52 protein-coding genes, 1 tRNA gene and 3 pseudogenes (2 of these 56 only partly in view) are annotated in these 54,416 nt (G+C 70.8%); 33 read left to right on the top strand and 23 right to left on the bottom strand.

Translation table 11 applies throughout. The annotated features are described in order from the left end of the window. On the top strand, positions 1–518 hold the 3' portion of the coding sequence (locus AB0M62_RS09075; RefSeq protein ID WP_366073456.1) for a TetR/AcrR family transcriptional regulator. The gene continues 214 nt to the left of window position 1, outside the view; 518 of the gene's 732 nt are visible here — the last part of the coding sequence; its start codon lies beyond the left edge, outside the window; it ends in the stop codon at positions 516–518. A gap of 10 nt (positions 519–528) precedes the next feature. Here AB0M62_RS09075 and AB0M62_RS09070 read toward each other — a convergent pair whose 3' ends face one another. The 3 genes from AB0M62_RS09070 to hmgA form a co-directional block, all read right to left on the bottom strand. Beyond that, the gene (locus AB0M62_RS09070; protein WP_366073455.1) at positions 529–1,716 is read right to left on the bottom strand and encodes a type ISP restriction/modification enzyme; all 1,188 of its coding nucleotides are present in this window, start codon (positions 1,714–1,716) and stop codon (positions 529–531) included. A gap of 148 nt (positions 1,717–1,864) precedes the next feature. Further along, on the bottom strand, positions 1,865–2,614 hold the full coding sequence (locus tag AB0M62_RS09065) for a GntR family transcriptional regulator (RefSeq protein ID WP_366073454.1): 750 nt from the start codon (positions 2,612–2,614) through the stop codon (positions 1,865–1,867). Between the two features lie 55 nt (positions 2,615–2,669). Beyond that, on the bottom strand, positions 2,670–3,995 hold the full coding sequence (gene hmgA / locus AB0M62_RS09060) for a homogentisate 1,2-dioxygenase (RefSeq protein WP_366073453.1): 1,326 nt from the start codon (positions 3,993–3,995) through the stop codon (positions 2,670–2,672). A gap of 141 nt (positions 3,996–4,136) precedes the next feature. Between hmgA and AB0M62_RS09055 the strand changes: the two genes are divergently transcribed. From AB0M62_RS09055 to AB0M62_RS09025, 7 genes and pseudogenes are all read left to right on the top strand, one after another. Beyond that, the gene (locus AB0M62_RS09055; protein ID WP_366073549.1) at positions 4,137–4,751 is read left to right on the top strand and encodes a TetR/AcrR family transcriptional regulator; all 615 of its coding nucleotides are present in this window, start codon (positions 4,137–4,139) and stop codon (positions 4,749–4,751) included. 175 nt (positions 4,752–4,926) lie between these two features. After that, entirely contained in the window at positions 4,927–7,272 is a 2,346-nt protein-coding gene (locus AB0M62_RS09050) for a molybdopterin oxidoreductase family protein (RefSeq protein ID WP_366073452.1), read from the top strand. A gap of 143 nt (positions 7,273–7,415) precedes the next feature. Continuing rightward, on the top strand, positions 7,416–8,843 hold the full coding sequence (locus AB0M62_RS09045; protein ID WP_366073451.1) for a citrate:proton symporter: 1,428 nt from the start codon (positions 7,416–7,418) through the stop codon (positions 8,841–8,843). Then, positions 8,843–10,100 (top strand): annotated as a pseudogene (locus AB0M62_RS09040) (MFS transporter). Before AB0M62_RS09045 ends, AB0M62_RS09040 begins: the two are co-directional and overlap by 1 nt. Before the next feature lie 33 nt (positions 10,101–10,133). Then, positions 10,134–11,546 carry an aldehyde dehydrogenase family protein gene (locus AB0M62_RS09035; protein WP_366073450.1) on the top strand — a complete coding sequence of 471 codons (1,413 nt, stop codon included), beginning with the start codon at positions 10,134–10,136 and terminating at the stop codon, positions 11,544–11,546. 15 nt (positions 11,547–11,561) lie between these two features. Next, positions 11,562–12,647 carry a Zn-dependent alcohol dehydrogenase gene (locus AB0M62_RS09030; RefSeq protein WP_366073449.1) on the top strand — a complete coding sequence of 362 codons (1,086 nt, stop codon included), beginning with the start codon at positions 11,562–11,564 and terminating at the stop codon, positions 12,645–12,647. Positions 12,648–12,917: 270 nt separating this feature from the next. Next, the gene (locus AB0M62_RS09025) at positions 12,918–14,315 is read left to right on the top strand and encodes an MFS transporter (protein ID WP_366073448.1); all 1,398 of its coding nucleotides are present in this window, start codon (positions 12,918–12,920) and stop codon (positions 14,313–14,315) included. On the opposite strand, the gene AB0M62_RS09020 is transcribed toward AB0M62_RS09025, so the two are convergent. Together AB0M62_RS09020 and AB0M62_RS09015 are read right to left on the bottom strand one after the other, a co-directional pair. Further along, on the bottom strand, positions 14,282–14,851 hold the full coding sequence (locus tag AB0M62_RS09020; protein WP_366073446.1) for an isocitrate lyase/phosphoenolpyruvate mutase family protein: 570 nt from the start codon (positions 14,849–14,851) through the stop codon (positions 14,282–14,284). The genes AB0M62_RS09025 and AB0M62_RS09020 overlap by 34 nt on opposite strands. Next, a complete protein-coding gene (locus tag AB0M62_RS09015) occupies positions 14,848–15,486 on the bottom strand; it encodes a TetR/AcrR family transcriptional regulator C-terminal domain-containing protein (protein WP_366073445.1) in 639 nt (212 codons plus the stop codon). Before AB0M62_RS09015 ends, AB0M62_RS09020 begins: the two co-directional genes overlap by 4 nt. Before the next feature lie 54 nt (positions 15,487–15,540). Here AB0M62_RS09015 and AB0M62_RS09010 point away from each other — a divergent pair, with 54 nt between their 5' ends. From AB0M62_RS09010 to AB0M62_RS09000, 3 genes are all read left to right on the top strand, one after another. Next, positions 15,541–16,692: an acyl-CoA dehydrogenase family protein gene (locus AB0M62_RS09010; protein WP_366073444.1), complete on the top strand. Its 1,152-nt coding sequence runs from the start codon at positions 15,541–15,543 to the stop codon at positions 16,690–16,692. 97 nt (positions 16,693–16,789) lie between these two features. Then, entirely contained in the window at positions 16,790–17,080 is a 291-nt protein-coding gene (locus tag AB0M62_RS09005) for a YiaA/YiaB family inner membrane protein (RefSeq protein ID WP_366073443.1), read from the top strand. 57 nt (positions 17,081–17,137) lie between these two features. Then, positions 17,138–17,782 carry a TetR/AcrR family transcriptional regulator gene (locus AB0M62_RS09000; RefSeq protein ID WP_366073442.1) on the top strand — a complete coding sequence of 215 codons (645 nt, stop codon included), beginning with the start codon at positions 17,138–17,140 and terminating at the stop codon, positions 17,780–17,782. Between the two features lie 22 nt (positions 17,783–17,804). Here AB0M62_RS09000 and AB0M62_RS08995 read toward each other — a convergent pair whose 3' ends face one another. Next, positions 17,805–18,266, bottom strand: coding sequence for a MaoC family dehydratase (locus AB0M62_RS08995; protein ID WP_366073441.1), 462 nt, complete (start codon positions 18,264–18,266; stop codon positions 17,805–17,807). 111 nt (positions 18,267–18,377) lie between these two features. Between AB0M62_RS08995 and soxR the strand changes: the two genes are divergently transcribed. Beyond that, positions 18,378–18,863, top strand: a complete 486-nt coding sequence (soxR, locus tag AB0M62_RS08990; RefSeq protein ID WP_366073440.1) for a redox-sensitive transcriptional activator SoxR — start codon at positions 18,378–18,380, stop codon at positions 18,861–18,863. Here the strand turns inward: soxR and AB0M62_RS08985 are convergent. From AB0M62_RS08985 to AB0M62_RS08975, 3 genes and pseudogenes are all read right to left on the bottom strand, one after another. Further along, positions 18,864–19,304, bottom strand: a pseudogene (locus AB0M62_RS08985) (RNA ligase family protein); the annotation flags it as partial. Positions 19,305–19,358: 54 nt separating this feature from the next. Next, the gene (locus AB0M62_RS08980) at positions 19,359–19,973 is read right to left on the bottom strand and encodes a hypothetical protein (protein WP_366073439.1); all 615 of its coding nucleotides are present in this window, start codon (positions 19,971–19,973) and stop codon (positions 19,359–19,361) included. Positions 19,974–20,286: 313 nt separating this feature from the next. Then, complete coding sequence (locus tag AB0M62_RS08975; RefSeq protein ID WP_366073438.1) at positions 20,287–21,537, bottom strand: DUF1343 domain-containing protein; 1,251 nt, start codon at positions 21,535–21,537, stop codon at positions 20,287–20,289. Between the two features lie 164 nt (positions 21,538–21,701). On the opposite strand from AB0M62_RS08975, the gene AB0M62_RS08970 reads away from it, so the two are divergent. From AB0M62_RS08970 to AB0M62_RS08960, 3 genes are read left to right on the top strand one after another with little or no spacing between them, the layout of a single operon-like run. Continuing rightward, positions 21,702–22,460 carry an SDR family oxidoreductase gene (locus AB0M62_RS08970; RefSeq protein WP_366073437.1) on the top strand — a complete coding sequence of 253 codons (759 nt, stop codon included), beginning with the start codon at positions 21,702–21,704 and terminating at the stop codon, positions 22,458–22,460. After that, complete coding sequence (locus AB0M62_RS08965; protein ID WP_366073436.1) at positions 22,457–24,112, top strand: AMP-binding protein; 1,656 nt, start codon at positions 22,457–22,459, stop codon at positions 24,110–24,112. The genes AB0M62_RS08970 and AB0M62_RS08965 overlap by 4 nt, the downstream gene beginning before the upstream one ends. A 34-nt stretch (positions 24,113–24,146) precedes the next feature. Beyond that, positions 24,147–24,740, top strand: coding sequence for a TetR/AcrR family transcriptional regulator (locus AB0M62_RS08960; RefSeq protein ID WP_366073435.1), 594 nt, complete (start codon positions 24,147–24,149; stop codon positions 24,738–24,740). 9 nt (positions 24,741–24,749) lie between these two features. Here AB0M62_RS08960 and AB0M62_RS08955 read toward each other — a convergent pair whose 3' ends face one another. Together AB0M62_RS08955 and AB0M62_RS08950 are read right to left on the bottom strand one after the other, a co-directional pair. Further along, entirely contained in the window at positions 24,750–25,964 is a 1,215-nt protein-coding gene (locus AB0M62_RS08955; protein ID WP_366073434.1) for an acyl-CoA dehydrogenase family protein, read from the bottom strand. Between the two features lie 9 nt (positions 25,965–25,973). Then, positions 25,974–26,996, bottom strand: coding sequence for a phosphotransferase family protein (locus AB0M62_RS08950; RefSeq protein ID WP_366073433.1), 1,023 nt, complete (start codon positions 26,994–26,996; stop codon positions 25,974–25,976). 147 nt (positions 26,997–27,143) lie between these two features. Between AB0M62_RS08950 and AB0M62_RS08945 the strand changes: the two genes are divergently transcribed. Further along, on the top strand, positions 27,144–28,436 hold the full coding sequence (locus AB0M62_RS08945) for an enolase C-terminal domain-like protein (RefSeq protein WP_366073432.1): 1,293 nt from the start codon (positions 27,144–27,146) through the stop codon (positions 28,434–28,436). Positions 28,437–28,479: 43 nt separating this feature from the next. Here AB0M62_RS08945 and AB0M62_RS08940 read toward each other — a convergent pair. The 5 genes and pseudogenes from AB0M62_RS08940 to AB0M62_RS08920 all read right to left on the bottom strand — a co-directional run. Then, positions 28,480–28,725: pseudogene (locus AB0M62_RS08940) on the bottom strand (MBL fold metallo-hydrolase); the annotation flags it as partial. Positions 28,726–28,749: 24 nt separating this feature from the next. Beyond that, positions 28,750–29,046: a hypothetical protein gene (locus AB0M62_RS08935; RefSeq protein WP_366073431.1), complete on the bottom strand. Its 297-nt coding sequence runs from the start codon at positions 29,044–29,046 to the stop codon at positions 28,750–28,752. A 119-nt stretch (positions 29,047–29,165) separates the two neighbouring features. Beyond that, a complete protein-coding gene (locus tag AB0M62_RS08930; protein ID WP_366073430.1) occupies positions 29,166–29,477 on the bottom strand; it encodes a DUF202 domain-containing protein in 312 nt (103 codons plus the stop codon). Beyond that, positions 29,474–29,869: a DUF202 domain-containing protein gene (locus tag AB0M62_RS08925; RefSeq protein WP_366073429.1), complete on the bottom strand. Its 396-nt coding sequence runs from the start codon at positions 29,867–29,869 to the stop codon at positions 29,474–29,476. Before AB0M62_RS08925 ends, AB0M62_RS08930 begins: the two co-directional genes overlap by 4 nt. A 20-nt stretch (positions 29,870–29,889) precedes the next feature. After that, positions 29,890–30,399, bottom strand: a complete 510-nt coding sequence (locus AB0M62_RS08920; protein ID WP_366073428.1) for an NUDIX domain-containing protein — start codon at positions 30,397–30,399, stop codon at positions 29,890–29,892. 152 nt (positions 30,400–30,551) lie between these two features. On the opposite strand from AB0M62_RS08920, the gene AB0M62_RS08915 reads away from it, so the two are divergent. From AB0M62_RS08915 to AB0M62_RS08895, 5 genes are all read left to right on the top strand, one after another. Beyond that, entirely contained in the window at positions 30,552–32,210 is a 1,659-nt protein-coding gene (locus AB0M62_RS08915; protein WP_366073427.1) for an FAD-binding dehydrogenase, read from the top strand. A gap of 239 nt (positions 32,211–32,449) precedes the next feature. Next, positions 32,450–33,400: a hypothetical protein gene (locus tag AB0M62_RS08910; RefSeq protein ID WP_366073426.1), complete on the top strand. Its 951-nt coding sequence runs from the start codon at positions 32,450–32,452 to the stop codon at positions 33,398–33,400. Positions 33,401–33,429: 29 nt separating this feature from the next. Further along, complete coding sequence (locus tag AB0M62_RS08905) at positions 33,430–34,989, top strand: APC family permease (RefSeq protein WP_366073425.1); 1,560 nt, start codon at positions 33,430–33,432, stop codon at positions 34,987–34,989. 177 nt (positions 34,990–35,166) lie between these two features. Further along, entirely contained in the window at positions 35,167–35,832 is a 666-nt protein-coding gene (locus AB0M62_RS08900) for a molybdopterin-dependent oxidoreductase (RefSeq protein ID WP_366073548.1), read from the top strand. Further along, positions 35,783–36,430, top strand: coding sequence for a cytochrome b/b6 domain-containing protein (locus AB0M62_RS08895; protein WP_366073547.1), 648 nt, complete (start codon positions 35,783–35,785; stop codon positions 36,428–36,430). The genes AB0M62_RS08900 and AB0M62_RS08895 overlap by 50 nt, the downstream gene beginning before the upstream one ends. 29 nt (positions 36,431–36,459) lie before the next feature. Here the strand turns inward: AB0M62_RS08895 and AB0M62_RS08890 are convergent, their stop codons facing one another. Together AB0M62_RS08890 and AB0M62_RS08885 are read right to left on the bottom strand one after the other, a co-directional pair. Beyond that, a complete protein-coding gene (locus AB0M62_RS08890) occupies positions 36,460–37,857 on the bottom strand; it encodes a gluconate:H+ symporter (protein ID WP_366073424.1) in 1,398 nt (465 codons plus the stop codon). A gap of 10 nt (positions 37,858–37,867) precedes the next feature. After that, positions 37,868–38,377, bottom strand: coding sequence for a gluconokinase (locus AB0M62_RS08885; RefSeq protein WP_366073423.1), 510 nt, complete (start codon positions 38,375–38,377; stop codon positions 37,868–37,870). A 139-nt stretch (positions 38,378–38,516) separates the two neighbouring features. On the opposite strand from AB0M62_RS08885, the gene AB0M62_RS08880 reads away from it, so the two are divergent. The 4 genes from AB0M62_RS08880 to AB0M62_RS08865 are packed head-to-tail and all read left to right on the top strand — an operon-like array spanning position 38,517 to position 42,490. Continuing rightward, positions 38,517–39,224: a FadR/GntR family transcriptional regulator gene (locus tag AB0M62_RS08880; protein WP_366073422.1), complete on the top strand. Its 708-nt coding sequence runs from the start codon at positions 38,517–38,519 to the stop codon at positions 39,222–39,224. A gap of 59 nt (positions 39,225–39,283) precedes the next feature. Continuing rightward, positions 39,284–40,021: a FadR/GntR family transcriptional regulator gene (locus AB0M62_RS08875; RefSeq protein WP_366073421.1), complete on the top strand. Its 738-nt coding sequence runs from the start codon at positions 39,284–39,286 to the stop codon at positions 40,019–40,021. After that, on the top strand, positions 40,014–41,501 hold the full coding sequence (locus AB0M62_RS08870) for an amino acid permease (RefSeq protein WP_366073420.1): 1,488 nt from the start codon (positions 40,014–40,016) through the stop codon (positions 41,499–41,501). The genes AB0M62_RS08875 and AB0M62_RS08870 overlap by 8 nt, the downstream gene beginning before the upstream one ends. After that, the gene (locus AB0M62_RS08865; protein ID WP_366073419.1) at positions 41,498–42,490 is read left to right on the top strand and encodes an asparaginase; all 993 of its coding nucleotides are present in this window, start codon (positions 41,498–41,500) and stop codon (positions 42,488–42,490) included. The genes AB0M62_RS08870 and AB0M62_RS08865 overlap by 4 nt, the downstream gene beginning before the upstream one ends. Positions 42,491–42,642: 152 nt before the next feature. Here the strand turns inward: AB0M62_RS08865 and AB0M62_RS08860 are convergent. Beyond that, positions 42,643–42,730, bottom strand: a tRNA-Leu gene (locus AB0M62_RS08860). 183 nt (positions 42,731–42,913) lie between these two features. Here AB0M62_RS08860 and AB0M62_RS08855 point away from each other — a divergent pair. The 3 genes from AB0M62_RS08855 to AB0M62_RS08845 all read left to right on the top strand — a co-directional run bounded on the left by AB0M62_RS08855 (position 42,914) and on the right by AB0M62_RS08845 (position 45,521). Continuing rightward, complete coding sequence (locus AB0M62_RS08855) at positions 42,914–44,239, top strand: M20/M25/M40 family metallo-hydrolase (protein ID WP_366073418.1); 1,326 nt, start codon at positions 42,914–42,916, stop codon at positions 44,237–44,239. A gap of 157 nt (positions 44,240–44,396) precedes the next feature. Continuing rightward, positions 44,397–44,630, top strand: a complete 234-nt coding sequence (chpH, locus tag AB0M62_RS08850) for a chaplin ChpH (RefSeq protein WP_366073417.1) — start codon at positions 44,397–44,399, stop codon at positions 44,628–44,630. 135 nt (positions 44,631–44,765) lie between these two features. Beyond that, positions 44,766–45,521, top strand: coding sequence for a chaplin family protein (locus AB0M62_RS08845; RefSeq protein WP_366073416.1), 756 nt, complete (start codon positions 44,766–44,768; stop codon positions 45,519–45,521). Positions 45,522–45,625: 104 nt separating this feature from the next. Here the strand turns inward: AB0M62_RS08845 and AB0M62_RS08840 are convergent, their stop codons facing one another. After that, on the bottom strand, positions 45,626–45,814 hold the full coding sequence (locus AB0M62_RS08840) for a DUF5703 family protein (protein WP_005319466.1): 189 nt from the start codon (positions 45,812–45,814) through the stop codon (positions 45,626–45,628). Positions 45,815–45,861: 47 nt separating this feature from the next. On the opposite strand from AB0M62_RS08840, the gene AB0M62_RS08835 reads away from it, so the two are divergent. Continuing rightward, the gene (locus AB0M62_RS08835; protein WP_366073415.1) at positions 45,862–46,515 is read left to right on the top strand and encodes a hypothetical protein; all 654 of its coding nucleotides are present in this window, start codon (positions 45,862–45,864) and stop codon (positions 46,513–46,515) included. 70 nt (positions 46,516–46,585) lie between these two features. Here AB0M62_RS08835 and AB0M62_RS08830 read toward each other — a convergent pair whose 3' ends face one another. Together AB0M62_RS08830 and AB0M62_RS08825 are read right to left on the bottom strand one after the other, a co-directional pair. Beyond that, entirely contained in the window at positions 46,586–49,003 is a 2,418-nt protein-coding gene (locus AB0M62_RS08830; protein ID WP_366073414.1) for a helix-hairpin-helix domain-containing protein, read from the bottom strand. Then, positions 49,000–49,983, bottom strand: a complete 984-nt coding sequence (locus AB0M62_RS08825; RefSeq protein WP_366073413.1) for an aldo/keto reductase — start codon at positions 49,981–49,983, stop codon at positions 49,000–49,002. Before AB0M62_RS08825 ends, AB0M62_RS08830 begins: the two co-directional genes overlap by 4 nt. Positions 49,984–50,111: 128 nt before the next feature. Here AB0M62_RS08825 and AB0M62_RS08820 point away from each other — a divergent pair, with 128 nt between their 5' ends. Next, complete coding sequence (locus AB0M62_RS08820; RefSeq protein ID WP_366073412.1) at positions 50,112–51,167, top strand: LLM class F420-dependent oxidoreductase; 1,056 nt, start codon at positions 50,112–50,114, stop codon at positions 51,165–51,167. Between the two features lie 227 nt (positions 51,168–51,394). Next, positions 51,395–52,183, top strand: coding sequence for a ferritin-like domain-containing protein (locus AB0M62_RS08815; protein ID WP_366073411.1), 789 nt, complete (start codon positions 51,395–51,397; stop codon positions 52,181–52,183). An 18-nt stretch (positions 52,184–52,201) separates the two neighbouring features. Here AB0M62_RS08815 and corA read toward each other — a convergent pair whose 3' ends face one another. Further along, complete coding sequence (gene corA, locus AB0M62_RS08810) at positions 52,202–53,185, bottom strand: magnesium/cobalt transporter CorA (RefSeq protein WP_366073410.1); 984 nt, start codon at positions 53,183–53,185, stop codon at positions 52,202–52,204. Between the two features lie 68 nt (positions 53,186–53,253). Here corA and AB0M62_RS08805 point away from each other — a divergent pair, with 68 nt between their 5' ends. Together AB0M62_RS08805 and AB0M62_RS08800 are read left to right on the top strand one after the other, a co-directional pair. Next, positions 53,254–53,946, top strand: coding sequence for a histidine phosphatase family protein (locus AB0M62_RS08805; RefSeq protein WP_366073409.1), 693 nt, complete (start codon positions 53,254–53,256; stop codon positions 53,944–53,946). A 106-nt stretch (positions 53,947–54,052) separates the two neighbouring features. Next, positions 54,053–54,416 carry the 5' portion of a DUF3090 domain-containing protein gene (locus tag AB0M62_RS08800; protein WP_366073408.1) on the top strand. It continues 227 nt past the right edge of the window, so 364 of the gene's 591 nt are visible here — the first part of the coding sequence; the start codon lies at positions 54,053–54,055; its stop codon lies beyond the right edge, outside the window.

The raw sequence follows: 54,416 nt of genomic DNA, 5'->3' as shown, positions 1-54,416 counted from the left end.
AGGAAGACCTGTACGAGCTGATGTTCGACGCCGCCAGCGGCGAGTACGAGCTGCCCGAGGAGCCGTCCGGCGACTGGCGGGCGGACATGCTCGCGCTCACGCGGCAGACCCGCGCGCTCATGCACCGGCACCCGTGGATGCCCCGCCTGATGTCCCCGGTGTACGGCTTCAGCCCCAACGCGCTGCGCTACCTCGAGTACTGCCTCGCCTGCCTGGACGGCCTCGACGTCACCTTCGGGACGAAGATGGAACTCGTCGCGATGCTCAACGGCATGGTGACGACCTTCGTGAGCAACGAACTGGCCACCGCCGAACGCGGCCGGTCGCTGCCCTGGACGGAGCAACAGGACCAGGCGGTGCGCGGCGCGTACCTGATGCGCGAGGTCAGGACCGGCAAATACCCGCGCATGGCCGCCGCGTTCGCCGAGGACTCCGGGCCGATCGACCTGGACGCGGTCTTCGAGCGGGCGCTCGGACGACTGCTCGACTGCTTCAAGCGCGAAGGCGCGGGCCCCTGACTCCGCATCCTCACAGGAGCACGAACTGGCCTTCCGGGCCTTCCTCGTGGTGGTCGAGTACGGACGCGGGGCGCCGCGCGCCGGCCGGCACCGGCAGCACGCCCGCGCGCAGCAGCTCGGTCCGGGTGATCTGCGGGCAGTCCGCCAATTCCTCCTGCTGCGGCCTCAGTTCGTACAGCAGTCCCAGTACGGTGATCAGCTCGAGCAGCTCGGACGTCCACTCCTGGGGCCAGGACGCGGGACGAACCGCATCCAGGGTGCCCGGCTCGCCGAGGACTGTGCGGCGCTCGAACCACGCCCCGAGGACCCGCACCCCGGACACGTGGAAGTCCCAGGCCCCCGCCGGAACGGGTGAGACCCGTCCCTCGCCCAGCTGAAGCACCTCTTCCTCGCGGTCGTACAGCAGCTCCGCCGGATGCGCCGGGATTGCCGCCCGTACGTACGGCCGCCGGCCGCCCGGCATCCGCGGCCGCTCGCCGCCGTGTGCACCACGCAGTTGCAACGTCAGCATCCGCCGGCCCAAACCGACACCACGCGACCAGAGTTCGCCGTCCTCGGGCAGCGGTACGGCGCAGCCCTCCGGGGTGCTCCGAGCCGCGGCCAGAACCCAGGCCAGCACGTCCTGCGGGGTGACCTCCTGCCCGTACCGGCCGCTCAGAAACGGGAGCAGGCCCGGCGCGAGATTCGGTTCCAGGCCGCCGGGGCGGCGGTGGAGCGGCCGGATGCGCGACGGGCGCCCGGCGGGTGCACGGCCGGCACCGGCCTTCGTGCCGGAGGCGCTCCCGCCCACCGGCAGCAGCGCCGTGGCCAGCAGCGCGGGTCCACCGGCCTCGGGCACGCAGCCCTGCTCGACGGCGAAGAGCTGCCGGTCGTCCGCGACGCGCCACAGCTCCGGGCGGGCGGCGTCGATCAGGCGGTGGTCGGGAAGCAGCCACTGCTCGTCGAAGGGGGCGTACAGCACCCGGACCGGAGCCGGGCAGCGGCCACTCTCGCGGGCGAACCGGCCGGTGGAGGTGGGCTGCCCGGGCAGGGCGGCGACGGAACTCTGCTGGGTACGTGCCCGGCTGGGACCGAAGAGCCGTTCGCGGGCGGCCCCGTCGGTGCCGACGAGCCGGTCCCAACGGGCCCGCAGGGAAGGGGCGTGCGGAGCCATCGGCCAGGACCGGCCCAGGCGCATCGGAGCCACGGACCAAGGCATCAGTTCCTCGAGCAGTGGGGCGTTACCGGCTGCCCGGCCCGCTCTGCCTGTTCCGCGCCGTGCCGTCACCGTGCCACCCTCCCCGTGGTGCCGCGCGCCGGGCCCTTCCTCCCGGCGCCCGCATCGTATCCATGCCGCGGACCGGGCGTCAGTGCGCGTCCATGGTGACCGTGAAGGAGAACCGGTCTCCCCGGTAGCGGATCCGGGCGACGTCGACGACCCTTCCCCCCTCGTCGTAGGTCACGCCGGTGTAGTGCAGGATCGGGCTCAGCAGAGGTACCTGGAGCAGTTCCGCCGTGGGCGGGTCGGCGAGCCGTGCCTCGACGGTGTCGGTGATCCGGCTGATCCGTACGCCGACCGCGTCCCGCAGCACCTTCGTCATCGGCCAGCGCTCCAGGTCGGCGAGGTCGATGGCGGCGGCGAGATCGGGACGGACCGCGTTCTCGGCCCAGTTGGTGGGCTCGCCGCCGTCACCGTCGCGGCGCAGCCGCTTGTACGTGACCACCTCGGCCAGCCCCGGGAAGTGCTCGGCGAGTTCGACCGGTACCGGAACGAGGCCGTGGCTCAGCACGGTCGTGTGCTCGCCCGACTGCTGGGCCACGATGGCGTCCACCGAGCCCAGCAGCCGTACCGGGGCGCCCCGCTGGGCCCCCGGCTCGATGAAGGTGCCGCGCCGCCGGTGCCGGCTGATCAGGCCCTCCTGCTCCAGCTCCTTGAGGGCCTGGCGCATGGTGAGCACGCTGACGCCGTAGTGCTCGGCGAGCTGCTCCTCGGTGGGCAGGCGCAGCGAGGCGTCCGGTGTGCGGCCCAGTATCGAGGCGCGCAGCGACTGCGAGACCTGGTACCAGAGGGGAAGCTTCCGGTTCAGGACCAGCGAGTCCGGGGCAAAGGCGGTCACGGCGTCTTCTCCGTACGTACTTGCGTACCTGCGTACGTCTTGCCTGCTTATGTTCTTACGATCGGAAGTGGCGCTGGAGACCCTGCCACACGTCGTCGTACCCTCGCTGGAGATGAGGGGCGGTCGCGGCCTGCCCGGTCGCGGTCACCGGCCAGCGAGTCTCGAACATGAAGGCCAGGCCGTCGTCGATCTTCTGTGGCACGAGTTCGGCGGCGCTCGCCCGGTCGAAGGTCTCCCGGTCCGGTCCGTGGGCCGACATCATGTTGTGCAGCGAGCCGCCGCCCGGCAGGAAGCCTTCCGCCTTCGCGTCGTACGCGCCCTCGATCAGGCCCATGTACTCGCTCATCACATTGCGGTGGAAGTACGGCGGCCGGAAGGTGTCCTCGCCGACCAGCCAGCGGGGCGCGAAGACGACGAAGTCGACGCTCGCGAGCCCGGGGGTGTCGGACGGAGACGTCAGGACCGTGAAGATCGACGGGTCGGGGTGGTCGTAGCTGATGGTGCCCAGCACATTGAAGCGGCGCAGGTCGTAGACGTACGGCACATGGTTGCCGTGCCAGGCGACGACATCGAGGGGTGAGTGGCCGTAGGTCGCGGTCCAGAGGTTTCCGCAGAACTTGTTGACCACCTCCACCGGTCCTTCCGTCTCCTCGTACGCCGCGACGGGCGCGAGGAAGTCCCTTGGGTGGGCGAGCCCGTTGGCGCCGATCGGTCCCAGGTCGGGGAGGGTGAAGGGCTGCCCGTAGTTCTCGCAGACATAGCCGCGGGCGGTGTCGTCGAGGAGCTCGACGCGGAAGCGGACGCCGCGCGGGATCAGGGCCACATGGCCGGGCTCGGCGCGCAGCAGCCCGAACTCGGTGCGCAGCAGCAGCCCGCCGCGCTCGGGGACGATCAGCAGCTCACCGTCGGAGTCGCTGAACACCCGGTCCGTCATGGAGGTGTTGGCGCAGTAGAGATGGATGGCCATACCCGTGCGCTGGGTCGCGTCGCCGTTGCCGCCGAGTGTCCAGAGGCCGGCCAGGAAGTCGGTGCCGGGCGCGGGCTCGGGCACGGGATTCCAGCGCAGGCGGTTGGGGTCCGGAACGGTCTCGGTGAAGGGTGCGGTGCGCAGGGTGCCGTTGTCCGTCCGTACGAAGGCGGGATGCGCCGCCGATGGCCGGATGCGGTAGAGCCATGAGCGGCGGTTCTGCGCGCGGGGCTCGGTGAAGGCCGAGCCGCTCAACTGCTCGGCGTACAGGCCGAGCGGGGCGCGCTGGGGCGAATTCCGGCCGTGCGGCAAAGCGCCGGGTACGGCTTCCGAGCTGTGCTCATTGCCGAAACCGGAGGAGTACGCCAGGCCCTCCGCCGTTTTCCTCGCCTGCTCGGTGCCACCAGTGCCCATTGCGTGCTCCTGCCGCTCTGAAGGAATCCTATGCATGACCGTAGGATTCCTGGTCTGCCACGTCAACGGGGGCGTGCCGCTGTGACGATTCCGGTGCGTCAGGGGTTCCAAAAGGTGAACAATGCTCTACTCTCGCGCATGATGCATTCCGTGCCCCACGCGAAGTCACTCCGCCGAACGCCCGTCCAGCAGCGCAGCGCCGAGCGCCTGACCCGCATCCTCGACGCCTGCGCCGAACTGCTCGACGAGACGGGGTACGAGGACCTGAGCACCCGCGCGGTCGCCCTCCGCGCCGGAGTGCCCATTGGTTCGGTCTACCGCTTCTTCGGCAACAAGCGCGCGATGGCCGACGCCCTCGCCCACCGCAACCTGGACAGTTACGCCCAGCGCGTCGGCGCGCGTCTGGCGGCCGTACCGAGGACCGACTGGCGCGGCGCCATCGATGCCGTACTCGACGAGTACATCGCCATGAAGCGCACCGTCCCGGGCTTCGCGCTCGTGGACTTCGGCGTGCCCGCCCCGGCGGGAAGTGATGCCGATGCCAACCACCTCGTCGCCGGCCGGCTGACCGACCTGATCGCCGCGCATCTGGACCGCACCCCCGACGGACGGCTGCGCCGCACCGTTCTTGTCGCGGTCGAGGCCACCGACGCGCTGCTGCAGCTCGCCTTCCGCGCCGGGCCGTCGGGGGATCCCGAGCTCATTGCGGAGACCCGCGAGCTACTTCACGCGTACCTCGCCCGCACGCTCGGCTGACCCCCCGCCGCCGCCCACGAAGGAAGCCCCGCCCGGCCCCGCAGTCTTCCCCGCAGCCGGTTCCCCCGTCCGGCACCGCAGCTGTCAACGCAACACCCTCCCCAGCGTGCCTACCGGTCGGTATGCTCGGGGGTGCTCGCGCGCCACCGTCGCCGCCGCCCCGGGAGGGCCCCCGATGTCTCACCACGACGCAGCCCGCACCGCCCTGCGCATCTGCCCGCTTTGCGAAGCGACCTGCGGACTCACGCTCACCATCGAGGGTTCGCGGGTCACCGGCGCCCGCGGGGACCGCGACGACGTCTTCAGCCAGGGGTTCATCTGCCCCAAGGGCGCCTCCTTCGGCGAGCTGGACGGGGACCCCGACCGGCTGCGCACGCCACTGGTGCGCAAGGACGGCAGGCTTCAGGAGGCGAGCTGGGACGAGGCCTTCGACGCAGTCGCCGCCGGATTGCGGCCGCTGATCGAGCAGTACGGGCCGAACGCCGTCGGCGTCGTCCTCGGCAACCCCAACGTCCACACGATGGCCGGCGCGCTCTACCCGCCCGTACTCCTGACCACGCTGCGCACCCGTAACCTCTTCACCGCCAGCACCCTCGACCAGATGCCGAAGCATGTCTCCAGCGGGCTGCTCTTCGGCAGCGCCGTCGCCATCCCGGTGCCCGATCTGGACCGCACCGACCATCTCCTCCTCCTCGGTGCCAATCCCCTGGAATCCAACGGCAGTCTGTGCACCGCGGCCGACTTCCCGGGCAAACTCAAGGCCCTGCGCCGCCGTGGCGGCAAGCTGGTCGTGGTCGATCCGCGCCGCACCCGTACGGCCAAGCTCGCCGACCAGCACCTTGCCATCCGGCCAGGCACCGACGCGCTGCTGCTGGCCGCGCTCACTCAGGTGCTCTTCGAGGAGAAGCTCGCCGATCCGGGGCGCCTCGACGAGCATGTCGACGGCCTGGACGAACTCCGGGAAGCGATTCGGCCCTTCACCCCGGAGGCCGTCGCCGAGGCGTGTGACATCCCGGCCGACAAGATCCGCACGATCGCCCGCGAACTCGCGGCCGCCCCCGCCGCAGCCGTGTACGGCCGCATCGGCAGCTCCACCGTCGAGTACGGCACCCTCGCCAACTGGCTGGTGGACGTACTCAACATCCTCACCGGCAATCTCGACCGCCCCGGCGGCGCTCTCTTCCCGCTCGCCGCCACCGACCGGGCCCCGCGCCCCGCCGGCCCCGGCAAGGGCTTCCTGCTCGGCCGCTGGCACAGCCGCGTCAGCGCCCACCCCGAGGCCAAGGGCGAACTGCCCATGGCCGCGATCGCCGAAGAGATCGAGACGCCGGGGGAGGGACAGATCCGAGCGATCATCTCGCTCGCGGCCAACCCGGTGCTGTCCGCGCCCGACGGCAACCGCCTCGACACGGCGTTGGCAGGCCTCGACTTCATGGTCAGTGTCGATCCGTATCTCAACGAGACGTCGCGGCGTGCGCACGTCGTCCTGCCCCCGCCGCCGCCGTCCCAAAGTGCGCACTACGACTTCGCGTTCACCGCGTTCTCCGTACGCAACCAGGTCCGCTACACACGCCCCGCGGTCCCCCTGGAGGAGGACAGGCTCGACGAGAGCGAGATCCTCGCCAGGCTGGTTCTCGCCGTCGGCGGCATGCACGGCGCCGAGCCGTCGGCCGTCGACGCCATGGTCATCGACAGTACGCTCGCCAAGGCCGTCGCCGACCCGCTCTCGCCCGTGCACGGCCGGGACCCGAAGGAACTCGCCGCGCAGCTCACGGGTCGCACGGGCCCCGAGCGCCGGCTCGACCTGATGCTGCGACTGGGCCCGTACGGCGACGGCTTCGGCGCGCAGGGCGGTGCCCACGACGCTGCCCGAGAAGGCGCCCGAGAAGGCGCCCGAGAAGGCGCCCAGGAAAGCGTCCAGGGAAGCGCCCATGGCAGAGGAACGGACCGCGGCGCGCACGGACTCAGCCTCGAACGGCTCCTCGCCCACCCCCACGGGATCGACCTCGGCCCGCTGGAGTCACGCATCCCGCAGGTCCTCAAGACCCGCAGCGGCCGTATCGAGCTCTTCCCGGAACCGATCGCCGCCGACCTGCCGAGGCTGCGACGGGCCCTGGGGGACCGGGCCGCCGCCCTGGTTCTGGTCGGGCGCCGCCATCTGCGCTCCAACAACAGCTGGATGCACAACGTGCCCACGCTCAACAGCGGCACCAACCGCTGCACCCTCCAGGTACATCCCGAGGACGCCGCCCGGCTCGGTCTCGTCGACGGCGCGACCGCTCGGGTCACCGCGGACGGCGGTGCGTTCGATGTACCGGTGGAGGTGACGGACACCGTCCGTACGGGTGTCGTGAGCCTCCCGCACGGCTGGGGCCACGACCGTCCCGGAACTCGGATGAAGGTCGCCGCCGCCAGTCCCGGGGTCAACGTCAACCAGCTGCTCGACGGCAGCCGGCTGGACCCCCTCTCGGGTACGGCTGTCCTCAACGGCTTTCCGGTCGAAGTGGCGCCGGTGGACTGACTTGGTGCACCATCGGCCGGGTGACCTGGGGTTTTGCTCTTATTGCTCGCGCGTCAACATCTTGTTGGTGCCGACTTCGCCGACCTAACGTCGAGGAACCACCGTCCCTGGTGGGAGTTCAAGGGCGAACGTGAGGTACCCCAATGCTGACCATCCTCGGCTTTGCCATGATCGCGACCTTCCTGGTTCTGATCATGATGAAGAAGATGTCGCCCATCGCGGCACTGGTGATCATCCCCGCACTCTTCTGTGTGTTCGTGGGACAGGGCGCCAAACTCGGCGACTACGTACTGGAAGGCGTGGGCAATCTCGCGCCCACCGCGGCGATGCTCATGTTCGCCATCGTCTACTTCGGCGTGATGATCGACGTCGGTCTGTTCGATCCGATCGTCCGCGGCATCCTGCGCTTCTGCAAGGCAGACCCCATGCGTGTCGTCGTCGGCACCGCACTGCTCGCCGCGATCGTCTCGCTGGACGGGGACGGCTCGACGACCTTCATGATCACGGTCTCGGCGATGTACCCGTTGTACAAGCGCCTCAAGATGAGCCTGGTCGTCATGACAGGAGTCGCCGCCACCGCCAACGGCGTCATGAACACACTGCCTTGGGGTGGCCCCACCGCCCGCGCGGCCACCGCCCTCAAGCTCGACGCCGGCGACATCTTCGTGCCGATGATCCCCGCGCTCGCCGTGGGGCTGCTCTTCGTCTTCGTCCTCGCCTACGTGCTGGGCCTGCGCGAGCGCAAGCGCCTCGGTGTGCTCACCCTCGACGAGGTGCTGGAGACCGAGCGCGAGACCGAGTCCGAGACCGTCACGGAGGCGGTCCTGGTCGGTGCGGGCGGCGGCGGACAGGTCCGTACGGACACGGCCGGCACCGGCTCCGGCGCCGGGAGCGGCGTCGGCGCCGTTCCCGGCGAGGAGGACGAGGGCTTCCAGGGCCTCGACCCGAACCGCGCCACCCTGCGTCCCAAGCTCTACTGGTTCAACGCCGGACTCACCGTCGCGCTGCTCACCGCGATGATTATGGAACTGCTGCCCATCCCGGTGCTGTTCCTCCTGGGCGCGGCCCTCGCCCTCACCGTGAACTTCCCGCACATGCCCGACCAGAAGGCCCGTATCGCCGCTCATGCCGACAACGTCCTCAACGTCGCCGGCATGGTCTTCGCCGCCGCCGTGTTCACCGGAGTCCTCACCGGCACCGGCATGGTCGAGCACATGGCCGACTGGCTGGTCGGCGCCATCCCCGAGGGCATGGGCCCGCACATGGCGATCGTCACCGGCCTGCTGAGCCTGCCGCTCACCTACTTCATGTCGAACGACGGCTTCTACTTCGGCGTCCTGCCGGTCCTGGCCGAGGCCGGCGCCGCGCACGGCGTCTCGCCGCTGGAGATCGCCCGCGCGTCCCTGGTCGGGCAGGCGCTCCACATGTCCAGCCCGCTGGTTCCCGCCGTGTACGTCCTGGTCGGCATGGCCAAGGTGGAGTTCGGCGACCACACCCGATTCACCGTCAAGTGGGCGGCGCTCACCTCGCTGGTGGTCCTCGGCGCCGGAATCCTCTTCGGCATCATCTGATGAACTCCCCCCAAGGGCCCGGCAGGGGCTGGCTGTTCCGCCTCGTCATCGCCTTCGCGTGCGCGCAGAGTGCGGTGTCGATGGCGCGGCCGGCCGTCTCCTACCGGGCTCTTGCCCTGGGTGCGGACGAGCGTGCGATCGGTGTGATCGCGGGCGTGTACGCCCTGCTTCCGCTGTTCGCCGCCGTACCGCTGGGGCGCAGGACCGACCACGGGCGGTGTGCACCACTGCTGCCTTTGGGCGTCGTCCTGATCTCCGGCGGGTGTGCCCTCAGTGGTACGGCGGTCTCCCTTCCGGCGATGGCCGCCTGGAGCGGGGTGATGGGCCTGGGCCACCTCTGCTTCGTCATCGGCGCCCAGTCGATCGTCGCCCGTCAGAGCGCCCCGGCCGAACAGGACCGCAGCTTCGGGCACTTCACGATCGGCGCCTCCCTCGGGCAGCTTGTCGGCCCGGCCGCCGCCGGGTTCGTCGTCTCCGGGCACGACGGCGCGATGGCCCGCACGAGCGCGATCGCCCTGCTCGTCTCCGCGGCCGTCGCAGCGGTCTCGGTCACGTCACTGTGGCGAATCGAGCACCGCTCGGCCGTGGACGGCGGTGCGGCGGACGCCGAGCGGGCCACGGTCCCGGTACACCGGATCCTGCGTACCCGCGGTGTCCCGGCCGGTATATTCGTCAGCCTCGCAGTGCTCTCCGCGACCGACATCCTCACCGCCTATCTGCCGGTCATCGGCGAACACCGCGGCATCGCCCCGTCCGTCATCGGGCTGCTGCTCAGCCTGCGCGCAGCCGCGACCATCGCATGCCGGCTCGTGATCGCCCCGATGATCCGCATACTCGGCCGTACGGCCCTTTTGACCTGCACCTGTCTGCTCGGCGGGGCTGCTCTGTGGGGGCCTCGCCCTGCCCGTGCCCGTCCGGGCCCTCGCGTTGATGCTCGGCGTCCTCGGCTTCTGCCTCGGGGCGGGTCAGCCGCTGTCCATGACGACGGTCGTACAGGCGGCCCCGCACCATGCCCGCTCCACCGCGCTCGCCCTCCGCCTCACCGGCAACCGCCTCGGCCAGGTCGCGGCACCGGCCTCGGCCGGTCTGGTGGCCGGTGTGGCCGGCACTGCGGCGCCGTTCGTGATGCTGGGAAGGCTGCTGATCGCGGCCGCCGGGCTGTCGGTGCGGGGTGGCCCCGCCGCACCGCAGGAGCCTGCCGCGCCCTCGCTCTCCGGCGGGCACTGGCGCCAGAAAACTAACAGCGCTAGTTTGTAGCCGCGAGGACCACGTCGGCTCTGGAGGCATGCGATGAAGGCCCATGACGGGATGTACATCGACGGGGACTGGCGGCCAGCGGCCGGTCCGGACACCATCGCGGTCGTGAACCCGGCCGACGAACGGGTCATCGGCGAGGTGCCGGCCGGCACCGCCGAGGACGTGGACGCGGCGGTTCGCGCGGCGCGTGCGGCACTTCCCCGCTGGGCCGCGACGCCGCCCGCCGAGCGGGCCGCACGTATCGCCGCCCTGCGTGACGTGCTTGTGGCCCGTAGGGACGAGATCGCCGAAACCGTGACAGCCGAACTCGGGTCACCGCTCGGCTTCTCGCAGACGGTGCACGCGGGAGTGCCGATCGCCGTCGCGGGCTCCTATGCAGAACTCGCCGCCACGTACTCCTTCCAGGAGAAGGCGGGCAACTCCACCGTGCTGCTCGAGCCGGTCGGAGTGGTCGGGGCGATCACCCCCTGGAACTACCCGCTGCACCAGATCGTCGCCAAGGTGGCACCCGCGCTCGCCGCCGGCTGCACCGTCGTTCTCAAGCCCGCCGAGGACACCCCGCTGACCGCGCAGCTCTTCGCCGAGGCCGTGGACGAGGCGGGCGTCCCCGCGGGGGTGTTCAACCTGGTCACCGGCCTCGGGCCGGTCGCCGGGCAGGCACTCGCCGAGCACGAGGGCGTCGACCTGGTCTCCTTCACCGGCTCCACCGCGGTCGGCAGGCAGATCGGCGCGACGGCCGGCGCCGCCGTCAAGCGCGTCGCCCTGGAGCTCGGCGGCAAGTCCGCCAACGTCATCCTGCCGAGTGCCGACCTGGCCAAGGCGGTCGGCGTCGGCGTGGCCAACGTCATGGCGAACTCCGGCCAGACGTGCAGCGCGTGGACCCGCATGCTCGTCCACCGGGACCAGTACGACGAAGCCGTCGCGCTCGCCGCCACCGCGGCCGCCAAGTACGTCTCCGGCGACCCGCACGACCAGGCCAGTCGCCTCGGTCCGGTCGTCAACGCCAAGCAGCACAGCCGGGTGCGCGGCTACATCGCCAAGGGCGTGGAGGAGGGCGCGCGCATCGTCGCCGGCGGCCCGGACTCGCCTCACGAGCGGGGTTACTACGTCACCCCTACGGTCTTCGCGGACGTCACGCCCTCCATGACCATCGCCCAGGAGGAGATCTTCGGCCCGGTTCTGTCGATCCTGCCGTACGAGGACGAGGACGACGCCCTGCGTATCGCCAACGGCACCGTGTACGGTCTCGCGGGTGCGGTCTGGGCCGCCGACGCCGACGAGGCGGTCGCCTTCGCCCGCCGGATGGACACCGGCCAGGTGGACATCAACGGCGGGCGGTTCAACCCGCTGGCCCCCTTCGGCGGTTACAAGCAGTCGGGCGTCGGCCGGGAGCTCGGCACGCACGGCCTCGCCGAGTACCTCCAGACCAAGTCCCTGCAGTTCTGACCGCCGGAGAGTCACATGGTCCGCGCCGCCATCCTGCCCGCCGTCGGCTCTCCCCTGGAGATCGCCGAGATCGAACTGCCCGAGCCCGGCCCCGGCCAGGTCCGGGTGCGTCTCGCCGCCGCGGGGGTCTGCCACTCCGACCTGTCGCTCTCCAACGGCACCATGCGCGTTCCCGTCCCGGCGGTCCTCGGCCACGAGGGAGCGGGCACGGTGGTGTCGGTGGGGGAGGGAGTCGGCCACGTCGCCCCCGGTGACGGCGTCGTGCTCAACTGGGCGCCCTCCTGCGGCAACTGCCACCACTGCGGACTCGGCGAGGTGTGGCTGTGCGCGAACGCCCTCGCCGGGGTGGGCAATGTCCACGCCCGTACCGTCGAGGGCACCGAACTCCACCCGGGCCTGAACGTCGCGGCCTTCGCCGAGGAGACCGTCGTCGCGGCGAACTGTGTGCTGCCCGTTCCGGAGGGCATCCCGCTCGCCGAGGCCGCGCTGCTCGGCTGCGCGGTCCTGACCGGTTACGGAGCGGTCCATCATTCGGCGCGGGTCCGCTCCGGTGAGTCGGTGGCGGTCTTCGGTGCCGGCGGCGTCGGCCTGGCCGCGCTCCAGTCCGCCCGCATCGCCGGCGCCGGACCGGTGGTGGCCGTGGACGTCTCCCCGGCGAAGGAGGAGCTGGCGCGAGCCGCCGGGGCGACGGAGTTCCTCATCGCTTCGGACACCACGGCCAAGGAGATCCGCAAGCTCACCGGCGGGCAGGGAGTGGACGTCGCGGTCGAGTGTGTCGGCCGCGCCGCGACCATCCGAACGGCCTGGGAGTCCACACGCCGCGGCGGCCGCACCACGGTCGTCGGGATCGGCGGCAAGGACCAGCAGGTGACGTTCAACGCCCTGGAGATCTTCCACTTCGGCCGCACGCTGTCCGGCTGTGTGTACGGCAACTCCGACCCGGCCCGTGACCTCCCGGTACTCGCGGAGCACGTCCGGGCGGGCCGCCTGGACCTCGGCTCCATGGTCACCGAGCGGATCGCCCTCGACGGCATCCCGGCCGCCTTCGACAACATGCTCGCGGGCAAGGGCGGTCGCGCCCTGGTTCTCTTCGAGTCCTAGTCGGCTTTTCCGGGCCCGTCCGCACTTTTCAGGGCTCGTTCCGCACCCTTACCGCTCCTTCCCGGAACCTTGTCGAGCACCCCGGCCGCCCCGCGCGGCCGGGGTGCTCGTGCTGCCTGGCCGACCGCGCGTACCGGTCGGTACGTCGTGACAAAACTGCTGCTGTGCGGGCTGTTGACCTCCGTACCAGCCGGTCGGTACGGTCCCCGCAATCTCATCACGGCGCCGCCCCCTACCGTCCCCCGCACCCACCACCGGAGTGTGCACCGCATGGACACGGCAGCTTCCCCATCGACCGGCACCACCGCGCCGGCCCTCACCGACCGGAACCGGCGCAAGGTGGCCACGGCCGCCGCTCTCGCCTCCGCCGTCGAGTGGTACGACTACTTCGTCTTCGGCATCGCCGCCGCGCTCGTGCTCGGCGATCTGTACTTCCCGGCCGGGAGTTCCTCCGCCGGTGTCCTCGCCGCCTTCGCCACTTTCGCGGTCGGCTTCCTGGCCCGTCCCATCGGCGGCATCATCGCCGGCCAGCTGGGCGACAAGCGCGGCCGCAAGCCGATGCTCGTCCTCGCCCTGACCCTGATGGGCGTCGCCACCACCGGCATCGGGCTCCTGCCCACCTACGAGACGATCGGCATCGCCGCCCCGGTGCTGCTCGTCCTGCTGCGCGTCCTCCAGGGCATCGCCGTCGGCGCCCAGTGGGGCGGTGCGATGCTCATGGCCACCGAGTACGCCCCCGAGGGCAAGCGCGGCCTCTACGGCAGCCTCGTCCAGCTCGGCGTCCCCATCGGCGTGGTGACCGCGAACACCGTCTTCCTCATCGCCGGCGCCACGACCAGCGACAGCACCTTCGCGGCCTGGGGATGGCGACTGCCGTTCTTCGTGGGCGTCCTGGTCCTCGTCCTGGCCTGGTACATCCACACGCGCGTCGAGGAGACCCCCGCCTTCCGTGAGGCCGAACGAGCCCTGGCCGAACAGGAGAAGGGCGAAGCGCGTTCCCCGCTGCGCATGATCCTGCGCAGCCACCTCGGCACGGTCTTCCTGGCCGGCGGATCCTTCGCCGTGAACACCGCCACGTTCTACATCATCATCACCGGCGTGCTCGACTACGCGACCCGCGAACTCGACATGAAGCGCAGCGCGGTCCTCGCCGTATCGCTCTGCGTCAGCCTCACCCAGCTGGTGCTGATACCGGCCGCGGCGGCCCTCTCCGACCGCATCGGCCGACTGCGCATCTACGCGTTCGGTGCGGTGGGCCTGCTGCTCTGGGCGGTGCCCCTGTTCCTGCTCATCGACACCGCCTCCCTGCTCTGGCTGGCCGTGGGCACGTTCGTCACCAGCTGTTTCCTGAGCATCATGTACGGGCCGCAGGCGGCGCTCTTCGCCGAGCTGTTCACGGCGGAGATGCGGTACACCGGTGCCTCACTCGGCTACCAGATCGCTGCCGTGTTCGGCGGGGGGCTCGCGCCGTTCGTGATGGTGCTCCTGCTGGAAGCCACCGGCACCTCGATGGCGGTGTCGGGCTACATCATCGGCCTCGCGGTCATCGCCCTGATCTCCATCCGGATCCTCTCCCGACGGGCCGCCGCCCGCGAGGAGGCCACCGCCGCACCTGAGGAGGAAGGCGCAGCGCCTCAGGAGGAGGAGAACACTCCCGCCCAGGCCTGAGCCCGTTCGTACGAGGGCACTGTGCCGATGTCCGCGGCCTCCGCACCGCCTCGGGCGACCGCACGGGCCAGTTTCACCGCCGCGTGTATTGCGGCCCGGAAGAGCAGCGAACCGGTGCTGATCCGGGCCACGCCCAGCTCGGCCAGGCGTGCGACGGTCAACCCGCCGGCCGCGTAGAGGAGGTTGAGCGGGAGCGCGAGTTCCCGCGTGAGGGCGCCGATGGTCCGCTCGTCCTGCAGTCCGGGGACGAAGAGACCGTCGGCGCCCGCCTTCTGGTAGGCGGCGAGACGTTCGCCGGTCCGCTCCCGGTGGCCGGACAGCCAGTACGTGTCGGTCCGCGCGTTGACGAACAGCGCGGGCGCCGCTGCCTTGACGGCCCGGATCAGCTCGCACTGCGCGTCAGGATCGGCCAGCGACCCGTCCGGCCGGCCGTCCTCGATGTTCACCCCGGCGACGCCGGCGTCCGCGAGCTCCGCCGCGAGGGCGGCGAAGTCTTCGTAACGGCTCATGGGCTGGTCGTCCTCCAGGTCTGTCACGAGCGCACCAACTGGTCGTACTGCACCGACAGGCCGTCGATCAGCGCCCGCAGGCCCGTTTCGAACGCTCCCTCGTCGACCTGCTGCTGGCGCTCGGCCAGCAGGTGGGCCTGGCCGAGGTGGGGGTAGTCCGCCGGGTCGTACGCCGCCTCGTCGTCGACGAAGCCGCGCGCGAAGGAGCCGAGGGCCGAGCCGGTGATGAAGTACCGCATCAGGGCTCCGATGTGGGTGGCCTGCGCCGGCGGCCAGCCCGCTTCGACCATCGCGCCGAAGACCGCGTCGGCCAGCCGCAGTCCGGCCGGGCGGCGGCCCGGGCCCTGGGCCAGGACAGGGACGATGTTCGGGTGCGCCCGGAGGGCTTCCCGGTAGGAAGCGGCCCAGTCGTGCAGCGCGGTGCGCCAGTCGCGGCCGTCCCCGAACATCGAGAGGTCGACCTGGGCGCTGACCGTGTCCGCGACGGCGTCGAGGATCTCGTCCTTGTTGCGGAAGTGGTTGTAGAGGGACGGCCCGCTGACGCCGAGCCCGGCCGCGAGCCTGCGCGTGGAGACCGCCTCGAGCCCTTCGGCGTCCACGAGTGCGCTCGCCGCTTCGACGATGCGCTCTCTGCTGAGAAGGGGCTTGCGTGGGCGGGCCATGCGGCACATAGTAGGCCTGCGAATAAACTAGCAGTGTTAATTTAACGAGGTGCGATGAACCTGGAGCTGAGCGAGGAGCAGGCCGCGGTGCGCCGGCTGGCCAAGGACTTCGCCGACCGCGAGATCACCCCGCACGCCGCCGCCTGGGACCGGGCCGAGAGCGTCGACCGCGGCATCGTGAAGAGGCTCGGCGCGCTCGGCTTCCTCGGCCTCACCATCGCCGAGGAGTACGGCGGCTCCGGCGGTGACCACCTCGCGTACGCCCTGGTCACCGAGGAGCTGGGGCGCGGCGACTCCTCCGTGCGCGGCATCGTCTCCGTTTCGCTCGGGCTGGTCGCCAAGTCGATCGCCGCCTGGGGCAGCGAGGAACAGAAGCGGCAGTGGCTCCCCGGCCTGACCGCGGGCGACCACGTCGGATGCTTCGGCCTCACCGAGCCCGGCACGGGCTCCGACGCCGGCCATCTCGTCACCCGGGCGGCCCGGGACGGCGACACGTACGTCATCAACGGCACCAAGATGTTCATCACCAACGGCACCTGGGCCGATGTGGTGCTGCTCTTCGCGCGTACGAACGACACGCCCGGCCACAAGGGCGTCAGCGCGTTCCTCGTGCCCACCGGCACCCCGGGGCTGACCCGCCGCGAGATCCACGGCAAGCTCGGCCTGCGCGGCCAGGCCACGGCCGAACTGGTGCTGGAGGACGTCAGGGTCCCGGCCTCGGCGATGATCGCCCCGGAGGGCAAGGGCTTCTCGGTCGCGATGTCGGCGCTTGCCAAGGGAAGGATGTCGGTGGCCGCGGGCTGTGTCGGCATAGCCCAGGCCGCGCTGGACGCCGCCGTGACGTACGCGACCGAGCGTGAGCAGTTCGGCAAGTCGATCGCCCATCACCAGCTGGTGCAGGAGCTGATCACCGACATCGCGGTGGACGTGGACGCCGCCCGGCTGCTCACCTGGCGGGTCGCCGACCTGGTCGACCGCGGCCTGCCGTTCGACACCGAGGCGTCCAAGGCCAAGCTCTTCGCGTCGGAGGCCGCCGTGCGCGCCGCGAACAACGCGCTGCAGGTCTTCGGCGGCTACGGCTACATCGACGAGTACCCGGTGGGCAAACTGCTGCGGGACGCCCGCGTCATGACGCTGTACGAGGGCACCAGCCAGATCCAGAAGCTGGTCATCGGCCGTGCGCTCACCGGGGTCTCGGCGTTCTGAGGTGTTGCTTCGCCGGGCGTTGCGCGCCCTTCGCTGAGTACGTGGCCTGAGTACCCGCACGGATGTGGCCAGGGCCGCGGCCGCCGATGCTTGCACCATGAATGACACACCGGTCAAGCAGCAGAACACGGCGGCGTACTACGGGCAGGCCGTCGCGTCCTTCGCCATCGCGCTGGGCGCGGTGAGCCTGGGCGTCCTCAGGCTGGAAGCGGACGCGTGGGTGCGGGCGTTCCTCGCGATCGCGGTCCTCTACCTCACCACGTCGGCCTTCACCCTTGCCAAGGTGATCAGGGACCGTCAGGAGGCAGGGCAGATCGTGAGCCGGGTGGACCAGGCGCGGCTGGAGAAGCTGCTCGCCGAGTACGACCCGTTCAACGCCAAGAGCTAAGCGCTTGCTCACCCTCAGGGTAAGGTGTCAGTCCTGGTGAGGCGGAAGGGGTGAGCGATGGGCATCGCGGAGGAGACCGGCGGCGAGGACGCGCCGTGGGGCGAGGTCAGCCCCGAGGCGGCCCGCAGGCTGCTCGTCGCCGCCGTCGAGGCGTTCGCCGAGCGCGGCTACCACGCGACCACGACCCGCGACATCGCGGGGCGGGCCGGGATGAGCCCGGCCGCGCTCTACATCCACTACAAGACCAAGGAAGAGCTGCTCCACCGGATCAGCCGGATCGGCCACGACAAAGCCCTCGAGATCCTGGAGACTGCCGCCGGCGGTGCGGGCACGCCCACCGAGCGTCTCGACGACGCCGTGCGCTCCTTCGTGCGCTGGCACGCCGGGCGCCATATGACCGCCCGTGTCGTCCAGTACGAACTCGACGCCCTCGGCCCCGAGCACCGCACCGAGATCGTCGCGCTGCGCAGGAAGAGCGATGCCGCCGTGCGCCGGATCCTCAACGAGGGCGTCCGGGCGGGGGAGTTCGAGGTGCCCGACGTGCCGGGCACCACTGTCGCCGTGCTGTCGCTCTGCATCGACGTGGCGCGCTGGTTCAACGTGGAGGGACGCAGAACGCCCGACGAGGTCGGCGCGCTCTACGCCGACCTCGTGCTCCGCATGGTCGGAGCGCGGCGCACGGGCCCGGAGCCCCAGAAGTAGAAGCGGCGCCCGGGCCGGACCCTCAGAAGTAGAAGCGGGAGACCGACTCCGCCACGCACGCAGGCTTGTCGCCGCCCTCGCGCTCGATCGTGATGGCGGCGGTGACCTGCACGCCGCCGCCCGCCTCGGTCACGTCCGTGATCACACCCGTCGCCCGCAGCCGGGAGCCGACGGGCACGGGCGAGGGAAAACGGACCTTGTTCGCGCCGTAGTTGATGCCCATCTTCATGCCCTCGACCCGCATGATCTGCGGCACCAGGGTGGGCAGCAACGAGAGCGTCAGATAGCCGTGCGCGATGGTCGAACCAAACGGACCGGCAGCGGCCTTCTCCGGGTCCACGTGGATCCACTGGTGGTCGCCGGTGGCGTCCGCGAACAAGTCGATCCGCTTCTGGTCCACCTCCAGCCAGTCACTCTCGCCCAACTGCTCGCCGACCGCGGCGCGCAGCTCCTCGGCGGACGTGAAGATCCTCGGCTCTGCCATGTGCCCCTGCCTCTCAAGCGATGTCTAAGCGCTTGCTCAGCATGGTTGGCCGCCGGTGGATCTGTCAACGGACCGCGTATCCGTCAACGGGCCGCGGAGTAGTGTTCGAGGGTGCCGCAGATTCCAGAGAAGATCCAAGAACTCACGGTCGGCCAACTGTCCGCGCGCAGCGGAGCGGCCGTCTCGGCCCTGCACTTCTACGAGGCCAAGGGCCTGATCAGCAGCCGCAGGACCGCCGGTAACCAGCGCCGGTACAGCAGGGACGCGCTGCGCCGCGTCGCGTTCGTACGCGCGGCACAGCGCGTCGGCATCCCCCTGGTCACCATCCGGGACGCGCTCGCCCAGCTACCGGACGAGCGCACCCCCACTCGCGAGGACTGGGCGCGCCTCTCCGAGGCCTGGCGCGCCGAACTGGACCAGCGCATCGCGCAGCTGGCACGGCTCCGCAACCATCTCACCGACTGCATCGGCTGCGGCTGCCTGTCCCTGGACACCTGCGTGCTCTCCAACCCGGACGACGTCTTCGGCGGGCGCATGAGCGGTTCGCGCCTGATGGCCGAGCACAGGAGCACGGCTCCCGAGCGGCAGGACGGCTGATCACTCGTACTCGGTGCCGCCTTTGCGGGTCAGATACGCGGGGCTGACCGCCTTCGCTATGGCCCGGCCGCCGAGCACCGGGCTGTACCGCTCGGTGTCCGGGCGGATGACCACCCCTTCGCGGATGTGCAGCTCGCGGCCCGAGACCGTCTCCCGCCCGGACGCCACGTCCAGCACCGTGGCGATGTCGTACGGGCCTTCGTACAGGCGGGGTACGAGGGGGAGTTCGCCCTCCAGCAGGCCGGCCGGGTCCAGCCAGCGAACCTCTCCGCCGATCTCCGCCGAGACGTCGAAGACGGCGTAGCCCAGCTTCTCGCTGCGCCCGTCCGCCCCGTAGGACAGATCCTGCACCCCCGCGCCGAACACCTCTCCGAAGATGCCGACCCGGCTCGCACCCAGCTTCTCGGCGAGGCGGGCGGCGACGGCCGGGACGTCGTGGCTGTCCCTGACAACGCGGGGTGCGCGGCGGTTCGACCGCCCGCGCACCCCGCGTCATCACGCCACCGAGGCCAGGTGCCTGCGTCGTGCGGGCCGCTTGGCGGCCGCCACTGCCTCGGACGTCAGAACGGGCTGCGGCACCACGATGCCGCAGCCCGTACAAACCGGCCCGTCCGAGGGCTGGTGGGCCAGATCCTGGCGCCAGACGATTCCCGTCCCCTCGCACACCGGGCAGGCAGTGCCCGGCGCCGACTCCAGAGCGGAGATCAGCCGGCGCAGCACCTCGCCGAGCGGTTCGGGAGGCCGGACGGCCGGGTTGTCGCAGCGGGCCACCCCGTTGCCACCCCACGTGCACCGGTGCCAGTCGTCGATCGATCCGGGCTGCCTCAGCCCGTCGTGCTTCTCGCGCTTGCGCCGCTCCGCGAACTCCGTCTCGTACGCGAGCCAGACGGACCGGGCCTCTTCGAGCTCCTCGAGCGCGGCCACCAGCCGCGCCGGATCAGCTTCCCGGTCCTCGGGCTCGATCCCGTGCCTGGCACACAGATGGTGCCAGGTCGCCCTGTGCCCGTAAGGGGCGAACCTCTCCAGGCACTTACGCAATGAATAGCGCCTCAGCGCCAGGTCATTGCGCGTGTCACGCACCTGTCTCGCAAGACTCCGGAACCCGGCCATCGCACTGCCACCTCCGTCGCTGGTACTTCGGCGTCGAGGAATGGACGTACGACTTCCCGTTTTGGCTCCATCCAAAATCGAATGGCGTGAATGAACAGGGGTGAGCGACGATCCGGAACATGCCCATTTCCGCGCTGGCGCACAACCCTGCCCTGCCGGCCCGCCGAGGGAGCGGCGTCCACCCTGCCCGTGCCGGTCATGGAAGCACTCGGCGGCCGGTTCGACGGCTCCACTCGGCGCCGCATCGGATCAGCCGCAGAGCGGATCAGCGGTAGAGCAGATCAGCCGCAGAGCGGATCAGCGGTAAAGCGGATCAGCGGTAAAGCAGATAGTCCCCGCGCACCCGCCGGAACGCGGCCAGTTCGTCCTGCCATGCCGCCACCACGTCGTCCGTGCCCGCCCCCGCGTCGATCATCGTGCGGACCCGGGTGGACCCCGTCAGCTTGTCGATCCAGTTGTCGGGCCGCCATGCGAAACCGCTCCAGCTCCGCTTCGCCGTCACCAGCAGGGCGATTCCGGTGCGCACCGGGTCGTACGACGGTCGGTCGTGGACATGGACCTGGACCCCGCCGACCGTCTTGCCCTGGAACTTGGAGAAGGTGGGGGCGAAGTACGCCTCGCGGAAACGGACGCCCGGGAGCTCTTCGCCGTTCGCCGCCTCGGCCCATCTGCGGTCGATACCGTCCGCCCCGAGCAGCTCGAACGGCCGGGTCGTGCCGCGCCCCTCGGAGAGGTTGGTGCCCTCGAAGAGGCAGGTGCCCGAGTAGACCAGCGCGGTGTCGGGCGTCGGCATGTTGGGGCTCGGCGGCACCCAGGGCAGGCCCGTCGCGTCGAAAAGGTCGGAACGCCTCCAGCCCTGCATTCGTACGGTCTCCAGCCGTACCGGCAGTGCGAGGAATTCGCCGTTGAAGAGCCGCGCCAGCTCACAGACCGTCATGCCGTGCGCCTGCGGAATCGGTTCGCGGCCGACGAAGGTCGCGAAGGCCTTGTCGAGCACCGGCCCGGACGCCTGCCGGCCGGTCACCGGATTGGGCCGGTCCAGCACCACGAACCGCTTGCCCGCGAGCGAGGCGGCGACCATGCAGTCGTAAAGCGTCCAGATGTACGTGTAGAAGCGGGCGCCGACGTCCTGGATGTCGAAGAGGACGGTGTCCACGCCCGACGCGGTGAAGATGTCGGCGAGTGGCTGCCCGCTCTTGAGGTAGGTGTCGTACACGGGGAGCCCGGTGGCGGGATCGTCGTGGCGGCCCTCCGAGCCGCCTGCCTGGGCGGTGCCCCGGAATCCGTGCTCGGGGCCGAAGACCGCGACCAGATTCACCCGCTCGTCGGCGTGCATGACGTCCACGATGTGCCGCGCGTGCGCGGTGATGCCGGTCGGGTTGGTCACGACGCCGACCCGCTGCCCGTCCAGGAGGGCGTATCCGCCGGTGGCCAGCCGGTCGAAGCCGGTACGAAGTCGTCCGTGGCCCGGCCGGGCGGCCGCCGCCGGGGCCGTCGCCCCGAGCACGCCGGCAGCTCCCGCCGCGCCGGTCGCGGTCAGCAATCCCCGTCTGGACACACTCATGCGGTTACCTCCGCGATCGCCTTCGGCTGTCATGGCCACGCACGCTAGCGCCCGGCGCGGCCGTGGGGAACGAGGCGGACACGTCCGTTCGTGTCCACCCCTTCCGTCAGTACATACCGACTGGTTAGTCTGCTCACCAATCGGCAAGGAGAGGCAGGGTCCACGTGAGTACGGTGCAAGGTGCGGGAGTGGTCGTCACGGGCGCTGGAGGCGGTATCGGTGCCGCGCTGGCGCGCAGGTTCGCGGCCGAGGGCGCGCGCGTGGTGGTCAACGACCTGGACGCGGACAAGACCAAGCTGATCGCCGACGAGATCGGCGCCACCGCCGTTCCGGGCGACGCCTCGGCCGTCGTGGGTGCCGCCCGCGAGGCCCTCGGCGGGCAGGTCGACGTGTACTGCGCCAACGCCGGCCTGGCCTCGCCCGGCGACGCGTTCGCCGACGAACAGGTATGGGCGTCGGCCTGGGACGTGAACGTGATGGCGCACGTGAGGGCGGCGCGTGAGCTGCTGCCCGACTGGCTGGAGCGGGGCAGCGGCCGTTTCGTCTCCACCGTCTCCGCCGCCGGGCTGCTGACCATGGTCGGCGCGGCTCCGTACAGCGTGACCAAGCACGGGGCGCTCGCCTTCGCCGAATGGCTCTCGCTGACCTACCGGCACCGCGGAGTGAAGGTGCACGCGATCTGCCCGCAGGGCGTGCGGACGGACATGCTGACCGCCGCCGGATCCGCGGGCGAACTCGTCCTCGCGCCGACGGCGATCGAGCCCGAGGACGTGGCCGACGCCCTGTTCGAGGGCATCGAGGCGGACCGCTTCCTGATCCTCCCTCATCCCGAGGTGGCCGACTACTACACGGCCCGGGCCACCGACCCCGACCGCTGGCTGGGCAATATGAACCACCTGCAGCGGAAGTGGGAGGGCGTATGAACCAATCGATGTATGCACAAAAGCCTTGGCTGGCGCAGCTGAGTGAGGCTCAGCGCGCGCCGGTCTTCCCTCCGGAGACCGTGGTCCACTCCTTCCGGGCGGCTGTCGACCGGGCCCCCGAGCACACCGCCCTCGCCTACTTCGACGGCCGGCTGAGCTACCGGGAGACCGACGAGCTCTCCGACTCCGTGGCCGGGTACCTCGCCGCCCGTGGTGTGCGGCGCGGCGACCGGGTCGCGATCATGCTGCAGAACACCCCGCACTTCGTGCTCGCGCTGCTCGGCGCCTGGAAGGCCGGGGCCACGGTCGTGCCGGTCAATCCCATGTACAAGGCGGCCGAGGTGGGCCATGTGCTGCGGGACGCGGAGGTGATCGCACTGATCTGCACCGACCGCGCCTGGGAGTCGTATCTGGGGGAGGCGGCCGCGGAATCGCCGGTACGGATCACGGTCACCGCCTGCGAACTGGATCTCCAGACCAGGAATGACACCCGGGTGCTGGGCTTCGAGCGCGTGCCGCGGGCGTCGGACGCCGAGGACCTGATCGAGGTGGCGGGCCGCGGCTTCCCGGCCCCCGCCGACCGCGTCCTCACCTCGTCCGACGTTGCCCTGATCAGCTACACGTCGGGTACCAGCGGAACCCCCAAGGGAGCCCTGAACCGGCACGGGGCGATCACGTACAACGCCGAGCGCCAGCGCACGGGCCACCCCCTCCCCGAGGGCGCCTGCTACTTCGCGCTCGCGCCGCTGTTCCACATCACCGGCATGGTCTGCGAACTGGCCGCCTGTTTCGCCAACGCCGGCACGCTCGCCCTCGCGTACCGCTTCGAGACTGGCGTGGTCCTCGACGCCTTCACCGAGCACCGCCCCGCGTACACCGTGGGCCCCTCCACCGCCTTCATGGCGCTGGCTGCCCACCCTGCGGTCACCCGCGACCACTTCAGTTCCTTCCAGGTGATCTCCTCGGGCGGAGCGCCGGTGCCGCCCGCCCTGGTGGAGAAGTTCCGGGCGGCCTTCGGCCCCTACATACGCAACGGCTACGGCCTCACCGAGTGCACCGCGCCCTGCGCCTCCGTCCCGCCCGAGAAGGAAGCCCCGGTGGATCCTGCTTCCGGCACCCTCTCGGTCGGTGTCCCCGGACCCGACACGATCGTACGGATCATCGACGTCTCGGGCGAGGACGTGCCGTTCGGCGAGCAGGGCGAGATCGCGGTGAGCGGCCCGCAGGTCGTCTCGGGCTACTGGGGACGCCCGGACGCCACCGCGGAGACGTTCCCCGGCGGGGAACTCCGCACCGGCGACATCGGTTTCATGGACGCGGACGGCTGGCTCTACGTCGTAGACCGCAAGAAGGACATGATCAACGCCTCCGGCTTCAAGGTCTGGCCCCGCGAGGTCGAGGACGTGCTGTACACGCACGAAGCGGTACGCGAGGCGGCTGTCGTCGGCGTCCCCGACGCCTACCGCGGGGAGACGGTCAAGGCGTACGTCAGCCTCCGCCCGGGCGCCGGCGTGCAGCCCGCCGAACTCTCCGCGTACTGCGAAGAGCGGCTGGCCGCGTACAAGTACCCGCGCGAGGTGGAGATCCTGCCGGAGCTTCCCAAGACCACGAGTGGGAAGATCCTCAGGCGGGAACTGCGTTCCCGCGCATAGCACGATCAAGCGAACGAAAGGGCAGGTGGCGGAAATGGCCAGGACGACGGACGGAGACGGTACCCCCGTCCCGCAGCGGCTGCTGGCCGCCGCCACCCGGCTCTTCGCCGAGCGCGGGTACGACCGCACCTCGGTCCAGGAGATCGTCGAAGCGGCGGGCGTCACCAAGGGCGCTCTTTACCACTACTTCGGCAGCAAGGACGACCTCCTGCACGAGGTGTACGCCCGCATGCTGCGCCTCCAGCAGGAACGGCTCGACGCCTTCGCGGAATCGGACGAACCGGTGGAGCAGCGGCTCCGCGGCGCGGCCGCCGATGTGGTGGTCACGACCATCGAGAACCTCGACGACGCCATGATCTTCTTCCGCTCGATGCACCACCTGAGCCCGGAGAAGGACAAGCAGGTGCGTGCGGAGCGCCGCCGCTACCACGAGCGCTTCCGCGCCCTCGTCGAGGAGGGCCAGCGCACCGGGGTGTTCTCGAAGGCGACCCCGGCCGACCTGGTGGTGGATTATCACTTCGGTTCCGTCCACCACCTGTCCACCTGGTACCGGGCGGACGGGCCGCTCACGCCGCAGCAGGTCGCCGATCACCTCGCCGACCTGCTGCTGCGCGCGCTGCGGCCGTAGCGCCCGTCCCTACAGGTACTTCTTCAGTTCGCGATGGGCCAGTGAGCGCTGGTGTACCTCGTCGGGCCCGTCCGCGAGCTTCAGCGTCCGGGCCGCCGCCCACAGTTCGGCGAGCGGGAAGTCCTGGCTGACCCCGCCCGCGCCGTGCACCTGCACCGCTTTGTCGAGGATCTCGACGACGGCGCGCGGCGTGGCGATCTTGATGGCCTGGATCTCGGTGTGAGCCCCTCGGTTGCCCACGGTGTCCATCAGCCAGGCGGTCTTCAGTACCAGCAGGCGCAGCTGCTCGACCGTGACGCGCGCGTCCGCGATCCAGTTCTGTACGACACCCTGCTGTGCCAGCGGCTTGCCGAAGGCCGTACGGGTCACGGCCCGGCGGCACATGAGCTCGATGGCCCGCTCGGCCATGCCGATGAGCCTCATGCAGTGGTGGATCCGGCCGGGGCCGAGGCGGGCCTGGGCGATGGCGAAACCGCCGCCCTCCTCGCCGATCAGGTTCGACGCCGGCACCCGGGCGTGGTCGAAGACGACTTCGGCATGGCCGCCGTGCGAGTGGTCCTCGTACCCGTACACCTGCATGGCGCGCCGGACCTCGAGTCCAGGAGTGTCCCTGGGGACCAGGATCATGGACTGCTGCCGGCGCTGGTCGGCTCCGCCCGGGTCGGTCTTGCCCATCACGATGAAGACCTTGCAGTCCGGGTTCATCGCTCCGGAGATGTACCACTTGCGGCCGGTGATGACGTACTCGTCGCCGTCCCGCTCGATACGCGTCTCGATGTTCGTGGCGTCCGAGGACGCCACCTCGGGCTCGGTCATCGCGAACGCGGACCGGATCTCGCCCGCGAGCAGGGGCTCCAGCCACTGCTTCTTCTGCTGCTCGGTGGCGAACTGGGCGAGCACCTCCATGTTGCCCGTGTCGGGGGCCGCACAGTTCAGCGCGGTCGGCGCCAGGTGCGGGCTGCGGCCGGTGATCTCGGCGAGCGGCGCGTACTGGAGATTGGTCAGCCCCGCTCCGTACTCGTCGTCCGGGAGGAAGAGATTCCACAGGCCTTGCCGGCGGGCCTCGGCCTTGAGCTCCCCGACCACGGCGGGGGTGTCCCAGGGGGAGGCGAGGAGGGCGCGCTGTTCCTCGGCGACCGCCTCGGCCGGGTACACGTGCTCGTCCATGAAGGCGAGCAGCTTGGCGCGCAGCTCTTCGGTCCGCGCGTCGAATGCGAAGTCCATAGGGATCTCTCAGCCTTCCTTGAGGGTGGTGAGGCCGTGCTCGATGAAGACGGGGACGAGGTCGCCGATCCGGTCGAACCCGGCGCCGACGGTCTGGCCCAGCGTGTAGCGGTAGTGGATGCCCTCGAGGATCACCGCGAGCTTGAACCAGGCGAATGCGGTGTACCAGGAGATGGCGGAGGTGTCCCGGCCGGAGCGGGCGCCGTAGCGCTCGATCAGCTCCTGCGGGGCCGGGTGGCCAGGGGCCCCGGCGGTTGTGCTGACCGGCGACTCGGGCAGACCCAGCGGGGCGCTGTACATGACCAGCAGGCCGAGGTCGGTGAGCGGATCGCCGAGCGTGGACATCTCCCAGTCCAGGACGGCCTTGATCGCGTCGTCGGATCCGATCAGTACGTTGTCGAGCCGGTAGTCGCCGTGGACGACGGTCGGCGCGGGGGAGGCGGGCAGCGAGCGGCCGAGCGCGGCGTGCAGCTCGTCGATGCCGGCCAGCTCCCGGTTGCGGGAGGCGTCGAGCTGCTTGCCCCAGCGCCGCAGCTGACGGTCCAGGAAGCCCTCGGGCCGCCCGAAGTCGGCCAGCCCGGCCGACGCGGGGTCGACGGCATGCAGGTCGACAAGTGTGTCGACGAGGGCGAGCACGGCGTCACGGGTGCGCCGCGGCCCGAGCGCGGCGAGCTCGTCGGCCGTACGGTACGGAGTGCCGTCCACGAACTCCATGACGTAGAAGGGCGATCCGATGACCGAGTCGTCCTCGCAGAGCAGCACCGGCGCCGGCACCGGAACCGCGGTCCCGTACAGGGCGTTGATCACCCGGTGCTCGCGCTTCATGTCGTGCGCGGTGGCGAGTACATGCCCGAGGGGTGGCCGGCGGACCACCCAGCGGGAGGTGCCGTCGGTGACGGAGTACGTGAGGTTCGACCGCCCGCCCTCGATCAGCCGGCCGCTCAGTGGTCCGCTCACCAGGCCGGGCCGCTCGCGGTCCAGATGGCCGCGCAGCCGGTCCAGATCGAGGCCCGGTGGGTGGACTGAGCTCATGATGGGCACCTCCGTGCAGGGGGGACGATCGGCGATGAATCTCTGTCGAACATCATGCCGACCAGTCGGTATGCGCGTCCAGAGGGGCCGCGGAACTCATGTCCCGAAGTCTGGTATTTGATCCACGTGCTTGAATAGAGTTCACGTATGGATGCAGCGCTGATCATCGACGAGGTCCGGCTCACTCCGGTCCTGATCTCCGATCCGCCCCTGCTCAACACCCAGGGGGTGCATCAGCCCTACACTCCCCGCCTCATCGTGGAAGTCCTCACGCGCGGCGGTGTGACCGGCCTGGGGGAGACCTACGGCGACTCCAAGTACATCGAGATCGCCCGGCAGCTCGCCGAAGCGCTGCCCGGACGCCCGGTCACCGATCTGAACGGGCTCTTCCCACTTGCCGCCGAGGTGTGTGGGGCGTCACGTGCGACGGACGACCGGGTGGACGCGGGTGGGCTGCGCGGGGTGCAGACGGCGGACAAGCTCCGGCTCTCCGTCGTCTCCGGCTTCGAGGTCGCGTGTCTCGACGCGCTCGGCCGGACCCTCGGCCTTCCCGTGCACGCGATGCTCGGCGGCAAGGTCCGCGACAGCGTCGAGTACAGCGCCTACCTGTTCTACCGCTGCGCGGGGCACCCCGGCGCGGCCGGCGAGAAGGACGACTGGGGCGCGGCCCTCGATCCGGCCGGCGTCGTCGCGCAGGCACGGCGCCTCGCCCGCGACCATGGCTTCACCTCCTTCAAGCTCAAGGGCGGTGTCTTCCCGCCCGACGAGGAGATCGCCGCGATCCGCGCGCTCGCCGAGGTCTTTCCCGGACAGCCATTGCGGCTGGACCCCAACGGGGCGTGGTCGGTGGAGACCTCTCTGTACGTCGCGGACCAGCTCGCGGAGCTACTCGAATACCTGGAGGACCCGGCCGGTTCGACCGCGCAGATGGCCGAGGTCGCCGCTGCCGCGCGCGTGCCGCTCGCCACCAATATGTGCGTGACGACGATAGAGGAGGTCCCTGAGGCATTCGCCTCCGGAGCCGTGCAGGTGGTGCTCTGCGACCACCACTACTGGGGCGGGCTCGGCCGCACCCGCGAGCTGGCCGCGCTCTGCCGTACGTACGGAGTCGGCCTCTCCATGCACTCCAACACCCACCTCGGAATCAGCCTCGCCGCGATGACCCAGGTCGCCGCGACGGTCCCGAACCTGGACTTCGCGTGCGACAGCCACTACCCGTGGCAGGCCGAGGACGTCATCACCGGCCGGCACGTATTCCGCGGCGGACGGCTCGACGTCACGGACGCGCCCGGGCTGGGGGTCGAACTCGACCGCGAGCGGCTCGCCGTACTCCACCGCCGCTGGCTCGACGACGACGGCGCCATGCGCGACCGTGACGACGCGGCAGCGATGCGCGTCGCGGACCCGCGGTGGACCGCCCCGGCCGTCCCGCGCTGGTGACCCCCGGCCCTGCGCCGGCCTGCGCCCGGGCGGCCCCGAGTGCTCACGCGTGACAGGCGACCGGTACGCCCCCGTTCACCGCCGCCATGTCGGCGAACACGGCCGCGGCGTCCAGCTGGGACCCGGGCGGCAGGCCGTCCAGTTCCGCGTACGCGCGGTGCAGGGTTGCCACCAGCCGCTCGCTCTCCCGCAGTTCGGCGAACGTGCCGAGATCGGCCTGCCGCGCCGTTTCCAGGGGGCTGAGCCCCTTGGCGCTCCCGGCCTCGGCCAGCTCGGCGACGAAGCGTAGACAGGGGCGCCGGGACCCGGGGGGTCAGTGATCGTCCCAGTGCCCGTCGTGGAATGCGTGCCGGTGGCCGTCGTGGACGTAGTCGACGTGGTCCCCGTGCGCGACCGCCGGATGCCCGCACCCCTCGCGGTGCTCGTGCGCGTGCTCGCCGTGGGCCACATGCTCCGCGGCCTCGCACTCGTCCCAGTGGCCGGCGTGCCGGCGGTGCAGGTGCCCGTCGTGCGCGTAGTCCATGTGATCGCCGTGCGGCACCTCCGGATGGCCGCAGGACGGCCCATGGGGGTGCTCGTGGGCGGCGTGTTCCTGGTGTGCGACGGTCATGACGTCTCGCCTTCCGGGTGGTCCTCCTGGGAATGCAGCGCGCCCAGATTATCCCTGTGCTGCGAGTATGTGACTTATTGCCCCGGTGTCGCGCCACATGCCCCGCCGTGGCGTCCCCCTCAGCCGACGACGGCCACCGCGAACGAGGCCAGGGCGATGGTGCAGGCGGCCACGGCCGCCGCGCCCCGCATCGACAGCGGTGCCGGCCGTGCCGTCGAGAGGGCGACGATGCGGCGGTGTGACACCACGAGGAAGCCCACGCAGACCAGCGCACTCAGGCCGGCCGCGACCACGCCCTGCGGCGTGACCCCGCGCTGCAGGGCCTGCCTGCCTGCCAGCACGGCCACAACCGTGCAGGTCAACGTCGTACGCCGCCATGCGAGCCGGGTCCGCTCCGGCTGCAGTCCGGGGTCCCGCACCCGGCCGGTCACCGGCCGGACCAGCCGAAGAGCACGATGATCACCATCGCCACCGCGACCACGCCGACCGCGAGGCCCAGCAGTGCCGGAAAACGCGACACCGGCAGATCCTCGCCCCGCCGCATCGCCAGCTCACAGCGCACCCAGTGGTTGACCGCCCGTAGCGCGCACAGCGCCCCCGCCGCGAGCAGTGCGAGCGCCATACCGACCCGGACGCCCCAGCGCAGGTCGGGGAGGAACTGGTCCACCGCGAAGCCTCCGCCCACCAGGGCGAGCGCGGTCCGGATCCAGGCGAGGAACGTGCGTTCGTTGGCGAGCGAGAAGCGGTAGTCGGGGGTCTCGCCCTCATCCCGGATGCGCTGGGGCGCGAACCAGAACCGCAGGCTCCGCACAAAGTCGATCACGGCCGCACCCTACTCGCGGCTCAGCGCAAACGGTGCGCGCGCAGACGCCGGTACGCCGCGAGCCCGTCCGGCACCCACTCCCACTCCTCCAGACGGCGCTCCACTTCGTCCTCGGACAGGAAGCCGTGCCAGTCGACCTCCTCCACCTGCGGGTTCACCGGGAGAGCGCAGCGGACTTCGTACACGTACGACCACCAGGTGTGCGTACCGTTCTCGTACAGGAACTTGAACAGCGGTGCCGGCCGGGGGAGTCCCGATACCCCCAGCTCCTCCTCCGCCTCCCGGAGGGCGGCCTCGTCGTAACTCTCGCCCGCACCGACGACCCCGCCGACGAACATGTCGTACAGGGAAGGGAAGACGAGCTTGGTGGCCGTTCGCCGATGGACGAAGAGCCGGTCCCCGGCGTCCCACGCGAGCACGAACACACACCGGTGCCGTAGCCCCTTGGCGTACGCCTCACCGCGTGGCGCCCGCCCGACGACCCGGTCCTGCTCGTCGACGATGTCCAGGATCTCGTCAGCGGCACTCATGCCGTCATTCAACCAGGGGCGGCGCCGGCGCCGGCCGCGGTGAGGGGCCGTGCCGGGCGTTCCGGGTCGAACTCCGGTCAGACGGTTGACTGGTTACTGCCGCGTACCGAAGATCGAGCCACCGCACTCACCGCCCGGCAAGGATGGAACCCATGGCGTACGACGCTGATGTGATCGTGATCGGGGCAGGGCTCGCGGGCCTGGTTGCCACAGCAGAACTCGTTGATGCCGGGCGCAAGGTCATCCTGCTCGACCAGGAGCCCGAGCAGTCGATCGGCGGCCAGGCGCACTGGTCCTTCGGCGGGCTGTTCTTCGTCGGCTCGCCCGAGCAGCGGCGGCTGCGGATCAAGGACAGCCGGGACCTGGCCATGCAGGACTGGCTGGGCACGGCCGGATTCGACCGCGCCGAGGACCACTGGCCGCGGAAGTGGGCCGAGGCGTACGTCGACTTCGCGGCGGGCGAGAAGCGGTCATGGCTGCACCGGCAGGGCGTGCGGTTCTTCCCGGTCGTGGGGTGGGCGGAGCGCGGCGGGTACGACGCCAACGGCCATGGCAACTCCGTGCCCCGCTTCCACATCACCTGGGGCACCGGTCCGGGTCTGGTCGCGCCCTTCGAGCGCCGGGTGCGCGAGGGCGTGGCGAAGGGGCTGGTGCAGCTGAAGTTCCGGCACCGGGTCACCGCGCTCTCCCGGAGTGGGGGCACCCTCGACACCGTGAGCGGTGAAGTGCTGGAGCCGTCGACGGCCGAGCGCGGCTCCGCGAGCAGCCGGGAGGTCGCCGGGGCCTTCGGCTTCCGGGCGCAGGCGGTGATCGTGACATCGGGCGGCATCGGCGGCAACCACGACCTTGTACGTGCCCAGTGGCCCGACAGGCTCGGCAGGCCGCCCGAGAGGATGCTGTCCGGGGTGCCCGCGCACGTCGACGGGCTGATGCTCGGGATCGCGGAGGCGGCCGGTGCCCGCCACATCAACAAGGACCGGATGTGGCACTACACGGAGGGCATCGAGAACTGGAACCCGATCTGGGCCAGGCACGGCATCCGTATCCTGCCGGGGCCGTCCTCGCTCTGGCTGGACGCGCGCGGCAAGCGGCTGCCCGTACCGCTGTTCCCCGGTTTCGACACGCTGGGCACGCTGGAGCACATCACCCGGTCCGGCTACGACTACACCTGGTTCGTTCTCGATCAGCGCATCATCGGCAAGGAGTTCGCGCTGTCCGGCTCTGAGCAGAACCCGGACCTTACCGGCAAGTCCGTCCGCGATGTGCTCGCCCGCGCCCGCGTCGATGTGCCGGGCCCGGTGCGGGCGTTCATGGACAACGGCGTGGACTTCGTCGTGGAGAAGGACCTGAGCGCGCTGGTGCGGGGTATGAACGCGCTCACCAAGGAGCCGCTCATCGACGAAGCCGAGCTCCGCCGGGAGATCACCGCCCGCGACCGCGAGACGGAGAACCCGTTCACCAAGGACCTCCAGGTCATGTCGATCCGCGGAGCCCGCAACTATCTGGGCGACAAGCTGATACGTAGCGTCGCCCCGCACCGCATCCTCGACCCCAAGGCGGGTCCGCTCATTGCTGTCCGGCTGAACATCCTCACCCGCAAGTCCCTCGGCGGCCTGGAGACGGACCTGTCCTCGCGGGTGCTCGCCGAGGACGGGCAGGAGCCGTTGCCGGGCCTGTACGCGGCGGGGGAGGCGGCCGGGTTCGGCGGCGGCGGGGTGCACGGCTACCGCTCGCTGGAGGGCACGTTCCTCGGCGGGTGCATCTTCTCGGGCCGGGCGGCCGGCCGGGCCGCAGCCGAGGCGGTCGGCTAGGGGACGAGACATCCGGCGAGCCATAGCCCGGTCGGCTCGATGGGGAGCGGTGCGTGTTCCGGCGTGCGGACACTTTGCTGCCGTCCTGGGGCATCGTTGCAGGTGAGAGGTAACTGCATGGCTTCTGAAGGTAGTTGAAGGATGACCGGATCCTGATCGCCCTTGACTCGGAGCAGTGCCTACCGCTTTGCTGTGCGTGATCATTCGCATGCACACCAAGTCGTAGAGGAATCCCGCGGATGTCCCCGCCTCCGCCACCCCTCGGCCGCCCCCGCAAGAGGGACGCCCAGCTCTTCGACCCGGCACTCGGCGACGCCGAACTCGTGAACGTGCGAGGGCAGTTCGCTCAGGGCCGCTGGTCCAGGGCGCGTTCCCTGCTCGCCGAGACCGGCGACGAGTGGGACCGTCGCGGGCACCGCGTCGTCGTCCTGGCCGAGGGCCACACATCCGCCGCGTGGGCAGAGGAGTGGCTGCTCGCAGAGCCGGAGAGTGCCGACGCCTCGGCGCTTCTCGCCATAGCCACAGTCTTTCGCGCGCTGCGCGGCAAGGAGTCGCCCGAGCGCGCCGCCGAGGCCTGCCGCAGTGCCGCCGAGCTGGCTCCCGGCGACCCCACGCCGTGGCTCGGCCTGCTGATGCTCTCGCGCTCCTTCGGTACGGAGGAGGAGTTCGGGATGCTCTTCGACCAGGTCCGCGCCCGCCACCGCGAACACCACCACGCGCACCACCTCATGGTGGCGCGCCTCGCGGAACGCCGGTCGGGCACGGGTCAGGATCCGCTGCACGAGGTGTACGACTTCGCCGCCTGGGCCGCGGAGCAGGCGCCGGCCGACTCGCCGCTCGCCGTGCTGCCGGTGATCGCGCACGCCGAGCGGTACCGCGTCCTCGCGGCGGCCGGCACGGAGCCGGGCAACCCCGGGGCCTCGGAGCACTGGTCCGGGCGGCGCGCCCGCCAGGTACTGAAGGCGGCCTTCGACTGGTGGCTCGAATGGGAACGCGAGGACCATCCGCGCAACCGGATCGACCTGAACTTCCTGGCCCACGCCAAGCTCTGTGAGGGACGGCCCGCCGAGGCGGCCGCCCTCTTCCACCGCATCGGGCGCCATGCCACCCGGGCGCCCTGGTCCTATCCCGACCTGGACCCCCACCAGGCGTTCCTCGCCGCGCGCAACGCAGCGCTCGGCTCCGCGTGATCCGCATATCCGGAAAGGACAACCCCGCCATGGCGACGGGCAGTTCGAGCACGAGCACAAGCACGGGTGCGAGCGGCATCAGCACCTACAAGGGGCAGGACCGGGCACTGCGCGCCGACCGGCTCGGCACAGCGGGTCTGCTGCTGTCCGTCCTTGCCGCGAGCGCCCCCCTGATGGTGGTCGCAGGTGTCATGCCCACCACATTCGGCGTAATGGGGATCGTGGGACAGCCGCTGCTCTTCGTGATCCTGGGCATCGTCCTGATGCTGTTCAGCGTCGGATACGCCGAGATGAGCCGGCACGTCCACAATGCCGGCGCCTTCTACGCGTACATCGCCCGCGGTCTCGGCCCCACGGCCGGCGCCGGGGCCTCATTGGTGGCCCTCGTGGCGTACAGCGCGATGCAGGTCGGCATCTACGGAATCCTCGGCTTCGAGGTGTCCGGCCTCTTCGCGACCCACCTCGACATCGAGCTCGCCTGGTGGATACCCGCCCTGGCGACGGCCGCCATCGTCGGCGCACTCGGTTTCCTGAAGATCGACCTCAACGCCAAGGTGCTCGGCGTCCTCCTGATCATCGAGTGCGCCCTGGTCGTGATCTTCGACATCGCGGCCGTGGCCGAGCCGGCCAAGGAGGGCCTGTCCCTGCACGCCTTCAACCCCGACACCCTCACCGGCGCCGGACTCGGCACCGCCCTGTGCTTCTGCATCGCCGCCTTCGTCGGCTTCGAGCAGTCCCCCGTCTACGCCGAGGAGACGAGCCGCCCGCACGTCGTGGTGTCCCGCGTGATGTTCCTCGCGGTCGGTTTCGTCGCCCTCTTCTTCGCGCTCAGCTCCTGGGCGCTCACGGTCGCCACCGGACCCGCACAGGTCGTCGACGCGTCCCGGGAGGCCGGGCCCGGCCTCCTCTTCGCCCTCACCGAGAGCCGCGTCGGGGGCGCCTTCACCGACGTCCTGCACGTCCTGTTCGTCACCGGCATGTTCGCGGCGCTGCTCAGCTTCCACAACGTCGTCGCCCGGTACGCCTTCGCCATGGGCCGCGAAGGCCTGCTGCCCGCCGCCTTCGGCCGGACCAGCCGCACCAGCGGCGCCCCGGCGACCGGCTCCCTGCTGCAGTCCGTGGTCTCGGTCGTCGTCGTCCTGGCCTTCGCGCTGAACGACGACAAGCCCGTCGGCGACCCGACTGCACCGGTGCTCCAGCTGTTCACCTGGATGGGCAACGTCGGCGCCCTCGGCGTCATCGTGCTGATGGCCGCCGCTTCCTTCGCCGTCATCGCCTTCTTCGTACGCCGCGGAACCGCCCGCGCCCAGGCCGGGCGACTGGTCGCCTCGGCACTGGCCGGTCTGGCGCTCGTCACGATCGCCGTCTACACGGTCCGGGACTTCGAGGTCTTGGTGGGAGCCGGCCCCGGTTCCGTACTCAGCTGGGTCCTGCCCGGCATCGTCGGCGCGGCCGTCGTAGGCGGTCTGGTGTACGGCGCGGTGCTGAAGTCCGTGAAGCCGGAGGTGCACGCCCGGATCGGACTGGGCAACGAGGCGTTCCGGCTGGAGAAGGCGGCCGAGTCGGAATCCCGGGCGGCGGATCTCTGAGCATCCCGCTGCTGTGAGCGCCCGGACCTGAACCGCCGATTCTGACGGAAGTCTGACGAGCACCCGCGGTCCCTTGGCCATCGGCCGCCGCGGGTGCTCGAATGGTGTGTGACCACAGTTCAGTCCCCCGACCCCGACGGCACGGGCGCCCCGGTCGGGCGGCGCCTCGTCCTGTCGATGCTCGGCCTCGGCGCCGCAGGCCTGGCCGCCGGGCCCTACCTGCAACGCGCACTCGAGTCGGCCCTGGGCGCGGCAGCGGACAAGGACCCCACCGGGCTCACCGGACTACTGCCCAATGGTGGCGGCTTCCGCTACTACTCGGTGGCCCCCTCCGTCCCGCACCGGGGCCCGGAGAACTACCGGCTCAGTGTCGACGGGCTGGTCGAGCGCCCCGCCACCTACACCCTCGACGCGCTGCGGCGGCTCCCGCAGACCCGGATCGTGCGCGACGTGCAGTGCGTCACCGGCTGGCGGGTTCCCGACACCCCCTTCGAGGGCGTCACCCTCTCGCGGCTGCTCGACGCGGCCGGGGTGCGCCCGGAGGCCCGGGCGATCCGGTTCACCTGCTTCGACGGAACGTACAGCGAGAGCCTCACGCTTCCGCAGGCCCGCCGGGCCGACGTCCTGGTGGCACTGCGCATGCAGGACAAACCGCTGAGCCACGCGCACGGCGGCCCCGCGCGTCTCTACGTCGCCCCCATGTACTTCTACAAATCCGCGAAATGGCTTTCGGGCATCACCCTCACCCGTGATGTAGAGCCCGGTTACTGGGAGGAGCGCGGATATGACGTCGATGCATGGGTCGGCCGGTCGAACGGACGCGACGACACCCCCACGGTCTGAACCGCCGCGGGTCAAGCGCTTCAGCCTCGCCGAACGCCGGGTCCATCGCGCCACGGCCGCCCTGACGGGCCTGTGTGTGGCGACTGCGGCCTGTCTGTACGTACCGGAACTCGCCGAACTCGTCGGCCGCCGCCATCTCCTGGTCACCTTGCACGAATGGTCCGGACTGCTGATTCCGGTGCCGTTCCTGCTGGGTCTGGCCTCTCCGGCGTTCCGCGCGGACCTGCGCCGCCTCAACCGCTTCGGCCGGCACGACCGCGTGTGGCTGCGGGCCGCGCTGCGTCGCGACCGAAGGCCCGCGTCCCGGCCTGCCGGCAAGTTCAACGCCGGGCAGAAGACGTACGCGGGCTGGCTCGCCGGAGCGGTCCTGGTGATGCTCGGTACCGGCCTGCTGATGTGGTTCACCGGCTTCGCCCCGCTCGTCTGGCGGACCGCGGCCACCTTCGTCCACGACTGGCTGGCGCTCGCGCTCGGCATCGTGATCGCCGGCCATGTGGGCATGGCACTGGCGGACCCGGAGGCCAGGCGTGGCATGCGCACAGGCACGGTCGACCGCGACTGGGCCGAGCGCGAGCACCCGCTCTGGAAGAAGGACTGATCCGCCACCGGCCACCGGCGGAGCGCCCCCTAAATGACCAGGGACAGCAGCAGGACGAAGATGATGCCGACCACCGAGATGATGGTCTCCATGACCGACCAGGTCTTGACGGTCTGTCCGACGGTCATCCCGAAGTACTCCTTGACCAGCCAGAACCCGGCGTCGTTGACATGGCTGAAGAAGAGCGAACCCGCTCCGATCGCCAGCACCAGCAACGCGGCGTGCGAGGTCGACATGTCGGCCGCCAGCGGCGCCACCAGTCCGGCCGCGGAGATGGTGGCGACGGTCGCCGAGCCGGTCGCCAGCCGGATCGCCACGGCGATCAGCCAGGCGAGCAGCAGTGTGGGAATGGCCCAGCTCTCGGAGAACTCCAGGATCATCTGGCCCACGCCAACGTCGATCAGCGTCTGCTTGAAGCCGCCACCCGCGCCGACGATCATCAGTACGCCGGCGATGGGGGCGAACGACTTCTCGACGGTGGAGGAGATGCGCTCCTTGGTGAAGCCGGCCGCCCGGCCCAGGGTGAAGAGGCCCACCAGCACGGCGGCGAGCAGCGCGATCAGCGGCGAGCCTATGACGTCGGCGACCTGCTGGACCGGGTGCTCGGGGTTGTCGACGACGATGTCGACGAGCGCCTTGGCCAGCATCAGTACCACCGGCAGCAGCACGGTGGCGACGGTGGCGACGAAGCTCGGGCGGTGCGCCGGCTCCTCGGACGGGCGCGTAGGGATCATCCGCTCGGGGGCGGGGATGTCGACCCAGCGGGACGCGTACTTGGAGAACAGCGGACCCGCGATGATCACGGTCGGGACGGCGACGACAAGGCCGAGCGCCAGTGTGACGCCCAGGTCGGCGCCGATCGCGTCGATGGCCACCAGCGGGCCGGGGTGCGGCGGGATCAGCCCGTGCATGACGGAGAGGCCCGCGAGGGCCGGAATGCCGATGCGCATCAGCGAGTAGTTGCCGCGCTTGGCCACCAGCAACACCACCGGGATCAGCAGAACGATGCCGACCTCGAAGAACAGCGGCAGGCCGATGATGCTGGCGATCAGCACCATGGCCCAGGGCATGGCCCGCCCGCTCGTCTTCGCGAGGATGGTGTCGACGATCTGGTCCGCACCGCCCGAGTCGGCGAGCAGCTTGCCGAGGATCGCGCCGAGGGCGATGAGCACACCGACACCGGCGACCGTGTTGCCGAGGCCGGTCGAGAAGCTGACGATCGTTTTGCCGAGCGGGGCCCCGGCGATGGCGCCGAGTGTGAGCGATCCGATGGTCAGCGCCAGGAACGCGTGGAGCTTGTACTTCGTGATGAGCAGGACGATGAGGGCGATACCGGCCAGGACGGCGATGCCCAGCTGGGCGTTGCCGGCCGACGTGATCGGTTCCACTGGGTCCGCTGCCAGCATCTCGACACTGAGACGAGTCACGGTGCTTCCTTTACTGGTCGAACCGGCGCAGCGCGGCGACGGCCCGTTCGGTGATGGTTTCGGGGGAGCCGGAGACATCGACGGTGAAGCCGGCCTCGTCGTCCTGGAGGGGCTGGAGTGCCGCGAACTGCGAATCGAGCAGCGCGGTGGGCATGAAGTGCCCCTTGCGTTCCGCCATCCGCTGCTCGATCAGCTCGCGGTCGCCGGTGAGGTGCAGGAACACGGCCTCGGGGGCGGCCGCCCGCAGCGTGTCGCGGTAGATCCGCTTGAGCGCGGAGCTGCTCACCACGCCGCCGCGTCCGGCGCGGCTGTGGGCCCATGCCCCGATGGCGTTCAGCCAGGGGCCCCGGTCCTCGTCGTCCAGCGCGATCCCGGCCGACATCTTGGCGATGTTCGCCGGGGGGTGGAAGTCGTCGCCCTCGGCGTACGGGACGCCCAACGCTTCGGCTAGCAGGGGACCGATCGTGGTCTTTCCGGTTCCTGCCACGCCCATCACCACGACGACGTGGGGGGTGCTCATGGGGGTGCCTCGCTGTCTTCGTCGACATCCGACATCGGTTCGTCGCGTCAGGGAAACCTATTAGGTACGACTTATTCAAGAGGGTGTGACATAAAAGTCGTACTTTTTCTTGCCGAGCGCTGCCCCGTACGCTGAGCCCATGACCACAGAGGGCCGGGGGCAGGGGCTTCACGCGCAGGTGCTGGAGTCACTCGGGCCCGCCATCACAGGGGGCGGGTGCCCGCCGGGCAGCGTCCTGCGCACCGACGAACTCGCCCAGCGCTTCGAGGTGTCACGGACCGTCATCCGGGAGGCGATCCGGGTCCTGGAGTCCATGCACCTGGTCGAGTCCCGGCGCCGGGTGGGTGTGACCGTACGCCCCGCCGAGGCGTGGAACGTCTACGATCCGCAGGTCATCCGCTGGCGGCTGGCCGGCGCCGACCGCCCCCGCCAGCTGCGCTCCCTGACCGTGCTGCGGTCCGCCGTCGAACCGGTCGCCGCGGGACTGGCCGCCCACCACGCGACTCCCGCCCAGTGCGCGGACCTCACCGAACAGGCGCTGGGCATGGTCGCCACCTCACGCGGGCACCAGCTGGAGGCGTACCTGCTGCACGACGTCGCGTTCCACCGCGTGGTCCTCCAGGCCTCGGGCAACGAGATGTTCGCGCGGCTGGGCGACGTGGTGGCCGAAGTGCTCACCGGGCGCACGCAGCACCGGGTGATGTTCGACGACCCGGACCCTGCCGCGGTCACGCTCCACGTCCAGGTCGCCGAGGCGGTACGGGAACGCGACGCGGACCGCGCCGAACGGCTGACCAGGGAGATCGCCCTCGGCGCCCTGCGTGAGCTGGACGTACTCGTGCCGTGAGATATTCCGCTCCCGTCAGACCTTGACGCCCCGGTCCCTCTCCTCACAGCATTCACCGCATGGACTTGTCAGACAGCCGGACAGCCGGACGAGTTCCGCGGCGCGTGAGCGCCATGGAAGCGGTACTCGGCCATCTGCGGGGCGCCATCGAGCGGGGTGAGATCGCCGTCGGGGACAAACTCCCCACAGAGGCGGAGCTCGGCCGGCAGTTCGAGGTGAGCCGCTCCGTCGTGAGAGAGGCCCTGCGCGCCCTGCAGGCGCTCGGCCTCACCGTCTCACGGGCCGGCAAGGGCACCTACGTCGCGGCGAGCGGACCGGCCGAGCATCCGGTTTTTGGCTCCTACTCCGCCCGTGATCTCCTTGAGGTGCGTCAGCACGTCGAGATTCCGGTCGCGGGCTACGCGGCCACCCGCCGCACCCGGGACGACCTCGACCTGCTGACGCATCTGATCGAAGAGATGGAGCAGGAGTCCGACACGGCCTCCTGGGTGGCACTCGACACCCGCTTCCACCTCACGATCGCCCAGGCCTCCGGCAACCCGGTCTTCGGCAGGATTCTCGAAGAGATCCGGGACGCCCTGGCCCACCAGTCCACCTTCCTCAACCAACTCGGGAACCGGCGTCGCCAGTCGGATCTCGAGCACCGGGCCATCGTCGAGGCGATCCTCGACGGTGCTGAGGACGCTGCCGTGCGCGCCATGGCCGTTCACCTCGCGCACGTGGAAACCACCCTGAACGCCATCGTGCGGCCCGGCCACGCTCCCCTCTCCCACGAAGGCGAAGTCATACATGAGTGACCGCACCCTCACTGCGGCCGACATCCAGCCCGACGCCACCCCCATGGCCACGACGTCCGCGCACGTCGACGCCGGCGACGCGGGCTACAGCAAGGACCTCAAGTCCCGGCACGTCAACATGATCGCGATCGGCGGGGCGATAGGCACCGGCCTGTTCCTCGGCGCCGGCGGCCGCCTCGCGAACGCGGGGCCCTCCCTCTTCATCGCCTACGCCGTCTGCGGCGTCTTCGCATTCTTCGTCGTCCGGGCACTCGGCGAGCTCGTCCTGTACCGCCCCTCCTCCGGAGCGTTCGTCAGTTACGCCCGTGAGTTCATGGGGGAGAAGGGCGCCTTCACGGCCGGCTGGCTGTACTTCCTCAACTGGGCCACCACCGGCATCGCCGACATCACGGCCGTCGCCACCTACACGCACTACTGGGGCATGTTCAGCGACATCCCGCAGTGGGTGCTGGCGCTGATCGCCCTCGCCGTGGTCCTCACGGTGAACCTCATCTCGGTGAAGTACTTCGGCGAGATGGAGTTCTGGTTCGCGATCATCAAGGTCGCCGCCCTCGTCGTCTTCATGTGCATCGGCATCTTCCTGCTGGTCACCCAGCACCCCGTCGACGGCAACGCCCCCGGCCTGGCCACCATCACCGATCACGGCGGCCTCTTCCCGTCCGGCGTGCTGCCGATGCTGCTCGTCGTCCAGGGCGTCGTCTTCGCGTACGCCTCGGTCGAGCTGGTCGGGGTCGCCGCGGGCGAGACGAAGAACCCCGAGCGGATCATGCCGAAGGCGATCAACTCGATCATGTGGCGCGTCGGTGTGTTCTACGTCGGCTCGGTGATCCTGCTCGCGCTGCTGCTGCCGTACAACGCCTACACCGGCGACGAGAGCCCCTTCGTGACCGTTCTGTCCAAGATCGGCGTTCCGGCCGCGGCCGGTGTGATGAACCTCGTCGTCCTGACCGCCGCTCTCTCCAGCCTCAACTCAGGCCTCTACTCCACAGGCCGGATCCTGCGCTCGATGGCGCTCTCGGGCTCCGCGCCCCGCTTCACCGGCCGGATGAACCGGGGACAGGTCCCCTACGGCGGCATCCTGCTCACCGCGTTCTTCTGTGTCCTGGGTGTCGGCCTCAACTTCGTCGTCCCCGAGGACGCCTTCGAGATCGTGCTCAACTTCGCCGCCATCGGCATCCTCGGCACGTGGGGCATGATCATGATCTGCTCCCTGCTGTTCTGGCGCCGCTCCGGGGAAGGCCGGGTCAGCCGCCCCGGCTACCGGCTGCCCTGGGCCCCGTACACCCAGATCGTCACACTGGTCTTCCTCGCCACCGTGCTGGTCCTGATGTACGCCGACGACGGCGCGGGGCGCACCACGGTGCTCTGCTTGCCGCTGATCGTGGCGGCCCTGGTCGGCGGGTGGTTCGTAGTGCGGGGCCGGGTGGCCGAGACGGAGCGGGCGGCCGAGCGCGAGCGGACCGGGGACAGCACGTCATGACCCCGGCCCCTGCCGTACGGGAGCCACGCCACGTCCCGCTCGCCCATGTGATCCGCGACGGTCTCGTCGAAGGCGTCCACCACGGCTCCGTCGTGGTGCTCGCCGCCGACGGCAGGGTGGAGTTCGAGGCCGGCGACCCGGGCGTCGCGTTCTACCCGCGCTCCGCCCTCAAGCCGGTCCAGGCCGTCGGCATGCTGCGCGCCGGCCTCGGCCTGGACGGCGAACGCCTCGCGCTCGCCGCGGCCAGCCACTCGGGCGAGGAGGCGCACGTCGCCGGGGCGCTCGGCATCCTCAGCGACGCCGGCCTCCTGCGGGACGACCTGCGCAACCCCGCGGACCTTCCGTACGGAGCGGGGGTCCGGGACCGCTGGCTCTCAGCCGACCGGGCGCCCTCCCGGCTGGCCCACAACTGTTCGGGCAAGCACGCCGCGATGCTGGCGACGGCGCACGGCAGGGGCTGGTCCCTGGACAACTACCTCGACCCGGGCCATCCGCTCCAGAAGGTGATCGCCGAGACGGTCGAGGACCTCACCGGCGCACCGCCCGCGCATGTCACGGCCGACGGCTGTGGGGCGCCGCTGTTCTCCGTGTCGCTGTACGGGCTGACCCGGGCCGTCGCCCGGATCGCCACCGCCCGGCCGGGCACCCACGAGGCACGCCTCGCCGAGGCCGTGCGCGCCCATCCCCATATGGTCGCGGGCACGGACCGGGACGTGACCCGCCTCATGCGGGCCGTGCCGGGCCTTATCGCCAAGGACGGTTTCGAGGCGGTCCAGATCGCCGCGCTGCCGGACGGCCGAGCCGTCGGTGTGAAGATCGCCGACGGCTCGGACCGGGCCCGAATGCCGGTCACGGCTGCCGCCCTCGCCGTCGCGGGAGTGGACCCGGAGCTGCTCGCCCCGTTCGCCCAGACGCCGGTCCTGGGCGGCGGGAAGGTGGTCGGCTCGATCCGCGCCACCGGCCCCCTCGCCCTGCGCGCGGCAGCCTAGGCAGGGCCTGGCAGACGTCCGGCGGGCGGCCGGTAAGGCGTCACGTGAAAACGTCAGGGGAAGGTCCGGGCGGTCACCCCTGGTGGCCGCCCGGACAGCGCACGGCGCCATCCGGGAAAACAAAAAGACCCCACATCGTGTGGGGTCTTCTCTGGTGTCCGAGGGGGGACTTGAACCCCCACGCCCGATAAAGGGCACTAGCACCTCAAGCTAGCGCGTCTGCCATTCCGCCACCCGGACAAGGTGTCTGTCTCGCGGCCCTGGGCCGTTCCGACGTGGAAAACCATAGCAAACATTCGGACCCCCTCGATCACACCCCTGGCTGTATGAAGGCCGCATTGCGGCCCTGGCCGCCCTTGGGGAGCGGGGCGGCGCGCGGGAGGATGGGCGGGACCACCAGTGGTGAGAGTGGGAGGAAGCAGCGTGAGCGAGTCGAACACCGCCAACACCGTCTCCGGCGAGGACGAGGTCGTGGACCTCTGTCGTGACCTGATCCGGATCGACACCAGCAACTACGGCGACCACTCGGGGCCGGGCGAGCGCGCCGCCGCCGAGTACGTGGCGGAGAAGCTCGCCGAAGTGGGGCTCGAGCCGCAGATCTTCGAGTCGCATCCAGGCAGGGCGTCCACCGTGGCCAGGATCGAGGGCGAGGACCCGTCCAGGCCCGCGCTGCTGATCCACGGCCACACCGACGTCGTGCCGGCCAACGCTGACGACTGGACGCACCACCCCTTCTCCGGCGAGATCGCGGACGGCTGTCTCTGGGGCCGCGGCGCCGTCGACATGAAGGACATGGACGCCATGACCCTCGCGGTCGTGCGCGACCGGCTGCGCAGCGGCCGCAAGCCTCCGCGTGACATCGTGCTGGCGTTCCTCGCGGACGAGGAGGCCGGCGGCACGTACGGCGCGAGGCATCTCGTCGACAGGCACCCGGGCCTCTTCGAGGGCGTCACCGAGGCGATCGGCGAGGTCGGCGGTTTCTCCTTCACGGTGAACGAGAACCTGCGGCTCTATCTGATCGAGACCGCCCAGAAGGGCATGCACTGGATGCGGCTCACCGTGGAGGGCACCGCGGGGCACGGATCGATGACCAACAACGACAACGCGATCACCGAGCTGTGCGAGGCCGTGGGGCGGCTCGGGCGGCACAAGTTCCCGGTCCGGGTCACCAAGACCGTACGGTCGTTCCTGGACGAGCTGTCGGACGCGCTCGGCACCCCGCTCGACCCCGAGGACATGGAGGCGACGCTCGCCAAGCTCGGCGGCATCGCGAAGATCATCGGCGCGACGCTGCGCAACACCGCGGCCCCGACCATGCTCGGCGCCGGGTACAAGGTGAACGTCATCCCCGGGCAGGCCACCGCGCACGTCGACGGGCGCTTCCTGCCCGGGTACGAGGAGGAGTTCCTCGCGGATCTGGACCGGATCCTCGGGCCGCGGGTGAAGCGCGAGGACGTGCACAGCGACAAGGCCCTGGAGACCAGCTTCGACGGCGACCTGGTGGATGCGATGCAGTACGCCCTCAAGGCGGAGGACCCCATCGCCCATGCCGTCCCGTACATGCTGTCCGGAGGGACCGACGCCAAGTCTTTCGACGACCTCGGAATCCGCTGCTTCGGATTCGCGCCGCTGAAGCTGCCGCCGGAGCTGGACTTCGCCGGAATGTTCCACGGCGTGGACGAACGGGTGCCGGTGGACGGCCTGAAGTTCGGCGTTCGGGTCCTCGACCGATTCCTGGACAAGTGCTGACGTAAAAACTGCTGAAACGACACTCCAATAATCGGCAGCCTGTGCGCACTTGACTGATAAGGGTGAACGGGGCCAGGGGCTCGTAGCCCCGCACCCTCCTCCTCGTTACAGGTGATGCGGTCCGCGGCTGGGACCGCATTGCCAACTAGGAGGAATAATGATCAAGAAGGTCGTCGCTGCTGCGGCTGCCACTGGTGGCCTGGTGCTCGCGGGTGCGGGCATGGCCGTCGCCGACTCGGGTGCCCAGGCTGCGGCTGTGAAGTCCCCCGGCGTCATCTCGGGCAACGTCGTGCAGGTGCCCATCCACGCCCCGGTGAACGTGTGCGGCAACACGATCTCCGTGATCGGGCTGCTGAACCCCGCCTTCGGCACCTACTGCGTCAACCGCTGACGTTGCTTCCACCCGCGAGGGTGTGAATCCCGGCTGCCCCGGAGTGCGCCAAGCGCTCTGGGGTTGCTGGGCATTTCGGCGTACGGGCAAAACGCCCGCACGCTTTTCTGAACGGCAGAAGACAGGAACGAACCTATGCGACAGGTCACGCGCAAAGGCCTGATCACCATGGCGGCCGCCAGTGGCGTCATCGCCATCGGCGGCGGATACGCACAAGCGGACTCCGTGGCGAACGGCGGCTCCTCGAATTCGCCGGGAGTGCTGTCCGGAAACACGGTCCAGGCCCCGGTGCATGTCCCCGTCAACGCATGCGGAAACACCGTGAACGTGATCGGGCTGCTCAACCCGACCATCGGTAACAGGTGTGCCAATACGTCCGACGGCGAGCACGGCGAGCACGGTGAGGACGGCGGCGGTGCCACGGCGGAAGGCGGAGCCGCCAACTCGCCCGGCGTCGGCTCCGGCAACCACGTGCAGGCGCCGATCGACGTCCCCGTGAACGCATGCGGGAACACGGTGGACGTGGTCGGTGTGCTCAACCCGGCCATCGGCAACAAGTGCCACAACGACTCCAGGACCAGCACGCCGCCCGGCGGGTACCCGGAGAACCCGGCCCCGGAGAACCCCAGCAACCCGGGCAACCCCAGCAACCCCACCAACCCGACTGCCCCGGGCGACGGGAAGCCGGGAGACGAGAAGCCGGACGACGAGAAGCCCGGCGAGCCGAAGCCGGGGACGCCGCAGGGCTCCGACGTGCCGTCCGGCAACGGCACGCCCGGCGGCTCACTCGCGGAGACCGGTGCCGGTTCTCTCGGCGTGGTGATCCCGGCTGCTGCCGGGCTGCTGCTGGGCGGTGCGGTGCTCTACCGCCGGGCGCGTTCGGCCGCGTAACGCAGCCGCCCGACGCCACAGGCCGGCCGAAACGGAGCGGGCCCCGCAGCCGCGGGGCCCGCTCCGTTCCTCGTTTCCTCGTTACGCGCGCGTGCAGGCACGCGTCACCACGTGGCTCGCACCTGGCGGATGATCCGTCGGCGCAGCCGCACCCTGCGACTGCCGTCCCGGTGCAGGCTCAGTCGGTCCAACTCCCAGTGTCCGTACTCGGCATGGTCGGTCAGCAGACGGGTCGCCTCCTTGCGGGACACCCCGCGAGGCACGTACACGTCGACAAATTCGTATTCCGGCATCGCATCTATTGTGCGGGCAGAGGCCCGGTACGGATAGCGTCTGCACTATGTCTGATGCTGCTCAGCCCACCGCTGCCGAGGTACGCGCCGCCGCCGAGGCGGTCAAAACCGCGCTCGACCGTCACCTCGAGGCGGTCGAGCACCGGTCGGGAGACGATGATCCGGCCGTGTACGCCGCGTTCAACGCCCTGGCCGCGGCGGCCGAGGAGTACGACGAACTGCTCTACGACCGCTACGACGAGGTGACCCCCTTCGAGATCCCCGGTACCGAGGACGCCCTCCCGTACACGGGCCCGGCGGAACCCAGCGCGATCAGCGTTCTGATCCGGCGGGACTACGTGGTGGTGGAGCCGCAGCGGCTGATCGCCCAGGCGGACCGGGTAGCGGCGGTCGACCGGGACGTGTGGCCCGACGACGGGGCCGGGGTGGGCGCGGCCCTCGGCGTGCTCTTCGGAGAATACGAAGCGGACGAGATCGCCTCCCGGCACAAGGAATTCGGACTCGCGGAGGGTGACTCCACCCTCTGGGTGTCGGCCTCCGACGAGCCCGCGGAACCGGGGGACTGGCTGAACGCGCCGTTCGACGACGCCGACCCGCAGCGGGTGCTGTGCCGGTTCGACGTCAGCTCCGTCTTCGACGACGAGCTCGACGGTGACGTGGACGGCGACGACGAGCTCGAGGTTCTCGACGCCGACCGCTGAGGCGGCAGCCACCGCCTGGTCAGTGGTCCGGCCCGCGGCGCGGCGGTGCGCGCTGCGGGCCGGCAACGGATCACTCCTCGGCAGCCCCTGGCCGGGCGCCGGTCCGGCTCGGTGCCTGAGTCGTCAGCAGGGTGCGAAGCCGGGTGGTGCGGTCCTTCGGCAGGATCTCAGCCACTGCCTTCGGCAGCGCCTGGTCGACGCCGTGCACCACCGACAAGTGACGCTCGCCACGGCCGAACGCCGTGTACACCCAGTCCCGTGACAGGGCCTGGGCCGCATCACCCGGCAGTACGACGACCACCGCGGGCCAGCGCGTCCCGACGGCCTGGTGTGCGGTGAGCGCCCAACCGTGCCGCACAGCTGTCCCCACCCGCTCCTTCGGGACGACGACGGCGGCGCCCCCGCAGTCCAGATGCAGGCCCTCGGCGTCCGCGGTGACAACGGTGCCGGAGAGCGTCCGGCCGGGCATCTGCGCGTAGGCCACGCGGTCGCCCGGGTCGAAACCCCCGAAGCGGCCCGGGCCCGGGTTGAGCCGGTCCTTGAGGGCGGCGTTCAGGGCCCGCGTCCCCGCCGATCCGCCATGGCCCGGGGTGATCACGCGGGTGCCTTCGGGCGGTACTCCGATCGCCCTCGGCACCGAGTCGGCCACCAGCTGTACGGTGCGGTGGACGGCTTCACCGGCGTCGCGCACCGGTACGATCACGACCTCTTTGCCCGGCGCATCCACCTGGCCCAGCTCACCGATGCCGACGCCCGATACGAGCTCACCGAGCGGGCCCGGGTCCGGGGTGCGGGAGGTCACCTGCGGGCAGGCGCGGGCCGCCAGCAGATCGGCGAACACCCGCCCCGGACCGGCCGACCACAGCACGCCCGGGTCCCCGCTGAGCACCAGGCGCGCTCCGTCCGGCACGGATTCGACCACGGCAGCGGCCGTCTCCACATCGAGCTGGGGTGCGTCCAGCACCACCAGCAGATCGAGCGCAAAGGCGCCCTCGGCGTCCCGCCCCGGACCCTCGGTGCCGGACAACAGCCCGGCGACCGTGACGGCCGTCGGCGCCGGCAGGGCGGCCGGGTCCCAGGCGCCGGTGCCACCGGACGCGGCAGCGACGGCCGCCGCGAGTCGGCGCTGCCCGTCCCCGGTGTGCGCCGCGGCGCAGGCCCGCAGACCGAGCGCCCGCGCCGCGGCGACCAGTACGGCGGGCTCCGCCCGGGCGGCCTCACCGCCGGTGTGCGTGACGAGTCCGCTGCCGGCGACCGCGCGGATCAGCTCGGCCGCGGAAGGCGACGGCGCCGCGGACGCGGCCCCCTCCCACTGAGCCGGGGTGGCGCCCTGCGTGCCGCCGACGTCCGCCGAGGCGGCACCGAGCAGCGAACCGAGCCGGGCCAGCCCGTCTGCGAGGCTCTCCTCGGCCAAGGCGTACCGCTCGAGTCCGATGAGTACCCGGACGGGCTGCTGCGTCTCGTCGCCGGAATCGTCCGTGGCGGGCTGCGCGGGCGAGGTGGGTTCGAGCGCGTCCTGGAAGACCAGCACGCTGCCGTCGGCGATCGCCGTGTGCAGTGCCTCGTCCGGGTCCGGCACGGTGTACTGGGCGAGCGCGCCGGTGAGCACCGACGACTCGAGCGCCGTGTGCCCCTTGGCCGCCGCCTGCTCCAGCAGCCAGCCCACCAGCGCCGTCGTCCGCCGCTCGTCCCCGGGCCCGCACTCCGTGCCCAGCAGGGCCCGGGCGAAGCCGTCGGCCTGGGTGGGCCGTACTCCGCTCACTCCGAGGAGCTGCCACGGGTTCTCGCGGAGCACCTGCGCGGCGCCGTCCCCGAGGGCGGCGGCCACCTGGGGGGCGAGGGCGGTGGGTGCCCCGCCCTCGGCCAGTACGTCCCGCACGGCCTCGACCGGCCCGGGGCCGGCGGCCGCCGTCGCCTCAGGGCGGACCTGTGGGGGAGCCGTCACCGGAGCGGCGGGACGGCGCTCCACCGGCGAGGACGCCTCGGAGTACGCCGCCGGAGGCTTCTCCCCGCTCTCCACCGCCCTTACCGCGGCGAGCAGATCGGCGGCCGGGCCGCTCAGCTTCGCGCCGACTTCCACGGGAGCACCGCGCTCGGCCTTCCGCTGCTCGATGCGCTCCCGGAGGGCCTTCTGCGCGGCCAGCTCGGCCTCGGCCTCGGACAACTGCCCCACGGCCCCGGCGTCGCCGCCTGCCTCGCCGGTGCTCCCGCCGGCCTGCGCACCGCCCTCTTCTTCGGCGGAGCCCGCGTCCCCAGCGGCGTCCTGGCCCTTCGGAGCGGCGCCCCCGCCGTCCTCCTCGGCAGCGTTCTGCTCCCGGCGCGGGTTCTCGCCGCCCGGCGCGGTCGCGTCCTCGGGGGTGCCCTCGCCGTCCTGCGTGGTGCTCCCGGCCTCGGCGGGGTCGTCGCCCGTCCCGGCGGGCCGGCCGCCGTCCCGCGCTGCCTCCCCCGGCTCGCCGCCGGCCGCCGCGGCCTCGCGCTCGGTACTCACAGCGTGCTCCAGTCCTGATCGGGGTAACGGTGCACGGGCGCCGACACGTCGTCAAGCGCCTGGCAGATCTCGTCTGGAAGACTAAGCGCCTCCACTGACAACGCTGCTGTGAGCTGCTGTGCGTTGCGCGCTCCGACGATCGGTGCGGTGACGCCGGGCCGGTCGCGGATCCAGGCGAGCGCCACCTGCAGCGGAGTGGCGGCCAGTCCGTCCGCGGCGATGGCCACCGCGTCCACGATCCGGCTCGCCGCGTCGTCGAGATACGGGGCGACGAACGGCGCCAGGTGCTCCGAGGCCCCGCGCGAGTCGGCCGGCGTCGCATGCCGGTACTTGCCCGTCAGCACGCCCCGGCCGAGCGGGGAGGACGGCAGCAGCCCGATGCCCAGGTCCAGAGCGGCAGGCAGTACCTCCCGCTCCACGCCACGCTGGAGCAGCGAGTACTCCATCTGCGTGCTGGCCAGCCGGGTCCGCACGCCGGGTGCGGCGAGCTGCCAGGTCGCGGCCTTGGCCAGCTGCCAGCCGCAGAAGTTGGACACGCCCGCGTACCGCGCGCGCCCGCTGCTGACCGCTATGTCGAGCGCCTGAAGAGTCTCGTCCAGCGGGGTCGTCGGGTCGAAGGCGTGTACCTGCCACAGGTCGACGTAGTCCGTCCCGAGCCGTTCCAGCGAGGCGTCGAGCGCGCCGAGCAGATGTCCCCGCGAGCCGTTGAAGCGCCGGTCCGGGTCGGGCACGCTGCCGGCCTTGGTCGCGATGACCAGATCGCGCCGCGGCACGAGTCCCTCGACGAGCTGCCCCAGCAGGTACTCGGCGTCGCCGTCGCCGTACACGTCGGCGGTGTCGACCAGGGTCCCGCCGGCCTCCCAGAAGGCCTTGAGCTGGTCGGCGGCGTCGTGCTCGCCGGTGTCGCGGCCCCAGGTGAGGGTGCCGAGCCCGATCCGGGATACGCGCAGGCCCGTGCGGCCGAGGTGCCTCTGCTCCATGGGCGCTGAGATTACTGGCCAGGGGCCTACACAGTGGGAGCCTGTGGACAAGTGCTCCTGACGGATCGCGTCCCGCGCGCTAGAGTCCCCCGGAACAGGGACGTTACTGATCAGTAAGGGGAGCGGCTATGCGGCTCGGTATCAACCTCGGCTACTGGGGCGCGGGGATGGACGGCGACAACCTCGAGGTCGCCAAGGAGGCGGACCGGCTCGGATACTCGGTCTGCTGGGCCGCCGAGGCGTACGGCTCCGACGCCCCCACCGTGCTCGCGTGGGTGGCCGCCCACACCGAGCGCATCGATGTCGGCTCCGCCATCCTGCAGATCCCGGCCCGCCAGCCGGCGATGACCGCGATGACCGCCGCCACGCTCGACTCGCTCTCCGGCGGCCGCTTCCGGCTGGGCCTGGGGGTGTCCGGCCCGCAGGTCTCCGAGGGGTGGTACGGCGTCAAGTTCGACAAGCCCCTCGCGCGCACTCGGGAGTACGTGGACATCGTCCGCAAGGCGATGACCCGCGAGCGGCTCTCGTACGAGGGGGAGCACTGGACCCTCCCGCTGCCCGGTGGCCCGGGCAAGCCCCTCAAGCTCACCGTCCACCCGCAGCGCGAGCACATTCCGCTCTACATCGCCGCGATCGGCCCCAAGAACCTCGAGCAGACCGGCGAGATCGCCGACGGCGCCCTGCTGATCTTCCCCTCCGCCGACCACCTCGAGGACACCGCGATCAGGCACATCCGCGCGGGCCGCGAGAAGGCCGGCAGGACGCTGGAGGACTTCGACGTCTGCCCGACGCTTCCGCTCGCCGTCGGCGACGACAAGGACGTCACCGCGCTGGCCGACATGTTCCGTCCGTACACCGCCCTCTACGTGGGCGGTATGGGCAGCCGCAAGCAGAACTTCTACAACCAGCTCGCGCAGCGCATGGGGTACGAGAAGGAAGCGGCGGAGATCCAGGACAAGTACCTCTCCGGCGACAAGGACGGCGCGGCCGCCGCGATCCCGCACCAGCTGATCGACTCGACCACGCTGCTCGGCTCCGTCGACCGCATCGCCGAGCGGATGCAGGCCTACGCCGCGGCGGGGGTGACCACGCTGACGCTGGCGCCGGCGGGCTTCACGCTCGACGAGAGGCTCAAGGCCCTGCGCGCCGGCACCGAGGCCCTGGAGCGGGCCGGTCTCGCGTAACACCGGGGACGGAGTAAGCCGGAGGAAGTCTGCGGCCGTGGTGGGGGCTCGGGGGTCTTCCCCGCCACGGCCGTCATGGGAGACAACGCGCGAGAGCCCGCTCGGTTACGCGACCGGGCGCGCCGAAGTGTCCCCCGTTCGGCGGAGTGGCCCGCCGCAGCTGTTGCCTGTTACCCGTATCCGCATTTGACTCGTTCTTTGCGGACGCCTGCATGGAGGTGGCAGTGATGCTTACGGCGCGCAGCCTGTTCCAGGAGATCTTCGACGGCGACGACTCCTTCCGGCTCTTCTGCTCCATTGCGGCCGGCGGCGAAACGCAGGGCGGTTGGGAGAACGCCCGGATCGCGGCCCTCGTGCCCCAGAGCATGATCGCGCTCGCGCCGAAGATCACCCGGCACGGGGCCGACGAGGACAAACACGGGCGGATCTTCAACGCTCTGCTGAAGAAGCGGAACCTGGAGCCGGTGCCGGTCCCCCCGGAGACCGACTACACGATGCTGCTCGAGCAGCGGGGCATCGGACTTGCCCACGAGAAGCTGCGCGGCCGTGAACCACTGAGCGAGGACGACATCGTCGTCTACCTCTCCCACAGCCGGGTCACCGAGCAGCGGGCGGCCGACCAGATGGACATGCTGGTGAAGCACTTCGGGGACCACCCCGAGGTCGGCAGGGCCATCCGGGTGATCTGTCACGACGAGGACAACCATCTCGCCTACTGTCACGAGGAGTTGCTGCGCCTGGCCCGGGAGGGGCACGGCCGCACCATCCACCGCGTCCTGCGGGAGAGCGCCCTCGCCGAGATCAGGATCTACCGGGACGTGAGCCTGGCCGTCATGAAACACATGGGCCGCCTGCTGCACTGGCCGAGGGCGAAGTCCGCGGCCCTGGCGGCCGGCATCCACGCCGTGTACGCCTACGAGCGGTTCGGCGGCTGGCACCGGATGGTCAGCCTGAAGCAGCCCGAACGCCGCAATGCGCTCGGCGGCCCCGCGACCTCGGCGGCCGAGTTCGCCTGACCTGTCGGCCGCGGGCCGTCAGAGCCAGCCGCGGCGTTTGAACAGGCGGTACAGGCCGAAGACCGCCCCGGCCATGACGAGCAGCACCACGGGGTAGCCCCAGGGCTGCGTGAGTTCCGGCATGTGCTCGAAGTTCATGCCGTAGATGCCGGCCACCATCGTCGGCACCGCCGCCATGGCCGCCCACGCCGAGATCTTCCGCATGTCGTCGTTCTGGCGCACGCCCATCTGCGCCAGATGGGCGGCCAGAGCGTCCGAGAGCAGCCGGTCGAGTTCCTCGACGTACTCGTTGGCACGCGTCAGGTGGTCGGCGACGTCGCGGAAGAAGGGCTGGGAGTGGTCTTCCACGAACGGCACCTTCGCGCCCGCGAGCCGCTCCATCGGTCCCGCCAGCGGCCCGGCCGCCCGTCGGAACTCCAGCACCTGGCGCTTGAAGTTGTAGATCCGCGCGGCCGTGTTCCGGGCGTCGCTCCCGCTGGGCTCGAACACGTCGGTCTCCAGCTCCTCCAAGTCCACCTGGAGCTCCGCGGCCACGTCGATGTAGTGGTCGACGACGGCGTCGCTCACCGCGTACAGCACTGACGTCGGACCGTGCTTGAGGACCTCCGGCTCGGACTCCAGTCTGTTGCGCACGGCGGCCAGCGGGGCACCCTCGCCGTGCCGGACCGTGACGACGAAGGAGTCGCCGAGGAACACCATCAGCTCGCCCGTCGTGACGGTGTCCTCCTTCTCCTCGTACACGACCGGCTTGAGGACCACGAAGAGCGAGTCGTCGTACACCTCGAGCTTCGGACGCTGGTGCGCCGTCAGCGCGTCCTCCACCGCCAGCGGGTGCAGGCCGAACTCGCTGCTCACGAGGTCGAATTCCTTCTCGGTCGGTTCGTGCAGGCCGATCCAGAGAAACGCGTCGCCCGTCGCGCGAGCCTTGGCCAGGGCGTCCGAGAAGTCGGAGGGGCCCTCGATCCGGCGCCCCTCCCGGTAAATGGCGCAGTCAACGATCACGCGCGCATTCTTCCCCGCCTGCCGCCCGGCACGCACCTCCCGCCGCCCGGCAGCCTAGGCTGGCGGCCATGGCAACGCTGATCCTCGTACGGCACGGACGTTCGACCGCCAACACCGCGGGGCTGCTCGCCGGCTGGACGCCGGGTGTCGCCCTGGACGAGAGCGGCGCCGCCCAGGCCGCCGCTCTGCCCGGCCGGCTCGCCGCGGTGCCGCTGGCCGCGGCCGTCACCAGCCCGCTCCAGCGCTGCCGGGAAACGCTGCAGCCGCTGCTCGACGCACGTCCGGAACTGCCCCTGCACACCGACGAGCGCATCGGTGAGTGCCACTACGGCGACTGGTCCGGACGCAAGCTCGCCGAGCTCGCCGACGAGCCGCTGATGACCGTGGTGCAGCAGCACCCCTCGGCCGCCGTCTTTCCCGGGGGTGAGTCCATGCGCGCCATGCAGGCACGCGCCGTCGACGCCGTACGGGACTGGAACGAGCGGATCGGTGAGGAGCACGGCGAGGACGCCGCCTATCTGATGTGCTCGCACGGCGACATCATCAAGTCCCTGGTGGCCGACGCGCTCGGCATGCATCTCGATCTGTTCCAGCGCATCTCCGTGGAACCCTGCTCGGTCACGGCGATCCGCTACACCCGGCTCAGGCCTTTTGTCGTACGGCTCGGGGACACTGGAGACCTCGCCGCCCTTGCCCCGGCGCAGCGCGAGACCGCCAACGGCGGGGAAGCGGTGGTCGGGGGCGGCGCAGGCGCGGCGTGATCGCCGGGCGCAGTAGGGTGGACGGGCCGAACGCCGGTGCAGTCACGGGCCGGCGGCTGACGCAGTCGATGTAGATCCCCAACGCCGAACCCCCTGGAGACTGGACGTGTCCCGTCAGGTGTTCCTCTACGACCCCCCGGACCGCTTCGTGGCCGGTACGGTCGGGCTGCCTGGGCGCCGTACGTTCTTCCTGCAGGCCTCGTCCGGGACGCGCGTAACGAGCGTCGCCCTGGAGAAGACCCAGGTTGCCGCGCTGGCCGAGCGCATCGACGAGCTGCTCGACGAAGTGGTACGCCGCACCGGCGGCAGCGCACCGGTACCGGCCGTCGCCCCTACCGAGGTCGCGGACACAGCGCCTCTGGACGCTCCCGTCGAGGAGGAGTTCCGGGTCGGCACCATGGCGCTCGCCTGGGACGGCGACGAACAGCGCATGATCGTCGAGGCGCAGGCTCTGGTGGAACTGGACGCCG

It is taken from the genome of Streptomyces sp. NPDC051219, assembly GCF_040682335.1.
GTDB lineage: Bacteria > Actinomycetota > Actinomycetes > Streptomycetales > Streptomycetaceae > Streptomyces.
Note: the sequence above shows the minus strand (reverse complement) of the source record. Positions and strands in the feature narration are given on the sequence as shown.

What these genes read in the sequence shown, in the direction of transcription:
- AB0M62_RS08840 (WP_005319466.1), bottom strand. Translation starts at nt 45,814, where the DNA reads ATGCCGGAATACGAATTTGTCGACGTGTACGTGCCTCGCGGGGTGTCC.
- AB0M62_RS08965 (WP_366073436.1), top strand. Translation starts at nt 22,457, where the DNA reads ATGAACCAATCGATGTATGCACAAAAGCCTTGGCTGGCGCAGCTGAGT.
- AB0M62_RS08870 (WP_366073420.1), top strand. Translation starts at nt 40,014, where the DNA reads ATGAGTGACCGCACCCTCACTGCGGCCGACATCCAGCCCGACGCCACC.
- AB0M62_RS08980 (WP_366073439.1), bottom strand. Translation starts at nt 19,973, where the DNA reads ATGGCCGGGTTCCGGAGTCTTGCGAGACAGGTGCGTGACACGCGCAAT.
- AB0M62_RS08875 (WP_366073421.1), top strand. Translation starts at nt 39,284, where the DNA reads ATGGACTTGTCAGACAGCCGGACAGCCGGACGAGTTCCGCGGCGCGTG.
- AB0M62_RS09025 (WP_366073448.1), top strand. Translation starts at nt 12,918, where the DNA reads ATGGACACGGCAGCTTCCCCATCGACCGGCACCACCGCGCCGGCCCTC.
- hmgA (WP_366073453.1), bottom strand. Translation starts at nt 3,995, where the DNA reads ATGGGCACTGGTGGCACCGAGCAGGCGAGGAAAACGGCGGAGGGCCTG.
- AB0M62_RS08820 (WP_366073412.1), top strand. Translation starts at nt 50,112, where the DNA reads ATGCGGCTCGGTATCAACCTCGGCTACTGGGGCGCGGGGATGGACGGC.
- AB0M62_RS09035 (WP_366073450.1), top strand. Translation starts at nt 10,134, where the DNA reads ATGAAGGCCCATGACGGGATGTACATCGACGGGGACTGGCGGCCAGCG.
- AB0M62_RS09015 (WP_366073445.1), bottom strand. Translation starts at nt 15,486, where the DNA reads ATGGCCCGCCCACGCAAGCCCCTTCTCAGCAGAGAGCGCATCGTCGAA.
- AB0M62_RS08955 (WP_366073434.1), bottom strand. Translation starts at nt 25,964, where the DNA reads ATGGACTTCGCATTCGACGCGCGGACCGAAGAGCTGCGCGCCAAGCTG.
- AB0M62_RS08920 (WP_366073428.1), bottom strand. Translation starts at nt 30,399, where the DNA reads ATGAGTGCCGCTGACGAGATCCTGGACATCGTCGACGAGCAGGACCGG.
- AB0M62_RS08910 (WP_366073426.1), top strand. Translation starts at nt 32,450, where the DNA reads ATGTCCCCGCCTCCGCCACCCCTCGGCCGCCCCCGCAAGAGGGACGCC.
- AB0M62_RS08960 (WP_366073435.1), top strand. Translation starts at nt 24,147, where the DNA reads ATGGCCAGGACGACGGACGGAGACGGTACCCCCGTCCCGCAGCGGCTG.
- AB0M62_RS08865 (WP_366073419.1), top strand. Translation starts at nt 41,498, where the DNA reads ATGACCCCGGCCCCTGCCGTACGGGAGCCACGCCACGTCCCGCTCGCC.
- AB0M62_RS08935 (WP_366073431.1), bottom strand. Translation starts at nt 29,046, where the DNA reads ATGACCGTCGCACACCAGGAACACGCCGCCCACGAGCACCCCCATGGG.
- AB0M62_RS08995 (WP_366073441.1), bottom strand. Translation starts at nt 18,266, where the DNA reads ATGGCAGAGCCGAGGATCTTCACGTCCGCCGAGGAGCTGCGCGCCGCG.
- AB0M62_RS08900 (WP_366073548.1), top strand. Translation starts at nt 35,167, where the DNA reads ATGCTCGGCCTCGGCGCCGCAGGCCTGGCCGCCGGGCCCTACCTGCAA.
- AB0M62_RS09030 (WP_366073449.1), top strand. Translation starts at nt 11,562, where the DNA reads ATGGTCCGCGCCGCCATCCTGCCCGCCGTCGGCTCTCCCCTGGAGATC.
- AB0M62_RS08885 (WP_366073423.1), bottom strand. Translation starts at nt 38,377, where the DNA reads ATGAGCACCCCCCACGTCGTCGTGGTGATGGGCGTGGCAGGAACCGGA.
- AB0M62_RS08845 (WP_366073416.1), top strand. Translation starts at nt 44,766, where the DNA reads ATGCGACAGGTCACGCGCAAAGGCCTGATCACCATGGCGGCCGCCAGT.
- AB0M62_RS08975 (WP_366073438.1), bottom strand. Translation starts at nt 21,537, where the DNA reads ATGAGTGTGTCCAGACGGGGATTGCTGACCGCGACCGGCGCGGCGGGA.
- AB0M62_RS08945 (WP_366073432.1), top strand. Translation starts at nt 27,144, where the DNA reads ATGGATGCAGCGCTGATCATCGACGAGGTCCGGCTCACTCCGGTCCTG.
- AB0M62_RS08895 (WP_366073547.1), top strand. Translation starts at nt 35,783, where the DNA reads ATGCATGGGTCGGCCGGTCGAACGGACGCGACGACACCCCCACGGTCT.
- AB0M62_RS08825 (WP_366073413.1), bottom strand. Translation starts at nt 49,983, where the DNA reads ATGGAGCAGAGGCACCTCGGCCGCACGGGCCTGCGCGTATCCCGGATC.
- AB0M62_RS09070 (WP_366073455.1), bottom strand. Translation starts at nt 1,716, where the DNA reads ATGCCTTGGTCCGTGGCTCCGATGCGCCTGGGCCGGTCCTGGCCGATG.
- AB0M62_RS08835 (WP_366073415.1), top strand. Translation starts at nt 45,862, where the DNA reads ATGTCTGATGCTGCTCAGCCCACCGCTGCCGAGGTACGCGCCGCCGCC.
- AB0M62_RS08880 (WP_366073422.1), top strand. Translation starts at nt 38,517, where the DNA reads ATGACCACAGAGGGCCGGGGGCAGGGGCTTCACGCGCAGGTGCTGGAG.
- chpH (WP_366073417.1), top strand. Translation starts at nt 44,397, where the DNA reads ATGATCAAGAAGGTCGTCGCTGCTGCGGCTGCCACTGGTGGCCTGGTG.
- AB0M62_RS09045 (WP_366073451.1), top strand. Translation starts at nt 7,416, where the DNA reads ATGCTGACCATCCTCGGCTTTGCCATGATCGCGACCTTCCTGGTTCTG.
- AB0M62_RS08805 (WP_366073409.1), top strand. Translation starts at nt 53,254, where the DNA reads ATGGCAACGCTGATCCTCGTACGGCACGGACGTTCGACCGCCAACACC.
- AB0M62_RS08905 (WP_366073425.1), top strand. Translation starts at nt 33,430, where the DNA reads ATGGCGACGGGCAGTTCGAGCACGAGCACAAGCACGGGTGCGAGCGGC.
- AB0M62_RS08915 (WP_366073427.1), top strand. Translation starts at nt 30,552, where the DNA reads ATGGCGTACGACGCTGATGTGATCGTGATCGGGGCAGGGCTCGCGGGC.
- AB0M62_RS09005 (WP_366073443.1), top strand. Translation starts at nt 16,790, where the DNA reads ATGAATGACACACCGGTCAAGCAGCAGAACACGGCGGCGTACTACGGG.
- AB0M62_RS09055 (WP_366073549.1), top strand. Translation starts at nt 4,137, where the DNA reads ATGCATTCCGTGCCCCACGCGAAGTCACTCCGCCGAACGCCCGTCCAG.
- AB0M62_RS08950 (WP_366073433.1), bottom strand. Translation starts at nt 26,996, where the DNA reads ATGAGCTCAGTCCACCCACCGGGCCTCGATCTGGACCGGCTGCGCGGC.
- AB0M62_RS09010 (WP_366073444.1), top strand. Translation starts at nt 15,541, where the DNA reads ATGAACCTGGAGCTGAGCGAGGAGCAGGCCGCGGTGCGCCGGCTGGCC.
- AB0M62_RS08815 (WP_366073411.1), top strand. Translation starts at nt 51,395, where the DNA reads ATGCTTACGGCGCGCAGCCTGTTCCAGGAGATCTTCGACGGCGACGAC.
- AB0M62_RS09000 (WP_366073442.1), top strand. Translation starts at nt 17,138, where the DNA reads ATGGGCATCGCGGAGGAGACCGGCGGCGAGGACGCGCCGTGGGGCGAG.
- AB0M62_RS09050 (WP_366073452.1), top strand. Translation starts at nt 4,927, where the DNA reads ATGTCTCACCACGACGCAGCCCGCACCGCCCTGCGCATCTGCCCGCTT.